36 protein-coding genes and 5 tRNA genes (2 of these 41 running past the window's edge) are annotated in these 57,671 nt (G+C 37.8%); 34 read left to right on the top strand and 7 right to left on the bottom strand.

Features of this window, described 5'->3' with window-relative positions; translation table 11 throughout:
• Positions 1–187: the end of an electron transfer flavoprotein subunit alpha/FixB family protein gene (locus IPI99_12940; GenBank protein ID MBK7341417.1), read on the top strand. It extends 767 nt beyond the left edge of the window; 187 of the gene's 954 nt are visible here — the last part of the coding sequence; the start codon falls outside the window, past its left edge; its stop codon occupies positions 185–187.
• A gap of 35 nt (positions 188–222) precedes the next feature.
• Entirely contained in the window at positions 223–822 is a 600-nt protein-coding gene (locus IPI99_12935) for a bifunctional nuclease family protein (protein ID MBK7341416.1), read from the top strand.
• A 12-nt stretch (positions 823–834) separates the two neighbouring features.
• Here the strand turns inward: IPI99_12935 and IPI99_12930 are convergent, their stop codons facing one another.
• Genes IPI99_12930 through surE form a run of 4 tightly spaced genes read right to left on the bottom strand, consistent with a single transcriptional unit; the run spans position 835 to position 3,682 of the window.
• Positions 835–1,482, bottom strand: a complete 648-nt coding sequence (locus tag IPI99_12930) for a hypothetical protein (GenBank protein MBK7341415.1) — start codon at positions 1,480–1,482, stop codon at positions 835–837.
• Positions 1,457–2,593, bottom strand: a complete 1,137-nt coding sequence (gene lpxB / locus IPI99_12925; protein ID MBK7341414.1) for a lipid-A-disaccharide synthase — start codon at positions 2,591–2,593, stop codon at positions 1,457–1,459. The genes IPI99_12930 and lpxB overlap by 26 nt, the downstream gene beginning before the upstream one ends.
• Positions 2,586–2,912: a hypothetical protein gene (locus IPI99_12920; protein ID MBK7341413.1), complete on the bottom strand. Its 327-nt coding sequence runs from the start codon at positions 2,910–2,912 to the stop codon at positions 2,586–2,588. Before IPI99_12920 ends, lpxB begins: the two co-directional genes overlap by 8 nt.
• Positions 2,912–3,682, bottom strand: a complete 771-nt coding sequence (gene surE / locus IPI99_12915) for a 5'/3'-nucleotidase SurE (GenBank protein ID MBK7341412.1) — start codon at positions 3,680–3,682, stop codon at positions 2,912–2,914. Before surE ends, IPI99_12920 begins: the two co-directional genes overlap by 1 nt.
• A gap of 71 nt (positions 3,683–3,753) precedes the next feature.
• Here surE and holA point away from each other — a divergent pair, with 71 nt between their 5' ends.
• The 28 genes from holA to IPI99_12775 all read left to right on the top strand — a co-directional run bounded on the left by holA (position 3,754) and on the right by IPI99_12775 (position 49,075).
• Complete coding sequence (holA, locus tag IPI99_12910; GenBank protein MBK7341411.1) at positions 3,754–4,770, top strand: DNA polymerase III subunit delta; 1,017 nt, start codon at positions 3,754–3,756, stop codon at positions 4,768–4,770.
• A 2-nt stretch (positions 4,771–4,772) separates the two neighbouring features.
• Positions 4,773–7,646 carry a hypothetical protein gene (locus IPI99_12905; GenBank protein ID MBK7341410.1) on the top strand — a complete coding sequence of 958 codons (2,874 nt, stop codon included), beginning with the start codon at positions 4,773–4,775 and terminating at the stop codon, positions 7,644–7,646.
• On the top strand, positions 7,619–10,312 hold the full coding sequence (locus IPI99_12900; GenBank protein ID MBK7341409.1) for a hypothetical protein: 2,694 nt from the start codon (positions 7,619–7,621) through the stop codon (positions 10,310–10,312). Before IPI99_12905 ends, IPI99_12900 begins: the two co-directional genes overlap by 28 nt.
• A 14-nt stretch (positions 10,313–10,326) precedes the next feature.
• Positions 10,327–12,663 (top strand): penicillin-binding protein 1C, encoded by a 2,337-nt coding sequence (gene pbpC / locus IPI99_12895; GenBank protein ID MBK7341408.1) that lies wholly within the window; start codon positions 10,327–10,329, stop codon positions 12,661–12,663.
• 225 nt (positions 12,664–12,888) lie between these two features.
• A complete protein-coding gene (locus tag IPI99_12890) occupies positions 12,889–13,962 on the top strand; it encodes a PorV/PorQ family protein (protein ID MBK7341407.1) in 1,074 nt (357 codons plus the stop codon).
• Between the two features lie 560 nt (positions 13,963–14,522).
• Positions 14,523–18,887, top strand: coding sequence for a T9SS type A sorting domain-containing protein (locus IPI99_12885; GenBank protein ID MBK7341406.1), 4,365 nt, complete (start codon positions 14,523–14,525; stop codon positions 18,885–18,887).
• A 175-nt stretch (positions 18,888–19,062) separates the two neighbouring features.
• The gene (locus IPI99_12880) at positions 19,063–23,565 is read left to right on the top strand and encodes a T9SS type A sorting domain-containing protein (GenBank protein ID MBK7341405.1); all 4,503 of its coding nucleotides are present in this window, start codon (positions 19,063–19,065) and stop codon (positions 23,563–23,565) included.
• Positions 23,566–23,700: 135 nt separating this feature from the next.
• Positions 23,701–28,044, top strand: a complete 4,344-nt coding sequence (locus tag IPI99_12875) for a T9SS type A sorting domain-containing protein (protein ID MBK7341404.1) — start codon at positions 23,701–23,703, stop codon at positions 28,042–28,044.
• Positions 28,045–28,438: 394 nt separating this feature from the next.
• Entirely contained in the window at positions 28,439–28,633 is a 195-nt protein-coding gene (locus IPI99_12870; protein MBK7341403.1) for a 30S ribosomal protein S21, read from the top strand.
• A gap of 65 nt (positions 28,634–28,698) precedes the next feature.
• A complete protein-coding gene (locus tag IPI99_12865; GenBank protein MBK7341402.1) occupies positions 28,699–29,580 on the top strand; it encodes a tyrosine-type recombinase/integrase in 882 nt (293 codons plus the stop codon).
• 26 nt (positions 29,581–29,606) lie between these two features.
• Positions 29,607–29,912: an HPF/RaiA family ribosome-associated protein gene (locus IPI99_12860; GenBank protein ID MBK7341401.1), complete on the top strand. Its 306-nt coding sequence runs from the start codon at positions 29,607–29,609 to the stop codon at positions 29,910–29,912.
• A gap of 98 nt (positions 29,913–30,010) precedes the next feature.
• Positions 30,011–30,083: transfer RNA gene (locus tag IPI99_12855), tRNA-Thr, on the top strand.
• Between the two features lie 75 nt (positions 30,084–30,158).
• Positions 30,159–30,244 (top strand) — tRNA-Tyr (locus IPI99_12850).
• Between the two features lie 207 nt (positions 30,245–30,451).
• Positions 30,452–30,524: transfer RNA gene (locus tag IPI99_12845), tRNA-Gly, on the top strand.
• A gap of 60 nt (positions 30,525–30,584) precedes the next feature.
• A tRNA-Thr gene (locus IPI99_12840) sits at positions 30,585–30,656 on the top strand.
• Positions 30,657–30,721: 65 nt separating this feature from the next.
• Complete coding sequence (gene tuf / locus IPI99_12835; protein ID MBK7341400.1) at positions 30,722–31,918, top strand: elongation factor Tu; 1,197 nt, start codon at positions 30,722–30,724, stop codon at positions 31,916–31,918.
• A 55-nt stretch (positions 31,919–31,973) separates the two neighbouring features.
• Positions 31,974–32,046 (top strand) — tRNA-Trp (locus IPI99_12830).
• Between the two features lie 20 nt (positions 32,047–32,066).
• Positions 32,067–32,255, top strand: coding sequence for a preprotein translocase subunit SecE (gene secE / locus IPI99_12825; GenBank protein MBK7341399.1), 189 nt, complete (start codon positions 32,067–32,069; stop codon positions 32,253–32,255).
• A 13-nt stretch (positions 32,256–32,268) separates the two neighbouring features.
• A complete protein-coding gene (gene nusG / locus IPI99_12820) occupies positions 32,269–32,817 on the top strand; it encodes a transcription termination/antitermination factor NusG (GenBank protein MBK7341398.1) in 549 nt (182 codons plus the stop codon).
• Positions 32,818–32,829: 12 nt separating this feature from the next.
• On the top strand, positions 32,830–33,273 hold the full coding sequence (rplK, locus tag IPI99_12815; GenBank protein ID MBK7341397.1) for a 50S ribosomal protein L11: 444 nt from the start codon (positions 32,830–32,832) through the stop codon (positions 33,271–33,273).
• A gap of 64 nt (positions 33,274–33,337) precedes the next feature.
• Entirely contained in the window at positions 33,338–34,030 is a 693-nt protein-coding gene (locus IPI99_12810) for a 50S ribosomal protein L1 (protein MBK7341396.1), read from the top strand.
• A 21-nt stretch (positions 34,031–34,051) separates the two neighbouring features.
• Complete coding sequence (locus IPI99_12805; GenBank protein ID MBK7341395.1) at positions 34,052–34,579, top strand: 50S ribosomal protein L10; 528 nt, start codon at positions 34,052–34,054, stop codon at positions 34,577–34,579.
• 86 nt (positions 34,580–34,665) lie between these two features.
• Positions 34,666–35,046 (top strand): 50S ribosomal protein L7/L12, encoded by a 381-nt coding sequence (rplL, locus tag IPI99_12800; GenBank protein ID MBK7341394.1) that lies wholly within the window; start codon positions 34,666–34,668, stop codon positions 35,044–35,046.
• A gap of 146 nt (positions 35,047–35,192) precedes the next feature.
• Positions 35,193–39,014 (top strand): DNA-directed RNA polymerase subunit beta, encoded by a 3,822-nt coding sequence (rpoB, locus tag IPI99_12795; protein ID MBK7341393.1) that lies wholly within the window; start codon positions 35,193–35,195, stop codon positions 39,012–39,014.
• 20 nt (positions 39,015–39,034) lie between these two features.
• The gene (gene rpoC / locus IPI99_12790; protein ID MBK7341392.1) at positions 39,035–43,282 is read left to right on the top strand and encodes a DNA-directed RNA polymerase subunit beta'; all 4,248 of its coding nucleotides are present in this window, start codon (positions 39,035–39,037) and stop codon (positions 43,280–43,282) included.
• 2,250 nt (positions 43,283–45,532) lie between these two features.
• Positions 45,533–45,970, top strand: coding sequence for an IS30 family transposase (locus IPI99_12785; protein ID MBK7341391.1), 438 nt, complete (start codon positions 45,533–45,535; stop codon positions 45,968–45,970).
• Positions 45,971–46,179: 209 nt separating this feature from the next.
• On the top strand, positions 46,180–46,500 hold the full coding sequence (locus tag IPI99_12780) for an IS30 family transposase (protein MBK7341390.1): 321 nt from the start codon (positions 46,180–46,182) through the stop codon (positions 46,498–46,500).
• Positions 46,501–47,086: 586 nt separating this feature from the next.
• Positions 47,087–49,075 carry a hypothetical protein gene (locus IPI99_12775; protein ID MBK7341389.1) on the top strand — a complete coding sequence of 663 codons (1,989 nt, stop codon included), beginning with the start codon at positions 47,087–47,089 and terminating at the stop codon, positions 49,073–49,075.
• A gap of 14 nt (positions 49,076–49,089) precedes the next feature.
• On the opposite strand, the gene IPI99_12770 is transcribed toward IPI99_12775, so the two are convergent.
• Positions 49,090–50,112 (bottom strand): aminotransferase class I/II-fold pyridoxal phosphate-dependent enzyme, encoded by a 1,023-nt coding sequence (locus tag IPI99_12770; protein ID MBK7341388.1) that lies wholly within the window; start codon positions 50,110–50,112, stop codon positions 49,090–49,092.
• Between the two features lie 121 nt (positions 50,113–50,233).
• Between IPI99_12770 and lepA the strand changes: the two genes are divergently transcribed.
• Positions 50,234–52,027 carry an elongation factor 4 gene (gene lepA, locus IPI99_12765; GenBank protein MBK7341387.1) on the top strand — a complete coding sequence of 598 codons (1,794 nt, stop codon included), beginning with the start codon at positions 50,234–50,236 and terminating at the stop codon, positions 52,025–52,027.
• 82 nt (positions 52,028–52,109) lie between these two features.
• Here lepA and IPI99_12760 read toward each other — a convergent pair whose 3' ends face one another.
• Complete coding sequence (locus IPI99_12760) at positions 52,110–54,206, bottom strand: hypothetical protein (GenBank protein ID MBK7341386.1); 2,097 nt, start codon at positions 54,204–54,206, stop codon at positions 52,110–52,112.
• Between the two features lie 137 nt (positions 54,207–54,343).
• Here IPI99_12760 and IPI99_12755 point away from each other — a divergent pair, with 137 nt between their 5' ends.
• The 3 genes from IPI99_12755 to bshB1 all read left to right on the top strand — a co-directional run bounded on the left by IPI99_12755 (position 54,344) and on the right by bshB1 (position 57,564).
• On the top strand, positions 54,344–55,618 hold the full coding sequence (locus IPI99_12755; GenBank protein MBK7341385.1) for an asparagine synthetase B: 1,275 nt from the start codon (positions 54,344–54,346) through the stop codon (positions 55,616–55,618).
• Between the two features lie 144 nt (positions 55,619–55,762).
• A complete protein-coding gene (locus tag IPI99_12750; protein MBK7341384.1) occupies positions 55,763–56,836 on the top strand; it encodes a ketoacyl-ACP synthase III in 1,074 nt (357 codons plus the stop codon).
• A complete protein-coding gene (bshB1, locus tag IPI99_12745) occupies positions 56,806–57,564 on the top strand; it encodes a bacillithiol biosynthesis deacetylase BshB1 (protein MBK7341383.1) in 759 nt (252 codons plus the stop codon). Before IPI99_12750 ends, bshB1 begins: the two co-directional genes overlap by 31 nt.
• 91 nt (positions 57,565–57,655) lie before the next feature.
• Here the strand turns inward: bshB1 and IPI99_12740 are convergent, their stop codons facing one another.
• A protein-coding gene (locus IPI99_12740; protein MBK7341382.1) for an amidohydrolase crosses the window boundary here: on the bottom strand, positions 57,656–57,671 show its end. The gene runs 1,673 nt beyond the window's last position; only the last 16 of its 1,689 coding nucleotides appear in the window; its start codon lies off the right edge, out of view; its stop codon occupies positions 57,656–57,658.

Genomic DNA, 57,671 nt, shown 5'->3' with positions numbered 1-57,671 from the left:
AATCGGTATCTCAGGTGCAATACAGCATCTGGCTGGAGTAAATAACTCTAGAAAAATCATAGTTATCAACAAGGACCCGGAAGCGCCATTTTTTAAAGCAGCAGACTATGGCGTAGTGGGGGATTTGTTTGAAGTTGTTCCAAAGTTGAACGAAGCGATATCAAAGTTTAAGGAAGAACACCATTAAATTGCTAAATATGACTTATCATTGCCCGTTATTATATGGCAGCAAAGGATAAAAATAGAGTAGAGTTAGAAATAATTGCACTTTCACATAGTGTAAGTCAAAACCAAAACTACGCCATCATACTTGGAGAAATGGAAGGTGTTAGGAGATTACCTATAGTGATTGGTGGATTCGAGGCGCAAGCAATCGCTGTAGTGCTAGAGAGGATGACCCCCAACAGACCTCTCACACATGATCTCTTTAAGAATACCATGGATGCCATGAATGTAGAGTTGGTTGAAGTGCTGATCAGTGATTTGATTGATGGTATCTTCTTTTCAAAGCTTATTTTCAATAAAGATGGTGAAAGAATTGAGGTTGATTCCAGAACATCTGATGCGCTTGCCATGGCTGTAAGATTTAACTGTCCAATTTATACGATGGAGTTTATTATGGACACCGCAGGAGTAGAACTTGAAGAAGAAGAATCTAATGAAAGTAGTTCTACAAAAAAAATCACCAGAAAATCTGAGAAAGATTTGTCATTTGATGCAATGCCATCTGACGAGTTGAATAAATTACTCACAAAAGTACTCGAAGCAGAGGATTATGAAAAAGCTGCAAAAATTCGAGATGAACTCAATCGGCGTAAATAAAAAAATGTTTTTTTAGGCCTCAATTGGATCAAATATACTCAGGCTCTCTTTGCTTTTCATTAAAAACAACTGAAAAATCATTTGTGCAAACTTTTTCAAAGTCATGATTTGTGCCGATGAATATAGATTGTTTTTTGAATAAATAATGAAATAGTAATTCATTCCTTCCATATGGATTTCAGGTTGAGAAGCTAAAAAATCTAACATTTTCTTATCAAAAAAAAATTCAATCACGGTTTTGTATTCTCCTCGCAACTCATATTTATCAGAAAATTGGGGGTGATCATCGAAATCGATGTCTTTGAAGCCCAACCAATGTAATATTTTATGGTGAAATTTTTCGGGTTTCATGATAAAATGTGGCAGGCTCAATTGCGTAGAACTGATAAAACAAACACTTTGTTTGTTATGGATAATGGTGTTTCCCGCAACTATTGTTTGACTATTGTCAAAAATGCAAATATTGGCAAGGGAGTCAGACTCTGATAGAATATTTGAAATTTTATGCCTGCCTTCTTTTAGAAGGCCAAATTGAGATAGTTGTTGCTCCAGGCCTAGAGTATCATCTTTGGAAAAGGCCATGTTCCAAGAAGCTGCTTTGTTTTTTAATTCTTCAGAACGATAATCCTGAATTTTAAAGAGATTTTTCCAATTTTCCATAGGTTTGATTGAGATCTGATGAGATCAGCTGAGCAGTAGTTTTGCTTGCGGGAATATCCCCTAACAAACTCAAGAGAAGGTCGTAATCTTTTATTAATTGTTGTGAATAATTGTTGTTTTTTAATTTTAAAACAGATTGAACGATTTGTGTTGGATTGCAATCATTCTGAATGAGTTCTGTTACAGCTTCTTTATCTAAAATCAGGTTGACGAGAGAAATATATTTTACTTTCACTAATTTTTTCGCTATCCAATAAGATATCTTATTCCCTTTGTAACAAACGACCTGTGGTACTTTAAATAGGGCAGTTTCCAATGTAGCAGTACCTGAAGTTACAATTGCACAATCAGCTTGCTTAAGAATATTATATGTAGAATCTAGTAAGATGTTAATGTGATCTGCTTCATTCACCAGCTCATGATATAAATCTTTGTGTCGTGACATTCCGGCGAGGACGATTTGATATTCTTGTAACTGTTTGCATGCTTGCAAAAAGAGGGGTAGCATTGTCTTGATTTCTTGTCTTCTGCTACCAGGTAAAAGAGCTAGTACCTTTTTTGATTTCGAATTAAAAAATTGGGCATTATTTTTTTCGTTATTGAACTTTTGGATATGATCTAACAGTGGGTGTCCAACAAAATGAGACTCGACATCATGTTTTTTGAAAAAATCTTTCTCAAAAGGCAGAATTACAAACAATTGATGAATATACTTTTTCATATGAAGGACCCGGGACTCCTTCCAAGCCCAAACCTGTGGTGAAATATAGTAATACACTCGAATATTTCTTTCAAATGCCCATTTTGCCATCCTTAAATTAAATCCAGGATAGTCAATGAGTAAAATGGCATGAGGCTTAAATTCTTCAATTTGCTTTTTTGTGATAGAAAATAATTTGATTATCTGGGGCAGGTGTTTGATCACCTCAACAAATCCCATAAAACTTGCTTTGTGGTAATTAATGCCCAATCTTACACCTTCAGATTCCATGAGCTCTCCGCCCCAACCATAAAATTCAAGGGATGGGTTTAATCTTTTTATTTCCCTCACAAGGTTAGAGCCATGAAGGTCCCCTGATGATTCGCCTGCGATAGTATATATTTTATACATTGATTCCTAGCAACTCAAATCCATAAAAGAACATCCAAATAACAATATATACAAAAGTTGGAAAAACAATTCCTCTCATCGCATTGGGCAAGTCACGGCGATTTAGTAATTGCATCGGAATGACATTTGCAATAATGGCGATCAATGCAATTGTGCGTTCTCGAAAAATTGAATTGGAATTGGCAGCTTGAAAAATTTCAAATAGATCCATTAAGTCGTAAAAATAAAGTGTCAATCCATATGCAAGGATTGGGACAATACACCCGATTAAAATGCCAATCCAAACTTGATCATATTGTGAGTATCGTGGTCCCCTCATTATATATTTTGGATAAAAATGTTTGGTAATATTGCCTTATGGACTGAAAGATCGTGTCCGGATGGAACCACACTGACATATCCATTGGCCAGGGCCCAAAGGTCAGTATCATGACTATCTTCATTTGCAACAAATTTTCCTGTTAGCCAATAGTATTTAACATTTCTTGGGTCAATACCTTCTTGAAACTCCTCCACCCAAACCCCTGAAGATTGTCTGCAGATTTTAATTCCTTTGATTTCGGAAGCTTCAAGTTTCGGAATATTCACATTCAGGAGATTACACTCTTTCAAATTTCCATCAAGAACGTATTTTGAAATGGATTTGATATATTTCTTCGCAGGTTCAAAATTTGCTTGAAACGAATAATCCAATAAGGAAAAACCTATCGAAGGGATATTTTCTATAGAAGCCTCCATAGCAGCAGATAAGGTTCCCGAATACAGGATGTTTACAGAAGCATTAGATCCATGATTGACACCAGAAACACATAGATCAATAGATTTATTTTTTACTAGTATATTTTTTGCCAGTTTTACACAATCTGCGGGTGTCCCTGAACATTCATATGATTCGATTCCAGGGAATACATCCACTTTGTTCAGTCTCAAAGGTTGCTGAATAGTTATTGCGTGCCCCATACCCGATTGAGGTGAGTCAGGGGCTACAACGAGCACGTCCCCAAATTCACTCACGGATTCCACCAGGGCCTTCAAGCCTGGCGCAAATATGCCGTCGTCATTGGTCACTAAGATGAGTTTTCGATTCATTATTAGGTGAATTTTAATTTGCAAAGATAAGTGAAATGCCTAAATTTACGGGATGCTAAGCTTGTTGAATAATGGATTATAAGTCAATCATCAGTTCGTGGCAAAAAAAATCATATGATCGTGTCTATTTTCTGACCGGAGATGAAGAGTTTTTTATTGATCAACTTGTAGATTATGCCGAAGCAAATATAATTCCGGAAGAACAACGTGATTTTTGTCAGGAAATATATTACGGTAGAGATGTTTCAGGACAAAAAATCGCAGAGATAGCTCGACTTTCTCCCCTTGGTGCCAACGAAAAACTTATGATAGTCAAGGAAAGTCAAGAAATTAAAGATAAGGATTGGGAAGGTATTGAAAAATATTTACTTGCACCTTCATCAAAAACTATCCTGATTTTTTCATACAAGCATAAAAAACCGGATGGGAGATTGAACTGGGTAAAAACTATGAAGACGAAATCCATTTTTTATCAATCTTTAAAGATAAAAGAAAACCAAGTCCCCTCATTTATAAAGGATCAAGCTAAAGAACTGGGAATGCATATTGATGATGGGGCTTGTCAATTGATGAATGAGTATGTAGGAAATAATTTGAATGTTATTTATAATGAATTGGAAAAGATTCAAATTAACTTACCACATGGTTCAAACATAAATGTGGATACCATTTTAAATTTTTCAGGCGTCAATCGAGAGTTCAATGTGTTTACATTGCAGGATGCACTGAACCATCGCAATACTGAGAAAGCAATGAAAATTGTCAAGAACATGGCAACTCACATAAAGAATAATCCAATTCAAATGGTCACAGCATCTTTGTATTCTTATTTTGCCAAATTGTGGATGCTTAGGACTAATGCCAATAAACCAGATCATGAGTTAATGTCGATCGCAAAAGTAGCATTTGCCACTTATTTAAATGATTACAAGTCTGCAAGTAGGAGATATACTCTGGAAGAACTATCCAGAAATTTGAATTTGTGCAGAGAATATGACCTCCGATCTAAAGGACTTGATAATGGGAGCACAGAAGCGGATCAATTGATGATTGAAATGATTTGTAAATTCCTCATACCAATACATTAGTTATGATTTATACTAGATTTTCAGTTAATTTTCATGCAGCAATAATTGCGAGCATTCTGATTTTAAGCTTTATATCTTGTCAAAAGAATGATCAAAAATATAAACAGCCTTCAAATTCTGAAGATCTTGCGGGATATGTCAACAGTTATACTACCGGATCAATTTCCAAGCAATCTTCTTTTTATATTCATTTTAATGAGGCAATAGCAGATTCAAGTCAAGTTGGACAACAGGTGCCGAACGAAATTATTCAGATAACTCCAAAATTGGAGGGAGAGTTTGTTTATGAAAGCCCATTTTCGATAAAGTTTACACCCATTCAGGATAAAGTCAAGTCGGGGGATAAGTATAGCATTTTATTGGATTTGGACAAACTCATAAAGCAGGTTCCGGATAGTATATCAAAAGTAAAGTTTGATTTGCAATTTGTTCCACAGTTGGTAATGATGAATAATGCTTATCTTCAAGTGGATCCGGATTATCCCTCGCAGATGATGATTGAAGGAGATCTTGTCGTGACAGAGTATATTGATGAAAAAGATTTACCATCCTTACTAAATATAAATTACGAAAAGCCTTATCAGAAAGATATCGAATACACCCAAATCAATCAAAAGAGGATCAATTTTAAAATACGGAAAATTGAAAAATCAGAGAATCCTCAAAAATTAACTATTGAAACCTTAAAAAAAATCGGTGAGAAACAATATTCTAATCCTTTTGACATCTCAGTGCCGGGTAAAGAGGAATTTGTTGTAGCTTCGTTTAGATTGGAGGAGGATTCCAGAAATAATGTTTTAGTTTATTTTAGCAATCCCATTGATCAAAGTCAAGATTTCAGGACTATTCAGAATGACCAGATCGTGTCATGCAACATGAGTTTTCAAGCATTTCCAACTTCATTAATGATACAGTTGGATGAAACCTGTAAGTCAACGGATGTGAATATAGTTTTAGGTACTCAAATTAAAGCCCTATCCGGAAAAAGCTTAAGCAAGCCATTTAACTTGAAAATTCAGGATCAAATTAATAAACCTGAAATCAGATTCGCCATAAAAGGTCATGGAAAAATAATGCCTGGGCAGTCTACTGTTATTTTACCCGTTGAAATGAAGGGATTAGATGCATTTGATATAGAAATATTTCAATTGTTTTCAAATAATATTTTGTACAATTTGCATATAAATGACAACTACGACTATTATTCACTTCGTTATTTTGGACGAGTTGTTTACCAGAAAAAAATTGATTTGATTAAGGAAGGAGCCTTGGTCAAAGATATTGGTTGGAATACGTATGCATTAGACCTTAATAAATTAGTTAAGACAGACCCTGGGTCAATGTATGAAGTAAGATTAACATTTAAACCAGAGTACACTAGATTAAAATGTAAATCTTCTATCCCTCAGGTCACTAATGATCAGGATTATGAACAAGATGGTGAGTCACAGTTTAAATCAAATTGGGTTCAGTGGGTTCCATATTTAGATGGGGATAATTTAAATTTAAACCAGAACGACCCTTGTAGCTATAGATATTATTATTCTGAACACTATGCTAGTCAGTTGATCCTGAGTTCTGAAATTGCATTAAGTTGCAAGAAGAGTAGTGTGAGTGGTGAATCACGTGCTATGGTCACAAATATTCTCTCTGGTAAGCCAGTAAAGGGAGCGAGTTTGATCTTTTATGACAAACAACTGCAGGAATTATTGGAAACAACTACAGATGAAAAAGGTGAAGCCGCACTTCAATCAAAATTTCCAGCGGCTTATGTATTTGCCAAATATAATTCAAATTATGCGTATCTGAATTTTAATGCTCAGAATGAATTGTCATTCAGCGAATTTGATGTAAGTGGTATCCAGACAAAAGAAGGTTTGAAGGCTTCTATTTTTGGCGAAAGAGGAGTATGGAGACCGGGAGATACAGTTTTTTTAAACGTAATTTTGTCACAAAGTGATAGAGAGATACCTGATAAATTTCCTCTTACACTAAAGCTTTTTAATCCAAAAGATCAGATTGTTTTCACTCAGGTACAGAGTAAAAATGAAATGGGTTTATATTGTTTTAAAGTTGTGACAAACACACAGTTTCTCACTGGAAATTATCGAGCGGTATTCGTCTCAGGGGCTTCTATTTTTGAGAAAGATGTGCGGATTGAAACGATTAAGCCAAATCGCTTGAAAACAAATTGGATCATTCCTAAAGAATTTGAAAATTCTTTAGGAAAAAATACCAAAGTTAGTGTTGAATCAAAATGGTTGCATGGTTCGCCTGCTGCATCCCTCGAAGCAAATATCCAAGCACAAATTAGGCTACTGTCTCCAGAGTTTAAAGAATATAAAGATTACAGTTGGTTGGATCCTGAGGTGTCGAAAGAAGTAAAAACTGTAGATTTATTTACAGGAAAGCTGAATAACCAGGGCTTAGCTCAAGTAGATTTGAGTCCTCTCACAACTGGACTTCATACCGGAATACTCAATACCTGGTTTGTGACCCGACTTTTTCCTGAAGGTGATATCAATACCGACTATTTTGAACAAAATTTTAATTGGTTTGACGAATATGTAGGTGTTAAAATACCTCCTTCTTCTTATGGTAAATTTCTTGCAAAAGATAGGTCTCATGAGATCTCTGCCATTGTAGTGGATAGAAATGGAAAACCGATTGCAGGACGTGAATTATCGATTCAGGTGTTTGAAGTAGACTGGAATTGGTGGTACCAACTTGGCTCAACAGACCAAAATCCTTATCAAAGTAAAAAACAAAGAAACTTGTACAAAGCTCGAAACTTGTTTCTGATGAAAAAGGTGAAGTCCATTTCCAATTTAAACCGAGCGGGTATGCAGTGTATTACGTGCAGGTCAATAATTTAAAAAATTTATATACCACTGGTGACTTTTTCTACACAGGCTGGTCTGATGACGGTAATGACACTAAGCGAAACTTTGTCAATCAAATTCACATTCGTACAGACAAAGAGAAATACCAATCTGGAGAAAAAGTATCGGTAAAATTACCTGCTGCCTATAAATCATTATATCATGTTTATACGATTAAGCAAGATCGGATTTTGAAGCATGAAATCATTGAAGGACGATCTGAAGAGACTGATTACAGTTTCACTACGGATGACTCTATGGTTCCGAATGTTTATCTCGATATTCAACTCATACAGGGATCTGAAAATAAAACAAATGATCTGCCACTTCGTATGTATTCAGTATTGCCTATCATCGTAGAATCAGCGCAGAAAAAATTGCATCCCGAAATTACAGCTCCGGAGATCGTAAAGCCAGATCAACAATTTGCAATCGAAATATCAGAGAAAGAAGGTAAGGAAATGGCTTATGTCGCCTATGTTGTTGATGAAGGATTATTAAACCTGACTAGATTTGCAACACCGGATCCATATTCAGAGTTGTTCGCAAAAGAAGCTTTAACAATGCAGACCTGGGACAATTTCGATGATATCATGAGCGTGAACAATACCGGAATTGCACAAATATTCTCCATTGGTGGTGATGCAGGAATGTCGGCAGATCAATTATCCAAAATTCAAAGATTTAAAGCATTGGTACAGACAACCGGAATTCAAAAACTTGACAAAGGACAAAAAAGGAACCATAATTTTACAATTAGTAATTACAATGGGGAGGTGCGTGTGATGGTCATGGCGTGCAATATTCGGGGAGCAGGATCTTCAGAACTTTCTATCAAAGTTCGTGACGATTTGATGGCTCAGATTGGATTTCCTAGGGTTTTAGGATTACAAGAAGAAGTAAGGGTGCCGGTAACTGTATTTTCATCAGACCCAACTGTAAAAGATGTGAATGTCCGATTGACTGCAGATGGACCGGTCAAAATTGTTGGATCAAATTCACAAAACTTGGTTTTTTCGGGGGGAGGTGAAAAGACGGCTTATTTTAAAATTTCGACTGCGACTTCCAGTGGACCGCTTCATTTAGTTGCTGATGTGAGTTCTTCGAAATGGAAAACAAAATCAAGTTTAGATATTAAAGTTGAAAATGCAAATCCAATATCCACCTTGACTCAAAGTTTCTGGATCGAGCCGGGTCAATCCATTTCAAAACAAATTTCCTCATTCGGCGAAGAAGGAAAATCACAAAAAGCTTATATCGAAGTTTCAGCTTTTCATGGAATACCTTTAAGTGCTTTTGCAGATCGTTTGATCAATTATCCTCATGGTTGTGTGGAGCAAACTTCAGCGGCAGGATTTTCTCAATTATTTTTATCTCAAATGATCCAATTAAGTGATCAAGATAAAAAGTCTACCGTAGAGAACGTAAATACAAGTATTCAGAACTTAATTTCATTTCAATTGCCTAATGGCTCATTTTCTTACTGGCCGGGATCAAACTATTCACATGAATGGTCAACTACATTTGTAGGGCATTTCTTATTAATATGTAAAAAGAATGGCTATCGAGTACCTGAATCCATGGTCAGTAATTGGTTAAAGTATGAAGCATCAATGAGCAAGTTGTTCAAGCCTGTGAAAAATCAATATCAAGCCTATTGTGATATTCAAGCTTACAGGCTATATGCTCTTGCGCTGGCTCAAAAAACAGATTGGGCTGCAATGAATCGCTTGAAAGAATTGACGGCAAAATCTAAAATGAGCAGTTATTTATTGGCAGCAGCTTATGCAGTAAGTGGAAAGAAGGAAATATCAGATCAGATTTTAAATCAGGCAATTTCGGCCAAGCTATCAACCAAGTACAATGAATTTTCTTATTCTTCTGATCTAAGGGACGAAGCAATTATTTGTTTGGCTTTGCAGGAATGTGACCGTAAAACAGAAGCTTTTAACGCATTGGAAAACGTTGGTAAAAAGATTAATGATTATGAGTATTATTCTACACAAGAAATGAGTTTTGTATTATTGGCATTATCCCATTTTGTGAAATCACAAGACAAATCATTTAATATAGCAGGGAATTGGAATGGTGAAAAATTTGAATTTAAAGGTATTGAATCTGCATATCGGAAAAATATTCATCAAGAACAATCAAATACTTTACAATTCGATAATAAGGGTACATTTCCAGTGATGGCAACAGTTGTTCAAACTGGAAAGTCATTGCAGAGTAGGAAGTCAGAATCAAATCTGATAGTAAAGTTGAGTGCGAGTTATATGACCTCTGATGGCAAACATGCTGACTTGTCAAAATTGCAGGTTGGTACTGATCTCGTGCTGAGTATATTTATTTCTACTGATGGTTCTCTTGGAAGCCTGGACCATATGGCCTTGACTATTCCTTTTGCCTCCGGATTTGAAATTAAGAATAGCCGGGTCAATTTTTCTGACGGAGTTTCGCCTGCAGACTACCAGGATATCAGAGACGATAGAGTGTTGACATATTTTGATCTGCCTGCTAATCGGGTGAAGCGAATTGATATTCCGGTGACTGCAGTGTATGAAGGTAGTTTTAATTCGCCGGATCTGGTTCTGGAGCACATGTATTTACCTTATATTCGTTCAATAAGTAACTTGGGGAAAATTAAAATTTCAAGATAATTTCCTGAATTTCGATGTGGTATAAAATAATTTGGCTATGCTACTTTGTATGGTTGTTTTCGATCATTTCAGCATTTCAACTTGAGGATAATATTGAGTATTCACCTATACTTCTGGATCAGGAAGAAAAAGTATTATCAGCCAGGACATCTCCACAGGGTAATTGGGCAATTCCAATATATGACAGTATACCACATGTATTTGAAAAATGTTTGACGTTTTACGAAGACAAGAGATTTTATCTACATTTAGGGATTGATTTTATTTCATTAATTCGTGCTGCCAAACAAAATTTAATGGCTGGAAAGGTAGTGTCAGGTGGTAGTACATTGACTATGCAAACTGTGCAGCTTTTTCGACATCAGGCTGGAAGAGATATGATAAATAAGGTCAAAGAATGTATTTATTCAATTGGATTCGAATTTTTGAATTCAAAAAAACAAATATTATATCTATATTCTCAAAGAGCGCCTTATGGAGGAAATGTAGTTGGATTGCAATCCGCATTTTGGAAGTATTATGGGCGGGAGTTAAAATCAATGAGCCTCTCTGAAGCTTGTTTACTTTCGGTCCTACCCAATCGCCCTTCTCTTTTCAATAGTAAAGTTCAGCAAGATAAGTTACTTTTAAAAAGGAATAAATTACTCGAAGCCCTGAGAAGAGACCAAGTTATTTCGCAGGATGAGTTTGAGTTGTCCTCCTTAGAATCAATTCCATTTCGTGTAAAAATTCAAGAAAGCAAAGCACCGCATCTTCTTTATAGCTTAATGCAGAAGTATCCTAGTCAACACGTATTCAAATCTTTTATTTCAGAGAATATTCAGCAACTAATTCTCAAAGAAACCCTGCGTTTTTCTAGAATTTGGAGACAAAATGATATTCAAAATGCAGCAGTGATGGTAGTTGAAAATTCAAGTAGAAATGTGTGTGGTTATTTAGGCAATATTATAGATACAATTCCTGTCAAAAACTATTGGGTGGATATGATTCCCGCTATCCGAAGTTCAGGGAGCATATTGAAACCATTATTGTATGCTGCAATGTGTCAGCGCGGTTTAATTACACCTAAAATGCTTTTGCCTGACATACCGATGAATATCGCCGGGTTTCAACCTGAAAATTTTTCCAGAGATTATAAGGGAGCAGTTCCTGCGGATGAAGTGATTCAACAATCACTGAATATTCCATCTGTACGAATGTTGCAAGAATTCGGGGTAGCCGCTTTTTTGCAATATTTGAAAGAATTGGGTTTTACTGGATTGCGAGATCGTGCAGACTATTATGGTCTTGCATTGATACTTGGTGGTGCAGAAATTAGCGCCTGGGATTTGGCAAAGGTTTACAGCCAATTGGTGTATGATTACCAATATTTCCTAGACAATAACAGTTATCCTAATACAAATGAACCCGACTTGAACATTATCAGATCAAAACATGAAGGTTCCAATCAGGATTTTCATTCTGAACATATTCTGAAGGCGGGAGCAATATTTAATATGTTAGAAGCAATGTCGGGAAATAGATCTACGATTGGGCATCAGTCTCATTTCCTCTATGGAAAGATTGCTTGGAAGACAGGGACCTCGTTTGGTTTTAAAGATGCCTGGTGCGTGGGTATAGGCGAAAAATATACAGTAGTATGTTGGGTAGGTAACAGCGATGGTAGGAGCAGACCTGGGTTAATTGGTCTGAATACTGCAGCTCCTTTGATGGAATCCATCATGGTAAGCTTAGGTGATCAGTATACGGCTAGAGTGCCGTACAATGATTTGAAACAAATCAGTTTATGCTCTAAAAGTGGGTTCCTGTCAGGAGAGTATTGCAATAAAACTGATAGCACGTGGATTCCATTGAAATCATCTGTTGAAACGATATGCCCATTTCATGAGCAGGTCTTAACCGATAAAGAAAACTTGCATAGAGTATATAGGCAATGCGAACCAAATCCAACCGAACAAGTTTTTTTCCACCTGCCACCGGCTATGGAGTATTTTTATAAACTCAATCACCCGGATTATATTGCTATTCCTCCGGTTCGTGCTGATTGTCTGGGTGATGTTATTTCCACCAAAAAGCAGGTAAAGTTCATATACCCTCCTGCTGGAGTAGATGTACTTCTGCCGGTTGATCTTGATGGTGTCCAAAATCCTATAGTACTCTTGGCGACTCATAGTAACCCGCGGGCAAGTTTGTATTGGTATATGGATGGCAAATATCTAGGTCAAACTTCAGGAGAACATCAAATGGCCTGTGTCCCTGATCCCGGCAACCATGTTTTTTGGATAACAGACGAATTTGGAAATGAGGATGGTATTCAGGTCCATGCAGTACTCCATAATCAAAGGAAGTGATACTGCTTTGAGAACTCGCATAAGATTTGAAACTTTGTTAAGAACATAATTTCCGGTTCAATGGTGCGTTATTTCTTTGAGAAACAATATATTAAAATAAAATATCATATATTTGTCGTTTGAAAATTGTCCCTATTCCGAAAGAACGACTGCGCTGAAATTAAAATAGGAGAAAAGCTTTCTGAGGAAAATTGTGGGATTATAAAAGTATAAGCTAATATGAAAATGATAAAACTTAAGCTTGCCTGTTGCATGATTTTGCTAGTAAATGAAATGCAAGCACAAGCACCTAAATTTAGCAATGATTTTCTAAACATTGGAGTAGGCGCAAGAGGCATGGCCCTGGGTACAGCTGTGACCGCCTCCACTGACAACGTGAATGCAGCTTATTGGAATCCTGCAAATTTGGTCGGAGTTGGGAGTAATTTTCAGGTTGGGGCTCAGCATGCAGAGTGGTTTTCTGGTATTGGGAAATATGATTATCTAGGCTTCGGCAAAAAATTTGGAGATGCTGATAAATCATTTGGAGCAATTTCCTTGATAAGGATGGGAATAGACAACATCCCCAATACCTTGCGTCTTAGAGGTTCTGATGGGAGCATTGATTATAGTAGAATTGAAGAATTTAGTGTAACGGATTATGCTCTGATTGGATCTTATGGTAGACATATCCCCAAAGCTAAATTAGATGTTGGTGTAAATGCCAAGGTCATATTTAGAAATTTTGGATCTTTTGCAAACGCATTCGGTTTTGGATTTGACTTAGGTGCAAGTTATCAAGTGAGTAGCAAATTTAAAGTGAGCGCTATGGCAAGAGACATTACCACAACTTTCAATGCATATAAATTTAGTTTTACAGAGGAAGAAAAGGCAGTGCTTTATCAAACTAATAATGAGGTACCTACCAGCAGTGTTGAGTATACCTTGCCAAAATTGATTCTTGCCGGAATGTATAAATTTCAATTTGGAGCTAACTATAACCTCGTTCCGGAATTGGATTTGGAAATTTCTAATAATGGCTCCGCGGCGAGTTTGATTGGTGGTGACAAGATAGCCATGGATCCAAGACTTGGCCTCGAGTGCGGCTTGTACAATAAAGTATATCTCAGGACAGGAGTAAATAATATTCAGAGGGTTCTAAAAGAAGATAATTCTGGTGACAGGGAACTATCAATGTATCCATCAGCAGGGGTTGGTATCAAGTTAAAGAAACTTTCATTGGATTATGCCATGACCAACATTGCAAACACAGGAGTAGGCTTGTATTCTCACTACTTTAGCCTTCTGCTGAATTTTTAAGTTATATTATCTATTTACACTATTTATTAATTGGTGAGTACCAATAGTTTGTTTGTATTTGCAAGCAGAATTCATAGTTTTGTCACAAACCGCCAGTTAATTTTTGGATTTGAATAACACTCGATTCTTAAGTCGAACATTTTGCTTTTTCCAATCGAACATCTAGTCGCACAATTCTTGTTAAAGAACTGCTTTTGCCTCAGGAATTTAAATTATTTGACTTCGCTAAATCATCAAGAGTAATCTTTTACATATTTTTTTTTTATGGATATGGGCTAAGATTAATTCGTAAGCTATCCAATATTAATCTCTAATACATTAGTGGATTATTTAATTTATTCATATCAGGTTTTTTAATAAAGAGTAACTGAATTAGCACTTTTTTTGGAACATTCCTTGCCAATTTTGAGCAGAATCATAGGATAATTATTGGCGGAAGCCAGGATTGTTCTATACCGTTTGCCCCCCGCAACAAATTACTCCCAAGGAGGATGGTCTGTGCATGCAGATCATCAGACTATTAATTGGCAAAAACGAATTTTAAAAAACTAAAAGTTTTTATGAAAAAACCAAATCTTACACATGTTCTTCGCCAGAAATGGCTGTGGATGTTGGTATTGTGCGCAGGGGCGTTTTTAGTACCTCGAGACACAAATGCCCAAAGATGTAATAATCTTGGCCTTTCTTCCATTCCTTCATTCATTTGTAGTGATGTAGGAGGAAGTGCATCCTTTGTTGACACCATTAGTCCTTTTAATGCAGCACATAGTTGGACTTCCACTAATATAGTTGGGAGTACGACCATTAATATAAATGCATTTACTGGACGGGTTACTTTAAGCTGGGCAGCACCTGGCGATTACGTTTTTTCTCTGAACAATACTACAGTTGTATGTAGTGATACATTCAGAGTCCATGTCTCTTCGCAGTTTGCACCACAGGCTGCGTGTAACGATACGGTAAATATTTCACTTAATGAATTTTGCCAAGCGATTGTTACTCCGGATTTGGTCTTAAAAGGTGCATATAATTATCAAGAATTTGAAATCATTATCAAAGACCAATCGACAGGTCTTGTCATCCCGACAAGCCCTATGGTACCGGCTTCATACAAGGGGAAATTCCTTGAGGTAACGGCAAGACACCGTTGCTCGAACAACTCTTGTTGGGGTATACTTCGCATAGAAGATAAGTTAGACCCAACTTTGTTGTGTAAGAATTATACCGTGAGTTGTAGTGCTAATACTTCACCGGCTGCTTTGGGATTCCCACTGGCACCAGGTGCGGGTACACCGGTGTCGTCAGGTACAAATACTTATACAATTACAAGTACATTGGTGGACAATTGTGGTGCAACTACCCTCACTTACAGTGACAGGACGGCTCACGTGAATTGCCCTCCACCAAGTACATATATAGATACCATCTTCAGGTCTTGGCTGGCCACAGATGGAGTGGGGAGGACAGCACGATGTGTAGATACAATTTATCTCCGCAGAGCTGTTCTAACCGACATCATTTGCCCACCTAACTGGGACGGACTTCCAGGTAATCATGCGGTTATTCCATGCGGGGCTTCTTATCCGTTGGACACAAAAGGGAATCCTCATCCATCTTATACAGGTTATCCTGGAGGAATATCGTGTCGCAATCTTGATTTCACTTATACAGATTTAAGAATACGTGCCTGCGAAGGAACTTACAAAGTTTTGAGAGAGTGGATCATCGCAGATTGGTGTACAGCGCGTGATACAAAATGTATTCAAATTATTAAAATAGTGGACGATAAGAGTCCTGTTTTGACTTGTGCAACGACTAAAAAAGTCAGCACATTGTCCAGTTCTTGTGAAGGTGAAGCAACTGTAGCATTTCCATCTATTCTTTCAGAATGCAATCCGAATTCCATTACTTGGCAAGTGAAAGTAGTCAGAGGATCGCCTACATGCGTTGCACCACCTACAAATACTACAACCAATGAATCCACAACTGGGATTACAATTATAAAAGCTACAGGTGGAGCAAGAGACAGCGTGAAAGTAACCAACCTACCTGTCGGTTGCTCATGGGTTAAATTTTATGCTACGGACGGCTGTGGCAACAGCTCAGTTTGTACTGCAGACGTAGAGGTTCAGGAGAAAACAAAACCGATTGCAGTTTGTGACTTTGAAACAAATGTCACCTTGACTGACTATGGCAGTGCAAAAGTCTTTGCAGAAACATTCGATGATGGGTCTCATGACAATTGTGAGATATCTCATTTTCAAGTGCGAAGAATGAATGCTGGAAATTGTTCGTCTCCGATCGTAAGCGATACATCATTTAGGGATTTTGTAGAATTCTGTTGTTCAGATGTATTGACCAATCCAAATATTGTAGTATTCAGAGTTTATGACAAGAGTGGAAATTACAATGAATGTATGGTGCAGGTTAATTTGGTTGACAAGCGCCCACCGGTTATTGTAGCTACTCTTCCAGACATCACTGTGAGTTGTGGTACGGATACAACAAACTTAAATCGTTTTGGTGTCTATAGAACATCAGAAGCGGCACGACAAAATATCGTTGTCAATGATCCGGGAAATCCTCTTTATGTACAACCAAGAATTTGGGGTAAGGATGGATTAGTTTCAGAAGATTGTCAACTGATCCCAGGTTATAGTGTAAGTTATTCTCTAAATTCATGTGGGGTAGGAACTATTTCACGAACATTTACATTCAGAGATGCTTCAAGCTCAGTAACACCAGTTACTCAGACAATTACATTTGTCAATTACTCTCCTTTCAATGGAAATCAAAGAATTACCTGGCCACGAGATACTATACTCTCAGGGTGCAAAGGATCTACATTGCCTGATTATACTGGAAAACCGTCATGGTCTGCGACAAATGGATGTGCAGATGTAGTCGCAACTTACGAAGATCAAACATTCAATGTAGTCGAAAAAGTCTGTTTAAAGATTTTAAGAAAATGGACTGTTATCGATTGGTGTAACTATAATAAGGTTTTAAATACCGGAATTTGGGACACAGTTCAAGTTATCAAGGTAACCAATACTGTTTTGCCGGATTTTGTCACCGGTTGTAGTTATCCGGTTGTAGACAATCCTGAAAACGATTGTGACTATTTTGTAAATCTTACTGCTTCTGCAACGGATGATTGTACACCTGCTGCAGATTTGAAGTGGAGCTATAAAATAGAGTTGTTTAAGAATCCTGCGAACCTTATCACAGGTAATGGCAACAATGCAAGTGGCGTATATCCGAATGGCGAGCATAGAATTACGTGGACAGTTGAGGATTTGTGTGGAAATAAAAAATCGTGTCCTGCAATATTTAGAATTCGCGATGCGAAGAAACCCACTCCAGTCTGTAGACCAGGCATCATCACTGTTATCATGCCTTCAAGTAGAGAAGTTAGCGTTTGGGCAAGAGATTTCAATGTGAATAGTTTTGATAATTGTACTCCAAATTATTCATTATTGTATTCCTTCTCGCCTAATAAAGCTGACTCCGGTCGTACATTCAAATGTTCAGATATTCCAAACGGCGTGTCACGAGATAGTGTGTTGACAATATATGTTTGGGATTTAGATAATAATTCTGACTATTGTACTACTCAGATTGTGCTTCAAGATGGTGCTGGGGATGCTTGCCCTGATAATTTTAATGGCGGAGGCGGAAGCAATAATCTTACTGCTAACTTAGGTGGTAGCGTATTTAATGAATCATCATCAATGATGGAAAATACTGACGTCAATATCAGCAATGAGACGCATACTATGACAAAGAATGCAAAGACTTCACATGGTCAATATACATTCTTGTCATTGCCGATGAAAGACAACTATTCTGTGAGTGCATACAAAAATGATGATCCTTTGAATGGAGTTTCTACACAAGATATTGTACTCATTCAAAAGCATATTTTGGGTATTGCAGAATTGAAATCAGCATATAAAGTTGTAGCAGCCGATGTAAATAATTCAGAAAGTATCACAGCTCGTGATATTTCCGAATTGAGAAAATTAATCCTGGGTGTGACAACGAATTTTGTAGGAAATACATCATGGAGATTTATTAATTCTCAGCAACAATTTGCGGATATTATGCATCCATGGCCTTTGCAAGAAAGTTTTGCATATAATAATCTGGATAAAGATCAAATGAATAACAATTTTGTAGCTGTTAAAATAGGTGATCTGTCAGGAAATGCAAGAACAAATTTGTTCAATGGTAGTCAGGCACGAAGAGAAAAATGGGGACTGAATATTCAAGATGAATTGGTAGAAGCAGGAAAGCTAATTAGTGTTCCATTTATGATAAATAGCGAAACTCGACTGAGTGGTTTGCAGATGGAACTGCAGTTTGATCCGGAAAAAGTAAAATTCCTTGAAATAGAAAATGGTACTATTTCCCTTCATGATTACAACTTGAATCTAAACAGATTATCAGAAGGTGTAATTCGAATATCTTTTGATCAGGTGGATGGTTTTGAAGCAGACCGTGCACTGTTCAAGATAAAATTGGAAGGATTGCAATCTGCGAATTTAAGTAGTTGTTTGGTCCTGAAAACTGGAAGTATTGCTGCTGAAGCATATGATATGAATAGTGAAGCGGCTGATTTGAGATTGGATTTTGTGCGTGGAGATCAATTGGTTAAACCTGGCTTTTTCCTATTCCAGAATCAACCAAATCCATTTTCAAAATCTACTACAATATCATTCCAGTTGCCGGAAGATGGAAATGCACAATTGACAATTATGGATGTCAATGGTAGAAAATTGCGTACGATTTCTAAATATTTCACGCAAGGATATCATACCGTAGAATTAAATAAAGAAGAATTGGCTTATTCAGGGATTCTATATTATCAGCTCGAAGTGAACAATTTCAGAGCAGTCCGAAAGATGATCCTTATTGATTAAAATCCAAGATAGTGTAGGACAGATCTGAGCTGGTTAATAGTTCAGATCTGTCTAAAATGAAAAACTACTTCTCTACCCCCAATTAAAAGAAGCACACTCCCCACTTCTTGATCTTGATCACTCAAAAGGACCGTTTGAGGATCTCAGAAATTGTCAATTCAAAATTGTAAAAAAAATGAAACAATATTTTACAAAAATAAACTTAACCAAGATGAATCTTTTTTCTTTCATCAAAGAGAATGCAAAGATCTGTTTAAAAACCGATAGAAGAGCTTTGTCATTCTATCTCTTCGCTGTGTTGATGTTGTTTAGTTTGAGCAAGACCTATGCTCAATGCTATACTGTAACTAAAACATTGCTTGGAGTAACTCCCGCATCAAGTGGAGTTCAGGGCAATATTGATGCAACGTATCGCATCATGATTGTCCAAAATCCGTCCTGCATTATAACTGGTAATATAGTAGTAACCGACGCGATTGGTTCTTCTACCAACCTTGGGACGAAATTTGTAAAGTTGGTAGGATTACCCATAGTGGTGTACAGCTCACCAACCGTTACAGTTCCCACTTTAAATGGTGCATACGATGGGACAATTGCAAATCCTGATATCACCATCAATGATGGAATAATGTTGGGAGGAGATACATTGACTTATCAACTAATTGCAGAGATTAACCCGCGCGCTGCAGGAGCAGGAACACTTGGAAATACTGCAACAGTGTTGAACGAGATCCCGCCAGGGCCACCTCCTCCGGTTGAAGCAGTTTCCAATGTTGCTTTACTTCCTGACTGCTGGACGAATTGTCAGTTGGCGTGTAATAATGATGTACAGCTTTCTGTCAATAGTATGTGTCAGGCAGACGTACTTTCTACTATGGTTCTTGAGGGAGAATCCACTGAATGTGCAGCTCTTGGCTTTTATGATGTAAGCATTTATGATGGCAACAAGAGAGTGAGTTTGCCTTTAAATAAAAATTACATCGGAAAGAAATTAACCGTTAGTGTAAGAAATATTGTTTGCAATAATACTTGCTGGGGAACTCTCAGATTAGAAGATAAAAATCCACCTTCACTGACTTGTCATCCGAGGGATACATTTTCATGTGCTGCAAATTTAGATCCTCGCATTATCGGTATGCCGGTAAATTTTGCAAATGTGAATTTTACCACATCACCATGGACTGTCAGAGGCGTTGATTCTTGCGGAATCGTTTACATAACTTATCGCGATAGCGTAGTCAATCACGGATGTAGTAACACAGTACTTAGTGCTACTGTCTACAGACTGTGGTGTGTACAAGATTCTGTTGGATATCAATATTGTTGTAGAGATACAATTGATTTGGAACGAGGTACTATTGCAGATATCATCTTTCCTCCTCATTACGATGGCTTACCAGGAAATGCACCCGCATTAGAATGTAATGGAAGCTGGGATCATCTTGCTGATAATCCTGCTGATCCTAAATATTATTTACCTGATACAACAGTAGCTGGTACAGGAAAGCCTGAAGGAACATATTGTGGTAATATTCAGTATGATTTTCAAGATGATACCATACAAGTTTGCAAAGGTTCATACAAGCTGTTGAGAAAGTGGACTGTGATAGATTGGTGTGCTGCCCGACACTTTACGCATATTCAACAAATCAAAGTAGTGGATACACATCCTCCCGTTATGATTTGTCCTACTACTGTTAGAGATATCGATACGAATCCATGGACTTGCAGTGCTTCAATTATTGCTCCTGTACCTGAGGATTATGCCGGCCAGAATGATGGTACTCGTCCTTATGTGATCAATGAAGGGTGTTCAGGATGGACTTATACAGTTCAGCATTTTATACCAGCAAATCCTGATAGTTGCAATGCGATTGGAGCTATTCTAGGTCAAGGTGTGGTGACAAAACTCGCAGATGGCACTTATCAGTTAAGTAATTTAACTGCCGGATGTCAGTGGTTGGTGTACACTATTACAGACGGTTGCGGAAATTCAACGCGATGTGCATTTGATATTTTTGTAAGAGATCTAACTCCACCAGTCGCAGTTTGTCAACAAAAAACCGTTGTTTCAATTGGTTCGAACGGCAGATCAATTGTGCCGGCTGCATCTTTTAACGATCATAGTCATGATAATTGTAGTCAGGTTTATTTGCGTGTAAAACGCGCGAATGCAAATGCATGTTCCAATACAAATTTTGGTGACAATGTTGAATTCTGTTGCTCTGATGTAGGCAGAACCGTAAGTGTAGTTTTGGAAGTAAGAGATGGTCTTTCTACTACAACAGCAAATAAAAGTGAGTGCATGGTAGATGTTCAAGTTCAAGACAAACTTGAGCCGACAATTTCTTGTCCTTCTAGTGTTACTGTAAACTGTACAAGAGATTTATCCAATCTGGCAGTATTTGGTACAGCAACTTTCACTGACAACTGTTCAGCAACATTATCTTCAATTGTTGACAATCAATTGAATTCATGCAATATAGGAAATATTTATAGACATTTTACTGCAACAGATGGTGGTTTATTGAAAGCAACTTGTACACAAACAATTACGGTTGTGGACGATACTCCTCTGGAAGAAAGCAATATTATATTCCCAAGAGATACTATTCTTTATGGATGTAGTTCAGATATTAGCTCAGACATACTTGGAAAACCTCGATATATAAATATTGATGGTTGTAATCAACCGGTAGCAGGTTTCGAAGATTTGGAATTTAACATCGTTGACGGTGTATGCGCAAAAATATTGAGAAGATGGACCGTTATTGATTGGTGTTTGTATCATACTAATCCAACAAAAGCGACATTCTATCATACACAAGTAATAAAAATTATTGATCGTGAAGCTCCAATTTTCACTCAGCAGTGCAATCGCAATGATACTTTTTGCATTCTCTCTGGTTGCTCGATGACCGTATCTCAACAAGTTACAGCTGTAGATTCTTGTTCAAAAACTGACTTGATTTGGTCCTATGTCATCAAAAATTCTGCAGGCACAGCATTGTATACAGGAAGTTCTCAGAACTTCACAAGAACTATGACCTCAGGTAGCTATTCTGTTACATGGACTGTTGAAGACAGATGCGGAAACAGAAGTACTTGTACGAATAATTTTGTGGTTCGTGACTGCAAGCAACCAACACCATATTGCAATCCGGGAATAGTGACTGTAATAATGGCTCCTGGTGGAACTACTGTATGGGCAAAGGATTTTAATTTGGGTAGCTTCGACAATTGTACTCCAAACAATTTATTGAAGTTTTCTTTCTCGAGGAATGTAAGAGATAGTTTCAAGACTTTTGTTTGTGCAGATATTGAAAACGGAATTTCGGATACATTACCTGTTACTATTTATGTGTTTGATTCTGAAGGTAACTACGATTTTTGTGTAACGAAAATTTATCTCCAGGATAATGATGGCGTGTGTCCGGATATTACAAATTTGACCAACATTGGTGGCGCTATCATGATCAATACAAACAAACCGGCTCCTAATGTTCCCGTCAGTATATCCGATGTAAATCAAAATGTATTGGATCAGGCAATGACAAATGACCAGGGCCATTATGCATTCCCTACTATGAATACTACAAAGGAATATTTGTTGAAACCAACTTTCAATAAAGATTTCCTGAACGGAGTTTCAACAAAGGATATCGTAAAAATTCAGAAACACATTCTTGGTATTGAAGAATTCTCAGATCCCGCAGATATGATCGCAGCAGATCCAAATAACTCAAAGAGTGTTACTGCGCGTGATATTTCTGAATTGAGGAAATTAATACTTGGAGTTACATTAAAGTTTGAAGGAAGACCATCTTGGGAATTTGTTGATGCAGCCTATCCTTGGGATATTCATCAACCATATGAATACAATGATTTTATTCATGTATACGGAAATCCTGGAAACTATAATTTCCGCGCAATAAAAATTGGTGACGTCACCGGAGAAGCAGTGACAGGTTTCCATTCAAACACCGGCATCCGCAGTAACACTACAATGAAGTTTGAATTGGAAACGCAGCAAACTGCATTGAATAAAATATTGCAAGTTCCGGTTTATGCAGGATCAGCAGGAAAGGTTGAAGGATTTCAAACAACATTAATATGGAATACTGAAAAGTTTGATCTACTACAAATCACTCCTGGAGCATTCCAGATAAATGATGGCAATTATCATATTGTAAGTGACAAACATGGATTGGTAAATATTAGTTGGAATTCAGAAAACAATCAACAGGTACAATCAGGTGAAATACTTTTCTACTTGCAACTCGTACCTAAAGTTTCTGGCATATTTGTTCCGTCTGATATCAATACTTACGAATATGGATTGACACCCGAATGGTATGTTGGAGAAGATGTATCAACTGTAGTTATTGCTGAAAGAGGTAAGCATTTATCAAGTGCTTCTGCTTATGAACTTTATCAGAATATTCCAAATCCATTCTCTGGAAAATCAGTAATCAGTTTTACACTACCGAATGATCAGTGGGTCAAACTCAGTATATACGATGTTTCCGGAAAATCGATTGTCGAATACCAGATTAATGGTAAAAAAGGTCTGAATAGTAAAGAAATAGAGATTCAATCAGGAATCAATGGTATTCTCTATTATCAACTCGATACAAACGAATTTATTGCTACACGTAAAATGGTAGTTATAAGATAAAAACGGTTCTTGGGTAATTAGGCTATGCCGGAGACTTTGTCTCCGGATAGTAGCCTTTGACTCAACCAATTTTAAATCTATAAACCGATGAAAAAAAGAAATATGAGAAAGTTAATTTTTCCAAAACTTCCTTCTATGCAAATTTTAATTTACAATCGCGTTGCCTCTTTATCAGCTGGCATCCTCAGAGCTCAAAATTCCGCTAAGTGCTTCTTAGTTGCGATGCTCTTGATCGCTACAACATTTGTGAGCAATGCTCAAACATATGTTAGTGGTGACACTAGTGTATGTCCCGGTACAACTGATACATATACGTTTTCCGGCGGTCCATGGACATTTTCAGTTCTTGGAGGAGGTACCGTCACAGCTACGTCAACAAACTCAGTAACTGTAGCATGGGGCTCCACTGCGGGTTCATTTCAAATAAAACTCGACAATGGTGCTGGCCTTATAAGCTATCAGAGAGTATTTGTTGAAGGCAATATATCATTGGCCTGTGACCGTCTGATCAATGTGTCTTTAGATGGAAATTGTCAGGCAGTAATTACTCCGGATAATATGTTGGAGGGACAACCATATCCTGAGTCCTCATATAGTGTAGATGTTTTCGATCAAAACGGAAATATTCTCGCTGGAGATCAAGTAACGAAAGTTCATCTTGGTAAAACATTAAAGGTTTCAGTGACTCATCTTTGTTCAGGAATTAATTGCTGGGGTTATATTTATATTGAAGATAAATATATTCCATCTTTAATCTGTAACACACTACACGATACAATTAATTGTGGAGATGCATATACTCCTGAAGCACTTAGTATTAATCCACGATTTCATGGCAGACCATATCCGGTTGCAACGGGTGCAGTAGTTTCACCTGATGCAATTTTAGGTACTGGACACTATAATGTTACAGGACATGATTTATGTAGTCCAATTAAATTGAACTACTACGATATCTATTTGAAATACAACTGTAATACTCCGGTATATGCGTCATTGTACAGATATTGGTCAGCAGAAGACAGTGTTGGAAATAAAACTTATTGCAACGACACGTTATATTTTAGAAGGGGAACATTGGATTCTGTTGTTTGCCCGCCAAATTATGATGGTTTTACAAAACCATATTTGAGTATCGAACTTAAAGAACCTAGTGTTGGGCCTTTTCCTCGTGGGTGGAATGCACTAGACAATGGTTATCCTTCACCTTATGATTATTTTAATGCATCCGGAGTTTTACTTTGGAAAGGTACTGGTGCTCCGTCAAATATTAGCTGTGATCATATGGCAGTGACGTTTAGAGACGTTTATATTCCGGTTTGCGGAGCTTCTTTTAAGATTATTAGAAACTGGACAGTTTTTGATTGGTGTACTGGTGTTATAAAAAGTTGCAACCAACTGATTAAGGTTGTAGACAATGAAGCTCCGGTGATAATATGCCCGACAACAGTGCAAAGCGTACCGACTGATTTGGTATCCTGTACTGGTTCCATTCTGGCACCTGTCCCTAGAAGATTAGGTTCTTATAATGATGGTTTGAGACCATATATCATTACTGAAAGCTCTTCATGGACTTATACGATTGAGCATTTTATTCCAGATGATCCAGCCAACTGTACTGGAAATGGTACTTTCAAAGGACAAGGCGTAATTACAAAAGTTAACGATTCAACTTACCGAGTAAGTAACCTCACTCTAGGCTGTCAATGGTTAGTTTATACTTTCACAGATGATTGTGGAAATTCAAGCAAATGTACATTTGACGTAAACGTTGTGGATAACACGCCACCGGTTGCAGTGTGCGATGAGCATACTGTAGTTACATTGAATGAAAGTGGAGTCGGTCAGTTATTTGCTAAAAATGTGGACAATGGAAGTTATGACAATTGTTCATTGGATTCAATGTTGATTAGAAGAATGAATGCAGATAGTTGTGGTGTTCCTTCTGATACAAATTTCAAAACTGCAATTACATTCTGCTGTAAAGATGTAGGCATTGTACAGACGGTGGTATTCCGAGTCAAAGACAAAGGCGGAAGATATAATGATTGTATGGTGAGAGTTACCGTACAAGATAAAATACCACCGGTGATTACCCGTCCATCAAATAAAACTGTGGCTTGTGGTACCGATTTAAGCAATTTGACGATTTTAGGCAGAGCCACTGTAACAGGAGGATGTCCAAATCTTACTCCTAGCTATCGTGACGATACCATTTCTTGGAAATGTGCACAAGGAGTTGTCAATCGCTATTGGTATGTGAATACATCCTCAGGAGGACAAGTTAGTTGTGTACAGATAATTACTGTTCAAGACTTATCGCCATTTAATTGTTCAAAAGTGGATACATCATTAATTGGAGAAAAAACCATTAATGGATGTGATGCGTCAGCAGCTCTGACTTCAGTGACCGGAGTTCCAACCTGGCCAACGGGTGCTTGTAACAATGTTATTGCTGGTTATAAAGATGAAGTATTCAATAATGTTGGAGGATATTGTGCGAAAATTATCCGTCACTGGAAGGTAATTGACTGGTGTACTTATGATGTCAATAGTGGAACTGAAGACGGAATATGTAATTTCGACCAAGTGATTTACGTAAGAAATACTGTAGCGCCTATCATTAGTGATTCGAGCAAAATAACTAAGGAGGTTTGTGCTTCAGATGTAAATTGTGCAGGGAATATTATATTGATAGGTAGTGCAACTTCAGTTTGTACGGACGAGGCAGATTTGATTTGGTCTTATTCTATTGATTTAGATAACAATAATACAATTGATTTAAGAGGATCAGGCAAAAATGCTAGTGGTAATTACAGAACGGGAGAGCATAAAGTAATATGGGAAGTTAGAGATAGATGTGGGAATGTTGATACTGAAAGTCAAATCTTCAGAATAAATGACTGCAAAGATCCAAGTCCATTCTGTAAAGTTGGATTGATCATTACAGTTATGCCTTCGAATGGTATGATAGATGTAAAAGCAAGAGATTTTATTGAAAGCAGTACCAATGATAATTGTACTCCTTTTGCAAGTTTGAAATACTCATTCTCAACAAACAAAAATGATACTGTTCGTACTTATACATGCGATAGTATTCCAAATGGAAAATCCGCTACTTTCAGTTTGACTGTTTATGTTTGGGATAATTCAAATAGAAATTCATTCTGTCGTACGACTTTGACGATTCAGGATAATGTGGGCAACAGATGTCAAGACAGGTTTACCAATGGTGGTTCTGTACTTGGACTCGTAATGGCAACTAGTAATAATCCATTGAAAAATGCTCAACTGAATATCAGCAATTCTAGTACAGGCACTAGTGAATTGATGAGCGATGGATCTGGATCATACAACTTTAATGACCTTATTGAAGGAGAAAATTATGACATAGTTCCTGGAAAGAATGACGATTTGATCAATGGTGTATCTACTGCTGATATCGTATATATACAAAAGCATATTTTAGGAGTAAAATTATTCAATTCTCCTTACCAATATATTGCTGCAGATGCTAACAATAGTAAGACAATTACAGCTTCAGATATTTCTGAATTGAGAAAAGCAATATTAGGGATAACTTCAGAATTCAAAAACAATCAGAAATCTTGGAGATTTGTACCGATGTCTCACCATTTTGAAGATCCGACTAATCCTTGGACTCCAACTGTATGGCCAGAGATGATTTCTATACTCAATTTGAAAGGTCCGAATATGAATAATGATTTCATGGCAGTTAAAATTGGAGACTTAAATCAGAATGCAGCAACCAACCTGGTGACTAAAACACAGTCTAGATCAGCTGAAAAGGTAAAATTTGAAATTGAAAAATCTAATGCTCCAGTGGGTGATGTCATCAAAGTCCCTGTGTATGCAAGTTGGAATGGACAATTGACAGGATTTCAAATGAGTTTGACTTATGACAGAGCGAACTTTGAATTGTTCAACATTGAAGCTGGGACTATAGATATCCAAAGTGCAAACCTTGGATGGAATGCTTCTGGACAATCAGTCGTGAGAATGAGCTGGAATGCATCAGGATCCATTGCAGCAACTGACGAACCCGTCTTTTATTTGGTAGGAAAAGTAATGTCATCACAGATGACTCTTCCTGTGAAGCTGATGTTTGAAAATGGTTTCGATGCAGAAGCTTACAATGAGAATGTTGAGATCTTGGATATCGACTGGAGGAGTAAAGAGCTCAATGTTGCTCATCAGGAATATGAGCTGTTCCAAAACCAACCAAATCCATTTAAGCACACAACTGCGATAGCATTCAAGGTGCCTTCAAATGAGTCAGTGATCATCAGTATATACTCAGTTGATGGAAAGCAAATTTGGAGAAAAGAAGTTTTGGCGAGTAAAGGATACAATGAGTTGACCATCCCGGCCAACGAATTGACCGGTAGTGGTATGTTGTACTACAAAATGGAAGGAAAAGACTATGTTGCTACTCGAAAAATGATATTCGAAAAGTAATTATTGTAATCTATCGGTTTATAACAAAATGCCTCAGAAATGGGGCATTTTGTTTTTATGGATGCCTCAGACTTATAAATGGACTACCAGTAGATTTCGAATTAAATGTAATCTGGATTTTGCTTTGGGAGCCAAGTGAGAACCAAATGGAATTCAAAATCAATGATTTTGATGTGACCGAAAGGTTCTGAATAATCAAGATCATATCGATCAACTTTGCAATTTAGGTTTAGCATTCCACTGCTTAAGTTATTTGAAGATTAGAATAATGAAATATTGCAACTTGGTAGAGAGATGTATTCAGAACGCTTTACTCATTTGTAGAAAAAAATGCTTGAGTTGATATAGAAAACTCAGGATATTCGTATATCTTTGCGTTCCAAATTTAAAAATTATGCTCATTATAGACGTTAAAGACGCAGAATCCATTGACAGGGCTTTAAAGAAGTACAAAAAGAAATTTGAACAAGCCAAAACACTCAAAGAACTGCGAAGACGCAAGCATTTTACAAAGCCTTCAGTAGAGCGTAGGACAGAAATCCTCAAAGCGATAAGCAAGCAGGATTATGTGACCAAGAACGCATTATAATTTTTTATAATATTTTGTAGTAACATTTATAGGGTTTTGCATACCTTTGATGGATGCAAAACTCGGTGGCACAATTTATTCAGTTTCTCCGCATTGAGAGGAGATATTCGGATCACACCACTTTAGCATACCAATCAGACTTACTTCAATTTTTACATTTCGCTCAAGTCCACTCTTGGGGCGAAAATCTTGACGTTTTTAGCCACAAATGCATCCGGGCCTGGTTAGTGCTGCTCGCTGCAAATGGAGCTCAAGCTGCATCGCTGCGGCGTAAGATTTCATCGCTCCAGTCATTTGTAAAGTGGGCGATTAACAAAGGAATTTACACCCAACCAAATCCATTCCTGAAAATCACTATACCAAAATCCGGAAAAAGATTACCTGCCATTTTTAATGAGTCAGAATTGAAAAAAATGCTCGACCTCGGTTCGTCCGATGAGTTTGATGACACCCGCAATAATTTAATCATGAATCTCTTGTACCAATGCGGTCTTAGGCGTTCTGAACTCATCGCTTTAAAGGAGGAAAATATTGATTTTTTCCGAATGACTATTAAAGTAAAAGGAAAAGGAAACAAGGAGAGAATCATTCCCATTCTAGATGAACTAATCTTAAAAATAAGACGTTATTTAGAAGTTAGGAACAAACTCGACGTTTTGAGGGAAGATCGGCTGATAATATTAAAAAACGGAAAGGCAATGTATCCAGAAGCAGTCTACAGGCTGGTTAAGACATTGGCAGGCACATACAGCACGATACACCGGACCAGCCCACATATACTGAGACACAGTTTTGCAAGTCATTTATTGGATAATGGGGCAGAGCTCAATGTTGTGAAGTCCCTCTTGGGGCACGCCAGTCTCGCATCCACTCAAGTATATACTCACTCAAGCATTGAGAAGCTCAAGGAAATATATATGAAAGCACACCCCAAAGCAAGTTTTTAATTCGTTCACAATAAAATCAATTAAGTATGATGACAGTTAGTATTCAGTCCGTTCATTTTGATGCTGATCAAAAGTTGTTAAACTACATTGAATCCAAAGTTCAAAGTCTTTCACGTCTTCTCAAAGGACATAAGATTCATGCACGGATTGTCTTGCGATTAGAAAAAGTATCCCGAATACAAGATAAGATAGTTGAGATCATCGTTGACCTTCCGAAGAAAACCTGCATTGCCAAAAGTGTTAACAAGTCATTTGAAAAAGCACTCGCCGAAGCAATGGGTTCCCTAAGGATGCAGGCCCGCAAGCACATGGATAAGTTGCAAAATGAATAAAATTCTCAAAAGAATCTTTTTTCAATAATTGAATTTATTATATCTTTGCACTTCAAATTTTGAAGGGGTATAAAAGTGTATCCCTTTTTTAAGGAGAAGCCAGTGTAGCTCAGTTGGTAGAGCCGCTGATTTGTAATCAGCTGGTCGGGGGTTCGAGTCCGTCCACTGGCTCATCTTTTTTGAATGGCAATGCGGTTATTTCTTAAAACAGGAAAATCCACAATCGGCCAAAGATGTTGAAAGTATGGGGGTGCGCCGGAGTTGGAGAGCCGGGCCAGACTGTAAATCTGGTGTCTATGACTGAATGGGTTCGAGTCCAATCACCCCCACCATCATTTTGTCAGTGGAGTCTAGAGCATATTTGCCTCAGAATCATCACTGATCCCTTTGCCGGGTACAGAGAGATGTAAGTCTAAAGAGTGAATAATTGATTTCGCCAATATATTGTATGTATTGACGATTTCTTATAATAATGTTTTCAGACAAAGGTTTGAAACAATAAAAATTTTGAAATTCAGCTTTTACTATATAAAGCATCTGCGGGAGTAGCTCAGTTGGTAGAGCGACAGCCTTCCAAGCTGTAGGTCGCGGGTTCGAGCCTCGTCTCCCGCTCTGTTTTTTCAAAAGATGCAAGCTAAAACTGAAATGAAAAATAAGCGACCTGCTTAACAAGCCATTGTAGCTCAGGGGTAGAGCACTTCCATGGTAAGGAAGGGGTCAAGGGTTCAATTCCCTTCTGTGGCTCTTTAGACATTAAATATTTTGAATTTATACTTTAAAAAAGATTACAAGCATTAAAATACTTATCAATGGCAAAGGAAACTTTCAATCGTTCGAAACCCCATGTCAACGTCGGTACAATCGGACACGTCGATCATGGTAAAACTACTTTGACCTCTGCAATTACTTCTGTTCTTGCTGAACAGGGTCTGGCTCAGAAAAAAGACTATGACTCCATCGACAATGCTCCGGAAGAAAAAGAAAGAGGTATCACAATCAATACTGCACACGTAGAATACGAAACAGCAAATCGCCACTATGCTCACGTGGATTGTCCGGGTCACGCCGACTATGTGAAAAACATGGTTACAGGTGCTGCTCAGATGGACGGTGCAATCCTGGTTGTTGCTGCAACTGACGGCCCTATGCCTCAAACTCGCGAGCACATTCTCTTGGCTCGTCAGGTGGGTGTTCCAAAAATTGTCGTGTTCATGAACAAGGTAGACCTTGTAGAAGATCCGGAAATGTTGGAACTCGTTGAGATGGAAGTAAGAGAATTGTTGGATAAGTATCAGTTCGACGGAAACAACGCATCTATTATCAAAGGTTCCGCTCTTAAGGCTCTTGAAGGAGATCCTGTTGGAAAACAAGCGATCTATGATTTGATGGCTGCTGTCGATAAAGATATCCCTGAGCCGGTGAGATTGATAGACCAACCATTCTTGATGCCTGTGGAAGACGTTTTTTCCATCACTGGTCGCGGTACAGTTGCAACTGGTAGAATCGAAAGAGGTGTAGTAAAAGTAGGTGAAACTGTGGAAATCGTCGGTATGATGAAACCGGAAGACAAGCCTATGACTTCAACCATTACTGGAGTAGAGATGTTCCGTAAGTTGTTGGATAGGGGAGAAGCCGGCGACAACGCAGGTTTGTTACTTAGAGGTATCGAAAAAGATGACATCAAAAGAGGTATGGTAATTTGCGCTGCTGGCTCCGTTAAGCCACATATGCAATTTAAGTGTGAGGTTTACGTTCTTTCAAAAGAAGAAGGTGGACGACATACCCCATTCTTCAAAGGTTACAGACCGCAGTTTTACTTCCGTACAACTGACGTAACAGGAGAGTGTAAACTACCTGATGGAGTAGAAATGGTTATGCCTGGAGATAATATATCTTTGGAAGTAACATTGATTAGCCCGATTGCGATGGAGAAGGGATTGCGTTTTGCGATCCGTGAAGGTGGTAGAACAGTTGGTGCTGGTCAGGTGACAGAAATTATTAAGTAATTAAAATATTCCGGGAGATAAGGATGGGTCCTACAAGGGCCCTTCCTTATGTCATACGGGCATAGCTCAACTGGCAGAGCGACGGTCTCCAAAACCGTAGGCTGAGGGTTCAAGTCCTTCTGCCCGTGCAAATTGTTCAGAACAAATTATGGAAAAACTCAAATTATATCTGAAGGAAAGCTACCACGAGCTGGTCGATAAAGTGACCTGGCCGACATGGCAAAATCTATTTGACAGCGCCAGAGTAGTAATTATAGCCAGTTTGTTGATCGCTTTGGTGATTTTCGTCATGGATTTGGTGACTAACACGGTTCTGAATTTTATTTATAGCTTGTAAGCGAATCCAGACCATGTCAGAAGAAAAAAGGTGGTACTCATTGCGGGTCATAAGCGGGAAAGAAAAAAAGATCAGAGAACGATTGGAACAAGAAGTCCAGCGTTCAGGCTGGGCTGAGATTATCACTCAGGTGATAGTTCCTTCTGAGAAAGTTTACAAGATTCGCAATAGCAAAAAAGTAATCATGGAGAGAAACCTTCTTCCAGGTTATTTATTAGTAGAAGCTATACCATCTAAGTTCAGTGGTGAAATTGTCCAGCATATCAATAATATGCCGGACATCATTCATTTTTTAGGAAAGAATGTGCCACTTCCGATGTCTCAGGCCGAAGCAAATCGCATGCTTGGAAAAGTAGACGAATCTCTGGATGCAGGTGAAACCATGATCGAGCCATTTATTGCTGGCGAAACGGTTCGTATCATTGATGGCCCTTTCAACGATTTTGTCGGAGACATCAAAGAAGTTAATGAAGAGAAGAAAAAATTGAAAGTAATTGTAAAAATATTTGGTCGAGGCACTGAGGTTGAACTCAATTTCATGCAGGTAGAGAAGACCAACTAAAATTTAAATCTTATGGCAAAAGAAATCGAAGGATACGTAAAGCTCCAGGTTAAAGGAGGTCAGGCCAATCCGGCTCCACCTGTAGGACCTGCATTGGGTTCCAAAGGTATTAATATCATGGAGTTTTGTAAGCGATTTAATGCAAAAACCCAGGATACACCGGGAAAATTATTACCGGTACTAATCACTTTATATAAAGATAAGTCATTTGACTTTGTTGTAAAATCTCCTCCTGCTTCTATCCAGCTTCTTGAAGCTACTAAAGTTCCAAAAGGATCAGCAGAATCCAATAGGAAGAAAGTGGGGACTGTAACTTGGGCTCAAATCGAAGAAATAGCAAAAAACAAAATGCCGGATCTGAACGCTTTTACCATCGAGTCAGCGATGAAAATGGTTGCAGGTACAGCAAGAAGTATGGGCCTTACTGTAACAGGTGATGCCCCATGGCAGCAATAGAATTTAAATTCATCAATTAATAAAGGGAGTTCTGCGAAGAGTAGAATGTTAAAACCTTCAAATTATGGCAAAAACAAGTAAAAAAAGGCAGCAAGTCGATCCCAAAGTGGATGCTGCCAAATTGTACAACCTCGAGGAGGCATGCAGCCTGGTAAAAGAGGTTAATGTTGCAAAATTCAACGCTTCTGTTGATTTGCACGTAAGGCTGGGTGTGGACCCAAGAAAACCTGATCAGGCAATTCGAGGTACTGTTACTTTACCAAATGGAACAGGTAAGACAAAGCGTGTTTTGGTCTTATGTACTCCAGAGAAAGAGGCTGATGCAAAAGCAGCTGGAGCTGAGTTTGTAGGTTTGGATGATTATATCCAGAAAATTGAAGGTGGATGGACAGATGTTGATGTAATAATAGCAATGCCTACAGTAATGGCAAAGCTTGGGAAGATTGGTCGGATTCTTGGACCAAGAGGATTAATGCCAAACCCCAAAACGGGTACCGTTACTATGGATATTGCAGGAGCTGTCAATGAGGTGAAAGGTGGTAAAATTGCTTTTCGTGTGGACAAATTCGGTATCATTCATTCTTCAATCGGCCGCGTAGGATTTACAGCGGACAAGATTAGAGAGAATGCAAATGAATTCTTGTCCAATATACTCAAACTCAAACCTTCCTCTGCAAAAGGAACTTATATTAAATCTATTTCCATGGCTTCTACGATGAGCCCTGGTATCAACATTGACCCTAGGGTAGTTCGTTAATTCTTAAATTGAGAAAAAGTCATGACAAGAGATCAAAAAACACAAGCAATAGAAGATTTAAAAGTAAAATTTGAGAATAACTCATTCTTCTATGTGACAGATGCATCTACACTTACAGTAGCCCAAGTCAATCAGTTCAGAAGAATCTGTTTCGAAAAAGGAATCGAAATGCAGGTTGTGAAGAATACTTTGGCCAAAAAAGCACTGGAGAGCTTTGATGAAGAGAGAGGATTTGCTCCTCTTTACCAAGCTCTTGAAGGACCTACAGCATTGTTGTTTACCAGCAACGCTTCTCTTCCGGCAAAGGTGTTGGAAGACTTTAGAAAGACAAATGAAAAGCCTACGCTCAAAGCAGCATACATTGATACTGCGGTTTTCACCGGCGATGATCAAATTAAAGTTCTAGCCAAATTAAAATCTAAGGAAGATTTGGTGGGAGATGTTATCATGTTGCTCCAGTCACCGATCAAACGAGTTTTGGGTGCATTGCAGTCCGGAGGTCATACCGTTGCAGGTATTGTCAAAGCTCTTGAGGAAAGACAACAATGATCGTAGTCATAAAGATGGCTTCCAAGCTTTACGCTTTTTAATATTTAATAAATTAATTTTTTTCACCAACACAAAAATCAATTACAATGGTTGATGTAAACGCTTTAGCTGAGCAACTAGTCGGCTTAACAATTAAAGAAGTGAATGAACTCGCTGCTGTGCTAAAAGACAAATATGGTATTGAACCTGCTGCTGCTGCTGTGGCTATAGCTGCTGCTCCTGCTGGAGGTGGCGGAGAAGCTGCTGCTGCAGAAAAAACAGAATTCGATGTAGTATTGAAATCCGGAGGCGCAAACAAACTTAATGTGATCAAGGAAGTAAAAAATATCCTCAATCTCGGTTTGAAAGAAGCTAAGGATTTAGTGGATGGAGCTCCTGCTGTATTGAAACAAGGAGTCTCCAAAGAGGAAGCTAACTCTTTAAAAGATGCATTGACAGCTGCTGGTGCAGAAATCGAAGTAAAATAATTCTTTGCTTCAGCAATAAGTATGCCTTTTCAAAAAAAGGGAATACACATGTGTTTGGCTTAGATCATATGTATTTATGGTCTAAGCCTTTCATAGTTTTATCATTATAGAAATAATTTCGGCCTTGTACCGTTAAATATAGTTTCATGTCAGTAAAAGCAATAAGCCAACAAACCAAGCTGAGACATAGCTTTAGTAAAGCTGCACTCAAAGCTGGTTATCCGGATTTTCTTGAAATTCAGCTCCAATCTTTTGAGGAGTTTTTTCAATTAGAGACCACTCCTGACAAAAGGATAAACGAAGGTCTTTTTAAGGTTTTCAAAGAAAACTTTCCTATTTCTGATGCCAGAAATATCTTTATTCTGGAGTTTCTCGACTACTTCGTGGATCCTCCCAGATATGATATCGATGAGTGCGTTCAGAGAGGGTTAACTTATTCTGTACCATTAAAGGCTCGACTGAGACTTTCATGTAATGACGAGGAGCACGTCGATTTCAAAACCATCGAACAGGATGTGTTTCTGGGGAATATACCTTACATGACCCCAAAAGGTACATTTGTCATCAATGGAGCGGAAAGAGTTGTCGTATCCCAGCTGCATCGTTCTCCGGGAGTATTCTTTTCCCAGACATACCATCCAAATGGTACTAAAATCTTTTCTGCCAGAGTGATCCCTTTCAAAGGAGCCTGGATGGAGTTTGCGACCGATATCAATATGGTGATGTATGCATATATCGACAGGAAGAAGAAATTTCCTGTCACTACATTACTCAGGTCAATTGGTTATGACTCAGATAAAGATATCTTGAAACTCTTCAATTTGTCTGAGGAAATCAAATCAACAGCCAAAGAGCTCAAAAAAGCAATCGGCAGGAAATTGGCCGCCAGAGTTTTGAGAAGGTGGACCGAAGACTTCGTAGACGAAGATACAGGTGAATTGGTTACCTTGGAGAGAAATGAAATCATCCTGGAAAGAGATGTAATCCTTGATGAAGAAAACATTCAGCTTATCCAGAATGCAAATGTGGATACAGTGATCCTCCAGAAAGAAGATATTGAGGAAGATTACTCTATCATTTACAATACTTTACAAAAAGACCCATCTTCAAGCGAGATTGAAGCCGTGATCCATATCTACCGCCAATTGCGTGGTAGCGATCCACCGGATGAAGAAACCGCTCGTGGTATTATCGACAAATTGTTCTTTTCAGATAAGAGATATAATCTCGGAGAAGTAGGGCGCTATAAAATCAATAAAAAGCTCAATCTCAATACCTCTTTTGAGACATTGGTTCTCACTAAGGAAGATATCACTTCCATCGTCAAGTATTTGGTTTCATTGATCAATCAGAAAGCGGAATTAGATGATATTGACCATTTGAGTAATAGAAGGGTCAGGACTGTTGGTGAGCAACTTTTTGCACAGTTTGGTGTAGGTCTTGCTCGTATGGCGAGAACCATCAGAGAGAGGATGAATGTCAGAGACAATGAGGTATTTACGCCTGTTGATTTGATCAATGCTAGAACATTATCCTCTGTCATAAACTCATTTTTTGGAACAAGCCAGCTTTCCCAATTTCTCGATCAGACGAATCCATTGTCCGAAATTACGCACAAACGAAGAATATCAGCGCTAGGACCAGGTGGACTTTCGAGAGAAAGAGCAGGATTCGAGGTGAGGGACGTGCACTATTCACATTATGGTCGATTGTGTACAATCGAAACGCCGGAAGGTCCTAACATCGGACTTATTTCCACTTTGTGTGTTCACGCTAAAGTGAACAGTATGGGCTTTTTGGAGACGCCATATTGGAAAGTAGAAGATGGAAATGTGAATGTCAAAAATGGTATTCAGTTTCTATCCGCTGAAGAAGAAGACTATAAGAAAATCGCTCAGGCCAATGTTCCTGTTGACATAAAAGGAACATTCCAGACAAATAAAGTAAAAGGTCGTGAGCATGGTGAATTTCCTGTACTTGGAAATGAAGAATTGGACTTCATGGATGTTGCGCCAAACCAAATTGTTGGTGTCTCCGCTTCACTCATTCCTTTCCTCGAAAATGACGATGCCAACCGTGCCCTCATGGGATCGAACATGCAACGTCAGGCCGTGCCTTTGATCAAACCTCAAGCTCCTGTTGTTGGGACCGGCCTTGAAGGCAAAGTCGCACTTGACTCAAGGATGCTCATCAATGCAGAAGGCGATGGAGTAGTAGAATTCGTAGATTCAAGAAAGATAGTCATTCAATATGACCGAAGCGAAGAAGATCAGTTGGTTTCATTTGAGGATAGTATTAAAGAATATCCTTTGACGAAATTTGCACGAACGAATCAGGCAACTTGCATCAACTTAAAACCCATCGTAAAGAAAGGAGATCGTGTAACTTCATCTACGATCCTTTGTGAAGGATATGCTACCGAAAATGGAGAATTGGCATTAGGTACAAACCTCCAAGTAGCTTTCATGCCATGGAAGGGTTACAATTTTGAAGATGCAATTGTACTCTCAGAACGTGTTATTCAAGATGATATTTTTACTTCCATTCACATTGAAAGCTTTGAATTGGAAGTTCGCGATACTAAATTAGGTGAAGAAGAGTTGACCAATGACATTCCTAATGTCAGTGAAGAGGCAACCAAAGACCTCGACGAAAATGGTATCATCAGGATCGGTGCAAACGTAGAGGAAGGTGATATCCTGATTGGAAAAATCACACCTAAAGGGGAAACGGATCCAACTCCGGAAGAAAAACTCCTCAGGGCGATTTTTGGAGATAAGGCAGGTGATGTAAAGGATGCATCTCTTAAAGTTCCGCCTTCGATTGAAGGCGTCGTCATTGACAAGCAGCTTTATGCCAGAGCCAAGAAGGATAAATACCAGAAAGTGCAAGAGAAAGATCTCCTCACAAAACTTGAAGACAAACACAATGTAGCTATTAACGAGTTGAAAACTGTGTTGATAGACAAGTTGATGAAGATCGTCAAGGATCAGGTATCACAGGGAGTTAAGAGTATATATGGTGAGGAAATGGTAGCAAAAGGTACAAAATATACCAATGCGATCCTCAAAAAGCTTGACTTCATCAAAGTGGACTATCTGAACTGGACAAAAGATACTGACAAAAATGTCCTGGTGTCGAGATTACTTCACAATTTTAATATCAAAGTAAATGAAGAAATTGGAAGATACAAAAGAGAAAAGTTCAATATCAGTATAGGTGACGAATTGCCAACTGGTGTTTTGAAACTTGCTAAAGTTTATATTGCTAAGAAAAGGAAACTGAAAGTTGGTGATAAGTTAGCTGGAAGACACGGAAATAAAGGAATCGTATCCAGAATTGTTCGTGCAGAAGACATGCCATTCCTGGAAGACGGGACTCCAGTTGATATTGTTTTGAACCCATTGGGTGTACCTTCAAGGATGAACCTAGGTCAGATATTCGAGACCGTTCTTGGATGGGCAGGCAAAAAACTAAACATGAATTTCGCCACACCAATTTTTGATGGAGCTACAATGGCTGATATAGATGAATACATCCAAAGAGCAGGGTTGCCGGCATTTGGTCAAACTTACCTATATGATGGGGAGACAGGCGATAGATTCCACCAGCAAGCGACGGTAGGTGTAATTTATATGTTGAAGTTATCTCATATGGTGGATGACAAAATGCATGCGAGATCCATTGGACCTTACTCTTTGATTACTCAGCAACCTCTTGGAGGTAAAGCTCAGTTTGGAGGTCAGAGGTTTGGAGAGATGGAGGTTTGGGCTTTGGAGGCTTTTGGAGCTTCGAATATCCTACGCGAGTTGTTGACCATCAAATCTGACGATATTATCGGTAGAGCAAAAGCTTATGAAGCAATTGTGAAGGGAGATAATCTTCCTGAACCAAGCATTCCAGAATCTTTCAACGTATTGATCCACGAATTACGTGGTTTGGTACTTGACGTAAAATTTGAATCTTAATCAAACTTAAAAAACAGGACATGTCATATAAAAATAAAGTCTTCAAACAAGATCAGTCTTTCGACAAGATTGCCATTAGCCTGAGTTCTCCGGATGAGATTTTGGAGAGATCATATGGTGAGATACTTAAGCCTGAGACAATCAACTACCGTTCATACAAACCGGAAAGAGACGGACTATTCTGCGAAAGAATTTTTGGTCCGGTAAAAGACTACGAGTGTTTCTGTGGTAAGTATAAAAGGATTCGATATAAAGGCATTGTCTGCGACCGTTGTGGTGTTGAAGTAACTGAAAAGAAGGTTCGTCGTGAGAGAATGGGGCACATCAAATTGGTAGTGCCTGTAGTTCATATTTGGTTTTTTAAATCTCTTCCTAATAAAATAGGATACTTGTTGGGTCTTTCATCCAAAAAATTGGAGACCATCATTTATTACGAGAGGTTTGTAGTCATTCAACCTGGAATGGCCGGAGGGAATGGTGTCAATAACATGGATTTGTTGACTGAGGAAGAGTATTTTGAAATATTGGAATCTCTCCCTAAGGAAAACCAAATGCTAGACGATGCAGATCCAAACAAATTTGTAGCAAAAATGGGTGCAGAAGCAATTTTTGATCTGTTCCAAAAATTGCAACTCGATGATCTTTCTTTCGAACTGCGCCACCAAGCATCCACAGAATCTTCCCAGCAAAGGAAATCTGAAGCTCTTAAAAGACTTCGTGTGGTAGAAGCATTCAGGGAAGGACTAAATAGCCGAAACAATAAACCGGAGTGGATGATCATCCAATATTTGCCGGTCATTCCACCTGAACTTAGACCTCTGGTGCCATTGGATGGTGGACGATTCGCTAGCTCAGATTTGAACGATTTATATCGCCGCGTTATCATACGCAACAATCGATTGAAAAGGCTATTGGAAATAAAAGCTCCTGAAGTGATCCTTAGAAATGAAAAAAGGATGTTGCAGGAAGCAGTGGATTCTTTATTTGACAACTCAAGAAAGTCCAATGCTGTGAAAGCTGAAGGAGGTCGAGCACTGAAATCATTGAGTGATATTCTCAAGGGAAAACAAGGACGTTTTCGTCAGAATCTACTCGGTAAAAGGGTGGACTACAGCGGTCGTTCTGTTATCGTGGTAGGTCCCACCTTGAAACTGCATGAATGCGGTATTCCAAAAGGAATGGCTGCAGAATTGTTCAAGCCATTTATCATCAGAAAACTCATCGAAAGAGGAGTCGTTAAAACTGTAAAATCTGCAAAAAAATTAGTGGACAGGAAGGATCCGGTAATCTGGGACATCCTGGAAAATATTCTAAAAGGGCATCCAGTTTTGCTCAACCGAGCTCCTACACTCCACAGACTTTCTATTCAAGCTTTCCAACCTCAACTCGTTGAAGGAAAAGCTATCCAACTTCACCCTTTGGTGTGTGGTGCGTTCAATGCGGATTTTGACGGAGACCAAATGGCTGTTCATGTGCCTCTGGCTCATGCATCAATCCTGGAAGCGCAGCTATTGATGCTGGCTCCCCATAATATGCTCAACCCACAGGATGGATCTCCTGTAACCTTGCCTTCTCAGGACATGGTATTAGGTTTGTATTATTTAACAAAAGAGAAAATACAAGAGAAAGACTCCAAAGTGAGAGCTTATTATTCACCGGAAGAGGTGACCATAGCTTTCAATGAAAGGAGGGTGGAATTGCACGATGCCGTAAAGGTGATGGTAAATGCTGAGAATGAGTTGGGCGATCTGGTTCCAAAATTAGTGAAAACAACAGTAGGTCGTGTGATATTCAACAGAGCTGTACCTGAATCTGTACCTTTTGTAAATGAATTAATGACCAAAAAGAATCTGAAGCAAATAATCGGAGATATTTTGGCCAGGACCAATTTTGCAGTGACTGCAAAGTTTCTGGATGAAATCAAAGAGAAAGGATTCTATTGGGCATTCAAAGCAGGATTATCTTTCAATCTGGGAGATTTGATACATCCTTCGGTAAAGAATAAAACTTTGGAGGACGCACAAAGAGAAGTTGACGAAATCTGGGATAGTTATAATATGGGTCTCATTACGAATAATGAGCGTTACAATCAGATTATCGACAGATGGACGTATGCTGACAACAGAATTACAGACAACCTAATGAAAGAACTTGCTTCTCATAAAGGTGGCTTCAACTCAGTATACATGATGCTTCATTCCGGGGCGCGTGGTTCTAAACAACAAATCAAGCAGCTCTGTGGTCTAAGAGGTCTGATGGCAAAGCCAAGGAAATCTGGAGACACGGGTTCTGCGATTATTGAAAATCCGATTTTATCAAACTTCCAGGAAGGCTTAAGTGTCTTGGAATATTTTATTTCTACTCACGGTGCTCGTAAAGGTCTTGCTGATACGGCATTGAAAACTGCTGATGCGGGTTATCTTACCAGAAGGTTGGTTGACGTGGCTCAGGATGTGGTAATAATTGAACAGGATTGCAATACTTTAAGAGGAATTGAGACCACAGCATTGATAGACAATGACAAAGTCATAGAGAACCTGTCTAGTAGGATACAGGGTAGGTTTACATTGCACAATGTAATTCATCCTGAATCGGATGAAATATTGCTTTCTGCAGGCGATTATATAGATGAAAAATCAGCTATCAACATTGAAAAACTTGGTATCGAATCTGTTACGATTCGTTCAGTTTTGACTTGTGAAGCTCGAAAAGGAGTTTGTACTAAGTGTTACGGTAAAAACCTCGCTTCTGGTAGAATCGCAGAAAAAGGAGATGCAGTCGGAATTATAGCAGCACAAAGTATCGGTGAACCTGGAACACAGCTGACCTTACGTACATTCCACGTGGGTGGTGTTGCGGCCGTTTCTAAAGCTGAATCAGAACTGAGTGCAAAGTTCGATGGTACTGTGGAGTTTGATGGAATTCGTTTTTCCGAATTCATCGATGGTGGCTCAAAATCAAGAATCGTTCTCTCCAGGTCAGGCGAGATTAAAATCCTTGACAGCACAACCAAGAAACTTTTATCAAGTGCTCACGTGCCATACTCTTCACTACTCTTGGTTTCAGAAGGTCAGGAAGTTTCAAAGGGAGAGATGTTGTGTAGCTGGGATCCATTCAATGCATTGATCATCTCCGAATTTTCTGGAATAGTAAAATTTGATTCCATTGAAGAAGGTGTGACTTATCGTCAAGAAAGAGACGATCAGACCGGATTCACTGAAAAGGTAATTATCGAGTCAAAAAATAAAAAGAAAGTACCGGCTATTTCTATTGTAAGCCCTTCGGGAGATGAGTTAAAAAACTATGCCCTTCCCGTAGGAGCTTATCTATCAGTAGAAGATAATGATTCGATTTCTGCTGGTCAGAAAATCGGTAAAATTCCGAGAAATATCAGTAAAGTATCTGATATCACGGGTGGTTTGCCACGAGTAACTGAATTGTTTGAAGCTAGAAATCCTTCAAATCCGGCAGTAGTATCTGAAATTGATGGAATCGTATTCTTTGGTAAAATCAAGCGCGGTAACCGTGAAATCTTTGTGGAAGATGAGCGAACACAACAGAGAAGAAAATATCTGATAGGCTTGTCCAAACACATATTGGTTCAGGAAGGAGATTTTGTACGAGCTGGTACGCCATTATCCGATGGAACTACAGCACCTAGAGATATACTTAATATCAAAGGAATATTCGCTGTACAATCCTATTTGGTAAATGGAGTCCAAGAGGTGTACCGTTCACAAGGTATCAATATCAATGACAAACACATTGAAGTGATCGTTAGACAAATGATGCGTTGGGTACAAATAGAAGATCCGGGAGATACTACATTATTAGAAGGAGAGCCCGTAGATCGTTGGGATTTTGTGAATGCAAATGACGATATTTTTGACAAAAAAGTGATTTCTGAAGCGGGAGAATCTGCTAAATTGAAACGCGGGCAATTGGTAACCATGCGCCAAATCCAGGAAGAAAATTCTTACCTAAAGCGTAACGATAAAAAATTGGTAGAATATCGGGATGCTATTCCTGCAACTTCCAGTTCGTTATTGCTTGGTATTACAAGGGCTTCATTGGGTACAAGTAGTTGGATTTCAGCAGCTTCGTTCCAGGAAACTACCAAAGTCTTGAGTTCAGCCGCTATTGCAGCAAAAGTTGATGATCTTTCAGGTTTGAAAGAAAACGTAATTATTGGTAAGAAAATCCCTGCAGGTACTGGCTCAAAGCGATACAATGATTTGTTGGTTAAATCCAAAATGCAGCTGGGGTAAGCGCCCTTCTGCTCATGTTTAGAATTATATTATCAAGGATTAATATTGAAGCCATTTCCATACAGGAAATGGCTTTCTTTTTTAGAAAATAAAGATAAAGATTTGATTAAGTTTCACTTATGCCCAGAATTCTATGTTAGCCCGCACTATTTTAGTTCTGAAATCAAAACATCAATTTTTTTCTAGGAAAATTCAAAGCTTCAGGTATCCTCATTGGGTTTGGGCAAAAGAAATTAAAAACCTGATTTACAAATATCCTGAATTAAAAAATAGAGAGAAAATTATCGATTTGCCTTGTGGGGAAGCTTATATTCCTATCGCACTGAGAAATATGGGGATAAACAACCACTTTTGTCTAGTTGACAATAACCCTAAATTGATAGAAAGTCTAAAATCATCATTTGCTTTATTTCCTGATTTTGAGTCAATAAACTGTACATATGAAAATTATCGATTTGAACATTCAGATTCAATTTGGTTATTTGTCAATTCGATCCTACTCATAGATGATCCCACTAAGATTTTTTTGAATAATTCAGTTTTGCCCAAATTTATAATTTTAATTGTTTCCGACATTGATTCGAAAAACTATAAAGAATATAAATTAAAAAACAATCAACCTCAATTGGAATGGACAAATATTCAGCTTAATGAACTGTTTGATAAACAAGGATACCGGATTATTGAATCAAAAAAAACAACTGCATTTGATTTTTATTTTTGGTTTAAAATTCCTATTTTGAAATACATTTTAAATTTTTTCTTTATCTTTCTCGAGCCGATATGGAGCAGGTATTCTGCTGGGAATTACTATATTATTCTTTTTCAATATGGTAATGAATGATATTTTGGTCGGGTAAATGAATGAGATTGAAAAAAAAGAGTTTTGAAACTTTGATTGATAACTTCTATATCAAACATTGTAATGGACATTGCTATGTTTTATGGAGTTGGCAAAGGATTCCGCTAAAGTTCCAGAATGTGCCTTATTAGGTTTCTCAAACTTGGGACTCCCCTTGCTTAGAACGCAATTTATATTTCCATCTTTTTTTAAAAGTGCGTTAAAATAATAAGCTTATTAATGAATGGGCTACATGCCAAAGCAATACAACTTACATGTTTATATTTGTGCAAAGTATAGCCCAAAAATTCTCCTAACGCAGTCAAATGAACTTAATTTAAAGATCACCTTAAACGCTTGTATGTATTAAGGTTAGAAAACTATCTGATCATACTGCTTTAAAAATCAGACACCACTGTTTAAATAATTGCCTCTGTTCTTCAAGTTAAAATCAAGCTCGGTTGCAATTTAATATTTAAAATGGGATTCGATCCTGTATGAATTCCGGGACTTAGTTTCCTGGAGCTTTTGACGTTTGGTGAAAAATATATAAGAGATAAGATATTTTGAACCAAAAGCGGTAAATTACAACTCTGAATATGGGCAGTTACTATAAAGCAGATCAAGTATCTTGGGTTGTATTAACGCTTGTTAAGAGGACCTTCTTCAGGTAGAAATTATTGTTGTTCTAATATTAGTATTAAAATTCTAATTTTTGTCTGTGAAGCAGCCTCGAGAAAGCATCGTTATAATTGATCATTTGAATTCAAAGAACCACACATCAATCCTGGAAAATTAAATTCATTTTTGTATCCCTTAGGAATGCAAAGGATTCTCAATTTATTGTTTTGGCTGGCTGTACATAAAACCTGTTTCAGAAGTTGTTTAAACCTGGTGTATCGATTTAGATTTCAATCAATCAGTTTGCAATTTAAATAAAATTATCTTGTTAGGTTTAGATTTCTTTTTTCGGCTTCATTATTGGCTTTCCTCTTGCTTATAAAAAAATGTATATATGCATATGGTACTGCTACTAATAAAACTAACGCTAGCCACCTGTTGGTTTCACTTTGAAAAAATTTATCAATAGACGCATTGATGATATTCAAAAAGAATATGGAAACAAATACATCTGTAAGAATTGAACAAAAGAGATGAAAATTATTTCTTTTTCTCGCATAATATTCCTTGTAAACTATATATGTTGAGTAATATTGAACAATTAGCGAAATTGAAAATAATAAAAATAAATTGACAAAATAAATATATGTGAACATAGTTAAGGTTTTCTAGATTATTAAAATGACTAGATTCCATAAATAAGTGCGACAGTTAATAAAACATTCTTTTGGAGAAAGACCTATTATAAAAATAGGTACTTTCCCCTCAAGATTTTTAACTGTACACAAATGTATAAACAAATCACCTACCCTCAAAGGGTATTAATTGAACAATTTAAAAGGCAAGGAATGAGCATTATTCAGATTGCTGTGGAATTAGGATATCATAGAAGCACTATATATCGGGAACTCGATAGAAACTCTTCACCTGGTTCATACAAGTTATATGGAAGCGCAAGAGCTCAGGATCGGAGTGAACAGAGAGCACAAGGAAAGGGAAGGAAGAATAAAATTACAAGCGATCTTAAAAGCAAAGTGGATCAATTACTTAAAATCAAGTGGAGCCCAGAGCAAATCGAAGGTCGAGCGAATATTGATAAGTATGAAAGGGTTAGTAAAGAGTGCATATATCAATATGTATATGAAGATAAAAGGAAAGGAGGTGATCTATGGAGTAATTTAAGACATTCCCACAGAAGTAGGCGAAGACGCAAAAAATACCTATAAACAAAGGGGAATTATCAAAAACAGAGTATGTATTGAAGATAGACCAAAGATTGTTGAATCTCAAAAAGGTATGGAGATTGGGAAGGAGATACTATAGTAGGAAAGAATCATAAGTCCCAAATTGCCAGTATGGTGGAAAGAAAATCCTTGTTTGTCAAGATCATTAAGCTGGAGTCCAAAGAAGCTAAATTCACAGCCAAAACAATCAGTTGCAAATTGAAAAATATAAAAACTTATGCCATACAATTACATTAGACAATGGAAAAGAAAATGCAGATCATCAAACATTGGCAAAAGCATTGAATACTAAGATATACTTTGCTCATCCATATTCCGCTTATGAAAGAGGTTGCAATGAAAATATCAATGGTTTAATACGACAATACTTGCCAAAAAAATCAGACTTTTCCATGCTCAAGCAAACTGACTTGGATCGAATTGAATCCCAAATAAATAATCGACCAAGAAAAAAATTAGGCTACAAAACACCAAATGAAGTATTTTTGAACCTTGTCGCACTTAAATGTTGAATTCAGCATGTTTTTAATATCGTCATTCGATAGTTTTTGATTCGAAGTAAAAGTATTTTCCCGTTCATTTTGTTTCTTATAATATGAACCATTTCTAATGGGTTTTGTCCTGCTCATATCGGAGTCACTTTACTTTGATTTAAGCCAAATTAGGCCACAATGTCTTGTGCGTTTTTTAAAGTGTGGTTCTTTTCCTTGTCGTTTAAATAGACAACTATCTGTTTTATGGCTGTCGGTTTCATTTTATTCCATCATGTCACTTTTATTTGGGTATTTAGGTGATAGGCAAATTTAACATTTATTGTGACATATGTCTAAGATAATTTGTTTTTTATGGTTTTGGTGCTATTGTTTCACTCCGGACAGAGAGGGCGTTGAGGCCGGATCATACCCTTTACTTCTATGGGGGAATTGTTAGGGATAGTCAAAGATAAATGGCTTAACGACGAAATTTCTAAAATTCTAGCTTGGTTTTCTTAGATCATGGTAGATAAGATATGAGTACTATTAATTAGTTTGTATTTTGATTTTATTTATATATATTTTCTATATTTGTAACTTGGTACTTCAAGCACCAGTTTTGTGTATGAAAAATCTTGCTTTTTTGCTTCTGGGAGTATTGTATTGCTTTAGTACAAAGGCATCATGCCCTGATTTTCAATTTGTTTGCCCTGGTGATATCACTATTCGATGTGATCAGGATTATAGTGATTTGGATCAGTTTGGAAAAGCTTACACCATTTGTCATGGGGAGCAAAAGTGGATCCATGTGTGCAAAGTAATTTATGATGTGAATAGCTGTGGAGAGGGGACGATAAAGCGATATTGGCAAGCTGAAGATACGAGTTGGCAGTTGGTAACTTGTTATCAGACGATTACGGTTACAAGCTTGGGAGCATTTTCCTATGCTGACATTACGTGGCCTTTGAATATTGAGATTGAAAGCTGTGACCCGGCGAAAGAGCTAACCAATCTTAGAAAACCTTATGACCGGCCTTACTGGCGGCAAGTGGCTTGTAGCCAACCCATGTATAATTACAAAGATGAGAAATTTGTCATCAGCCCTACCTGCATAAAGATAGTTAGAGAGTGGAAGATATTGGATTGGTGTACATATGACCCGGGTAAATTTCCTGGAAGAGGAATTTTTACCAATAAGCAAGTTATCAAACTCATCACTGTAGATCCCAATACTCGCTTGATTTGTCCAAAAGACACTATCATATATGCTGACAAAGACTGCAAAGGTGCTTTTGTGAAAATGGATAGTTCCTATACAATTAATTCTTGTGGCGTTCTTGTACCTATTTACAATACTTCAAAGTACGCTGATAAACCGGGCTCAAATGCTTCTGGATTTTATCCCATAGGGAGTTATAAGTTTTATTACGTTGCGGAAGTTGGTTGTGATCATGAAATAAAATGCGAAATCACAGTAAATGTCAGGCCTGCTATTCCTCCCACACCATATTGCCTTGACGGCGTAGTGATTGCTTTGATGCCTATAGATAACAACCTCGATGGTCAAGCGGATGAAGGGATGGTGGAAGTTTGGGCTTCGGATTTGGATAAGGGGTCATATCATTCTTGTGGAAACATACCTTTGACATTTTCCTTTTCTAAGGATATAAATGACAGGTCACGAGTTTTTACGTGTGATGATTTGGGGGTTAATGAAGTCGAAATTTGGGTAACCGATACTGCAGGGAACCAAAACTTATGTCATACTCATATCGATATTCAAAATAATACACAAATACCAAATTGTGAACCAGACAGTTTGATTGCTCATCAAATGGATTGGTTCCTTTTGACCAACAAATCATTTGAAGGATCTTTGGTGTTAAGAGAAGAAGGCGGATCGCAAACTACATATGCCGAAACGTCACAATTAAAAAGTAAATTTAATCATGTAAAGTCTCGGACGACATATGTACTCAGTACTGATGATTTACACAAATTGGATGAAAGTTCAATTGATCACAATGATTACATGGTATTGAGAAATATTTTGCTAGGAAAGAAATTATTCTCCGGCCTCGAAGAAAAATTGAAATCAGATATCAATTCAGATGGAATAATAGATCGTAAAGATTTGCAGCTTTTGAGTACATTTTTGAATTCTGCAAAAAATAATCAGATAAATCTGCCCATAAAAATATTGCCCCTCACATATCTTGATCCATCTGGCACGGCTTGGAATTTGTCGGACATACACACTTCGTTTCGGATAGACAATTTGGAAAGGTACAATAACGCTGAGTTTGTACTATTGCAAACTGGTGATTTGTCCTCAAATTCTGCTGTTCAAGCTGAGAAATTTGAGGAAAGTGATGGAACTGAACTAATGGAAAATCTGGTCAGGAATAATTTGAATTTAAAGGATTTTGGCAGTTTAAATTTTACAGCTAATCATATTTTGGATTGTGAAATCTATAATTTGCAGGGGCAGTGTATTTTTCATTCAGGGAATCAAATAAATACATTGGGTATTACAGGTAGTCAGCTGATTATCTACAGAATCCATTTGGACTCAGGTGAGACGAAATCAGGTAAATATTTTTACACAAGATAGAATTTAGCCTATCATTAAATAGATTCAAGTAAAAAACACACTTCTTCGACCATTTTTTCTTGAATATCGAGATGTGTGACGAACCTCACCAAATTTTTTCCAAATGCTGAAGCATGAATATCGTGCTGATGTAGTATTTCAATGAATTCGTTCGGAGAAATATGATCCTTGAGTGCAAAGATGACGATGTTAGATTGGACAGGGATGATTTCTTTTACGAAACTACATTTCTTGAGAGCAATTTCTATACGTTTTGCATGGACATGATCAATGGCTAGTCTTTCGATATGATGATCCAGAGCATAGATTCCAGCTGCTGCAATTATTCCTGCCTGTCTCATTCCACCACCCATCACCTTCCTGATTCGCCTTGCTCTTTGTATCATTTCATTGGTACCTACCAAAACGGAACCCACTGGAGCCCCTAGACCTTTTGATAAACAAATTGAAATGCTGTCAAAATATTCGCCATAGTCTTGACTATTAGTATGGCTTTCTAGTAAAGCATTAAAAACTCGCGCTCCATCACAATGGAAAACAAGGTCATTTTTTTTACAAAAGTCAGATAATTCTCGTAGTTCATTTTCAGTGTAAAATTGGCCACCGGCTCTATTGCAAGTATTTTCTATCACAACCAGGCGCGTCCTCGGCAACCAATCCATGGGAGCTTTTATTTGACCTTCAACCAATGACACATTGAGTTTTCCATTTATCCCAGGAATGGGGTTCACTGCAATACCACTATGGAAGGCATATCCGCCGACCTCGTATTGAAATACATGCGAATGTGTCTCGCATATCATTTCATCCATAGGAACGGTGTGGGCCTTGATGGCGATTTGATTCGTCATAGTACCTGAAGGGCAGAAAAGTCCAGCTTCTTTGGAAAACATGGCAGCCATTTTACTTTCTAAAGCAGCAACAGTCGGGTCCTCTTTGAATACATCATCACCTAAATCGGCCGAAAGCATTGCATTTAGCATTGCCGGAGTAGGCTTTGTCACTGTGTCACTAATGAGGTTTATCCGATATTTCATTGTATAACTTATTATTGGAGTTTTTGTTAGTAAATAAAGCAAATATATAAATAAAAGATATTCAAAAACTTAGCATCAGAGCTCCAATAGATGTTTATTTTTGCGGTTTAGAAATCGGACCATGGATTTGATTAGAAATTTTTGTGTCATAGCACACATTGATCACGGCAAAAGTACTTTGTCGGATAGATTACTGGAATATACTAAGACTATTGCTGAGCGTGATATGCAGGCACAAGCTCTGGATGATATGGATATTGAAAGGGAAAGGGGAATTACTATAAAAGCCCATGCAATTCAGTTGAACTACGAACATACTGACCGAAAAAAGTATACCTTCAATCTCATTGATACTCCTGGCCATGTGGACTTTTCTTATGAAGTCAGCCGCTCTATTGCTGCTTGTGAAGGAGCACTACTTTTGGTAGATGCAACGCAGGGAATACAAGCTCAGACGATTTCAAATTTATACTTAGCCATAGAGCACGACCTTGAAATCATACCTGTGCTTAATAAAATTGACATGGAGAGCGCAATGATTGATGAAGTCTCTGAGCAAATTATTGATCTGATAGGTTGTAATAAAGAAGATATCATTCTCGCAAGTGGAAAAACGGGAATTGGTGTACCAGAATTGATGGCAGCTATTGTCAATAGAATTCCATCACCTAAAGGTGACCCGGCAGCACCACTTCAAGCTCTTATTTTTGACTCGGTATTTAATTCTTTCCGAGGCATTATTGTCTATTACAGGATATTGAATGGTTTGTTGAAAAAAGGAGATAAAGTCAAGTTTTTCAATACAGGCAAGGAGTATGAAGCTGAAGAAGTCGGTATTTTGAAAATGAATTTGCTTCCTAAGTCTCAAATTGAATGCGGTGATGTAGGGTATATTATTACAGGTATTAAAGAGGCAAAAGAAGTTAAAGTGGGGGATACACTTACCCTTTCTGCAAATCCTTGTCGCGAAGAAATTAAAGGATTTGAAGACGTCAAGCCCATGGTATTCGCCGGAATTTATCCAATTGAAAATGAGTATTTCGAAGACTTGAGAGACAGTCTCGAAAAACTGCAACTCAATGATAGCTCCCTTGTATATGAGCCAGAAACTTCCATTGCACTGGGTTTTGGATTCAGGTGTGGATTTCTTGGGATGTTGCACCTGGAGATTATACAGGAGCGCTTGTCGAGGGAATTCAATCAAGAAGTGATTACTACTGTACCCAACGTATCTTACAAAGCTAGGACAACGAGCGGTGAAGATCTGGTGATCCATACGCCTAATGATCTTCCTGAACCCAACCACATTGAGTTTGTCGAAGAACCATATATCAAAGCTCAAATTATTACAAAACCAGAATACATCGGCACCATTATCAAACTTTGTATGGATAAAAGGGGTGTTCTGATGAAACAGGATTATCTGACTACGGAGCGTGTTGAACTCCAATTTGAGATGCCACTTGCAGAGATTGTTTTTGATTTTTACGATCGACTGAAATCTTCGACAAGAGGTTACGCTTCATTTGATTACCATCCAATAGATTATAGGAAATCTGATATTATCAAGATGGATATGAAACTGAATGGTGATAATGTGGATGCATTAACTGCCCTGGTTCATAGAACTAAGGCTGAATCAGTAGGAAGACGTATGTGCGAAAAGTTGAAAGAATTGCTTCCTAAGCATCAGTTTGTCATTGCAATTCAAGCGGCGATTGGTGGAAAAATTATTGCGAGAGAAACTATTTCTGCAATGCGAAAGGATGTAACGGCCAAATGCTATGGTGGAGATATTTCCCGTAAAAGAAAATTATTGGAAAAACAAAAAGAAGGTAAGAAGAAAATGCGACAAATTGGTTCGGTTGAAGTCCCGCAGAAAGCCTTTCTCGACGTACTCAAATTAAATGATTAGTTTTATTTGCGAAATTTATTTCTAACCCAGATTAATCGTGTTTAACTTAATTTAAAATACTACCGAAATTTTAATTGCTATATTAATAACTACCCCAAAATCGTCTCAAAAACCATTCTAACGCGAGGAGTAAAAATATCAGAAAAAAGAGGATTTTTTCATCGAGCAGACTTTTGATATGTAATGTTTGATACACGATAGGTTTGCTGTTGTCCTCTTGAAGCAAATTGTTTGTAAGTTCTTGCCAATTATTTTTGAGGATGGAAATACCGCCCGTTTTTTCAGATATGGACCTTAAGAGATTATGATCTGCCATCACATTTTCGGTTTCAATATCTAATTTACTGACACTGAATTTGCCATCCTGGGTCCATGATTTTCCGTTCCACGATGTCTCAGCTTTGTAAGAGTAATCACCTGCAGCCAGATTGCCCAATTGTAATTCGTAAATATTGTCTTTTTTCCCAAAAGTGTAAGGATATTTTTCTCCTGTATTTTTAAAAAGTTGAAAATTGACATCTGGCTCATTGATACGTTCATAATTATCATTATACAGTTCAGCATTCAGTACTATATTTTCAGTTTCATCATACAATCGCTTATTCTGACTAACTTTAAACTTGCGTTTATCATCTTTTGTCGATGTGAACTGTACCGTTTTAGAAATAATTTCATAGAAAAGTTCAAAATTATTCTCTTGTAAATAGTTGTTAAATTTCCATTTCCATAATCCTTCTCCGCAAATCACTGCTGATTTAGATCCGGTTTGATCTTGCATGATCCATAATGGATAATTTGTTTCTATTTTTCCAATTTTCTGAAATAAAAATACCTGAGCGTTTGGATTTAGTTTATAATTGCCAAAAGGGGCTGAAAGTGGTGGCAATCTATCAAAGGTCTGAGAAAGTTGATCTGAAATTGTGAAGGCAGAAAAACCTTTTTTGAATACTGCTTGAGCATCATTCATGGATTTGTTGCTGCCGGTAATTTGGACAATATCCTGAATGTTGTTGAATGAATTCAAATCCGTTTGAGCTCCTATAATATAAAGTAAAGGGACACCTGCATTTTTCAGTTTCTGTATTTGTGATAAATCATCCGATGCAGAAGAAGGACACTGGTGTAAGATCGCCAATGCATATTTTTCTATTCCTTGGATCGAAGATCCGGTATAGTTGACATCAACTTCATAATTTTTATTGCTCAGTAGAGCCTCACGCATTGCTGCTATGTCAGGATGAGCGGATTGCGCATAGATCAGGATTTTTTTTCTAGCGTCCAAAAATTCTACAAAGAACTCTCTACTGTTATTTCTCGTATTCCGTTCTCCTGAGATTGACGAACACTGGATTAGAAATTTCTGAAGTCCCGGTTTGTCAGCCTGAATGACAAATTCCTCTGTTTGGAATGAATAATCACTTTCAATATTCCTGATGCTTTCTTTCAATGTTTTCCATTTGCCATTATCCCACTGACTGAGTCTGACATTGTACTTATTGCCTTTAGAAAATGATGACTGTATATCGCATTCCACTGCAAATTGATCACCTGTGTAAATTATTTCATTATGAAAAATCCGCTGTACTCTCAAATCTTTCTCTTGAGTACTGTCACCTAGCAATACAGTATGTACTTTTACACCGCTAAGCAAGGAATGATAAAGAGGATTTTTGCCAGCATTATAAATTCCATCTGAACACAAGACAACAGCTTTTAAATTTTGAAGGTCTGACTGATCTTGAATATTGTCAAAAATTTGAGTGATATTTGTTTTTTTGTGATTACAGTAGGGAGAAAATTCAGTGACAATATGATCGCCAAATCCCAGCCACTTGACATCATATTTTTGTTTCCATTTATCGGACTCCTTTTCTTGATCTTTATAGTAGTCGGACATCCACTGAGAATCCCGCACACATAACGAAGCAGTCATATCCTGTGCTATGACAACTAAGGGTTTCTTGATATCTTGTTCATATTTTTTGAATAGGGGATGGAGCAGCAAAAAGAAAATCAAAAAACTGGCTAAAAAACGTAGAGATGCTAAAATCAATTTATGCCAGAAAGGCCGTTCAGAAAATTGCCTTGATTTGTAATACACGAGAAGGGAAACGAATAAAGCCGCTCCTATACAAAGGAAAAGAAACCAAGTCGGGTACTGAAAACTAAATTGATCCATTTTGCGTTAGAAAGGACATGCAAATATCGTCATTTTCGAAGAATGCTTCTACGCCAAAGTGGCAAAGCTTCCATTCAGACAATTTGTTGCGCCAATTGTTTATCATCTTGTCAAAATACAGACCGCTTCGCATCCAACTGCTAAAATATAGCGCAGTTGGACTGATATTTTTGTACAGCATAACTTTATCCGCTTCGTATATGCTTTTACCCATGGATCTTAAGCAAAAGGATCATTTGAAAGCTTATGGTATTTGTTATTGGGTAATTTCTAATCAAGTTGAGGCATACTGGTTACTGAATTACCGAGGGGGAAGTTTTGCTTTTCCAAACACACGTACATTTGAAAAGGAATGTATCACCAGAGGAGTGAGTTATGAAATCATCTCCGACGCTGAGTTTGATCGAATTCGACTTGAGATTTCTGACCCTGAAATCAATCAGGAGGTAATGAAATTGGAAAAAGTACCGAAAATCGCTGTTTATACACCGGAATTCAACGAGAGGGGGGAGCGGATTCAACCATGGGATGATGCTGTAACTCTTGCCCTTACCTATGCAGAAATCCCATTCGATAAAATATATGACAAGGAGATTGTCACTGGGATGCTTGCGAAGTATGATTGGTTGCATCTACATCATGAAGATTTTACAGGTCAATATGGGCGATTTTATGCAAACTATCACAATCAGGAGTGGTACCAAGAGAATCAAAAAAGGCAAGAGCGTCTTGCTGCTGAACTAGGATTTGAAAAAGTATCTCAACTGAAATTGGCGGTTGCTAAAAGTATAAAATTATATGTAGGAGGAGGAGGCTTCATGTTTGCTATGTGTTCTGCTACGGATTCCTATGATATCGCTCTTTCAGCAGAAGGATTGGATATTTGTGCACAATACTTTGATGGTGACGCAGCTGATTTGAGCGCAGGTTCAAAGCTTGACTTTTTGAAAACATTCGCTTTCAGGGATTTTACTTTAGTGGATAATCCATTGGAATACGAATTTTCTTCAATAGATAATACCAGATTCAGGAGGATAAGTCCAGATAACGATTACTTTAATTTATTTGACTTTTCAGCCAAATGGGACCCCGTTCCTACTATGTTGACCCAGAATCACACCCGAACAGTGAAAGGATTTATGGGACAAACCACTGCATTTAGAAAAGAATTCGTGAAGCCGGATGTGCTTATTTTAGGTGACACAAAGGCAGCTGATGAAGTAAGGTATATACATGGTACATTTGGTTACGGTACCTGGACATTTTATGCTGGACATGATCCTGAAGATTATCAGCATCAGGTAGGTGATCCGCCTACGGATCTGAGCCTACATCCGAATTCTCCGGGGTATAGACTCATTTTGAATAATGTCTTGTTTCCGGCTGCTAAAAAGAAAGAAAAGAAAACCTGATCAAGGATTATTATTGTAATCAGTTGTTACTTATAAAGTGTACCATAGGGTTTGTGGAGCCAACAATAATGATCTACATTTGTCATTTCTGCATGGCATTTACTGATTATCTGATTAATATGTGTATTTAGCTTTGGGAAATAGATGAATTCTACAATTATGAATACAAAAACCAAAGTGGCCGGATTGGGATATTATGTTCCTGAAAGAATTGTAAAGAACAGTGATCTCGAAGCTATCATGGATACAACTGATGCTTGGATAATAGAGCGTACAGGAATTCAGGAAAGAAGGTATGGCAACCCACATCTGGAGACCACAACAACCATGGCAGCAAGAGCTGCTGAAATTGCCATTCAAAGAGCTGGTCTTGAGAAAGAGGAGATAGATTTTATCATTTTCGCAACTTTAAGTCCTGATTATTTTTTTCCCGGATGTGGCGTTTTGCTGCAGCGCGAGCTTAAAATGACAGGCGTTGAATGTGGTGCATTGGACATTAGAAATCAGTGTTCTGGTTTTATATACGGGTTGTCCATTGCAGACCAGTTCATCAAAACCGGACAATACAAGAATATATTGTTGGTAGGGGCAGAAATGCATTCTATGGGTTTGGATTTTACCACGAGAGGGCGTAATGTTACCGTGATTTTTGGTGATGGTGCAGGAGCGGTTGTGTTGCAACCGACAAGAGAAGAAGGTGGCATCCTTACTACTCATTTACATGCCGATGGTACTCATGCTGAAGAATTAGCTTTTATTAATCCGGGTTGTCATGGCGGTTATCACTTGGGTAAAGAAAGGTTTGGTTATCCTGAACAAGAATACGGCGGGATTTTTCTGACCGAAAAAATGTGGGAAGATCAGGACATTTTTCCCAATATGAATGGTCAATTGGTTTTTAAAACTGCAATAACCAAGTTTCCTGAGGTCATTGAGGAGGCATTGAACAAAACATCCTTTACTAAATCAGATATTGATCTTCTGGTGCCGCATCAAGCCAACCTTCGAATCAGTCAGTTCGTTCAAAAGAAACTTGGCTTGAAAGATGAACAGGTGTGGAACAATATTCAGAGATATGGTAACACAACGGCAGCATCCATACCGATTGCACTTGCTGAGGCTTGGGAAGCCGGAAAAGTTCATAAAGGAAATTTAGTTTGTTTGGCTGCCTTTGGCAGTGGTTTCACATGGGGATCGGCATTGATAAAATGGTTATGAAAGAAGTAAAACCAGTAGATATTTTAGCAATAGGTGTTCATCCGGATGATGTGGAGTTGGCATGTTGTGGCACATTAGCTTTGCAGATTGATCAAGGAAATACTGTTGGACTACTGGATCTTACCCGGGGTGAAAAAGGAACCAGAGGGAATGCAGAAATTCGCACTCAGGAAGCATTTCAATCGGCTAAACTGATGAGTGCAGCTTTCAGGTATCAGTTGGATTTAGATGATTGTTTTTTTGAATATAATAGTGAAAACATAGTTTCTATTGTGAAGATCATTCGAGCCTCCAAACCCAAAATTGTTTTTGCAAATGCTTTGTCAGATAGACATCCGGACCATGGCAGAGCAGCTAAATTGATTAGAGACGCCTGTTTTTATTCAGGTCTAATCAAAATTGAAACTGAATGGAATCAAGAGCTTCAAGAAGCATGGCGTCCGCAGGCTGTATACCATTATATTCAAGATCATCAAGAAAAGCCTGATTTTGTCATGGATATCTCAAAGTATATTGACAAAAAAATAAAACTTATTTCTTGCTTCAAATCCCAATTTTATAATCCTGAATCTACAGAACCAAATTCTCCAATTTCTTCAAAAGAATTTATGGAATTTGTCCGCTCAGCTTCGCGTGTAATGGGTAGATGGATCCATGTGGACTATGGAGAAGGATTCCATCTTGCCAGACCGGCAGGATTGAAGAATATTTTTCATTTAGATCTTTAATTTTGTAATTACTAGTTGATTCCAATAGGAAAATTTTCTGCTTCATTCGGAGCGGCTGATAACTTATTCGTTATATGATTTGAGTTTTGGATTATCTAATTTTAATT

This window comes from Saprospiraceae bacterium, assembly GCA_016710235.1.
In the GTDB taxonomy this organism is placed as follows: domain Bacteria; phylum Bacteroidota; class Bacteroidia; order Chitinophagales; family Saprospiraceae; genus Vicinibacter.
This window is presented reverse-complemented; position numbering and strand designations above follow the sequence as displayed.

What these genes read in the sequence shown, in the direction of transcription:
- lepA (MBK7341387.1), top strand. Translation starts at nt 50,234, where the DNA reads ATGGATTTGATTAGAAATTTTTGTGTCATAGCACACATTGATCACGGC.
- IPI99_12875 (MBK7341404.1), top strand. Translation starts at nt 23,701, where the DNA reads ATGCAAATTTTAATTTACAATCGCGTTGCCTCTTTATCAGCTGGCATC.
- IPI99_12920 (MBK7341413.1), bottom strand. Translation starts at nt 2,912, where the DNA reads ATGAGGGGACCACGATACTCACAATATGATCAAGTTTGGATTGGCATT.
- IPI99_12890 (MBK7341407.1), top strand. Translation starts at nt 12,889, where the DNA reads ATGATAAAACTTAAGCTTGCCTGTTGCATGATTTTGCTAGTAAATGAA.
- IPI99_12870 (MBK7341403.1), top strand. Translation starts at nt 28,439, where the DNA reads ATGCTCATTATAGACGTTAAAGACGCAGAATCCATTGACAGGGCTTTA.
- IPI99_12885 (MBK7341406.1), top strand. Translation starts at nt 14,523, where the DNA reads ATGAAAAAACCAAATCTTACACATGTTCTTCGCCAGAAATGGCTGTGG.
- IPI99_12760 (MBK7341386.1), bottom strand. Translation starts at nt 54,206, where the DNA reads ATGGATCAATTTAGTTTTCAGTACCCGACTTGGTTTCTTTTCCTTTGT.
- IPI99_12930 (MBK7341415.1), bottom strand. Translation starts at nt 1,482, where the DNA reads ATGGAAAATTGGAAAAATCTCTTTAAAATTCAGGATTATCGTTCTGAA.
- rplL (MBK7341394.1), top strand. Translation starts at nt 34,666, where the DNA reads ATGGTTGATGTAAACGCTTTAGCTGAGCAACTAGTCGGCTTAACAATT.
- IPI99_12775 (MBK7341389.1), top strand. Translation starts at nt 47,087, where the DNA reads ATGAAAAATCTTGCTTTTTTGCTTCTGGGAGTATTGTATTGCTTTAGT.
- holA (MBK7341411.1), top strand. Translation starts at nt 3,754, where the DNA reads ATGGATTATAAGTCAATCATCAGTTCGTGGCAAAAAAAATCATATGAT.
- IPI99_12750 (MBK7341384.1), top strand. Translation starts at nt 55,763, where the DNA reads ATGAATTCTACAATTATGAATACAAAAACCAAAGTGGCCGGATTGGGA.
- lpxB (MBK7341414.1), bottom strand. Translation starts at nt 2,593, where the DNA reads ATGTATAAAATATATACTATCGCAGGCGAATCATCAGGGGACCTTCAT.
- IPI99_12935 (MBK7341416.1), top strand. Translation starts at nt 223, where the DNA reads ATGGCAGCAAAGGATAAAAATAGAGTAGAGTTAGAAATAATTGCACTT.
- tuf (MBK7341400.1), top strand. Translation starts at nt 30,722, where the DNA reads ATGGCAAAGGAAACTTTCAATCGTTCGAAACCCCATGTCAACGTCGGT.
- nusG (MBK7341398.1), top strand. Translation starts at nt 32,269, where the DNA reads ATGTCAGAAGAAAAAAGGTGGTACTCATTGCGGGTCATAAGCGGGAAA.
- rplK (MBK7341397.1), top strand. Translation starts at nt 32,830, where the DNA reads ATGGCAAAAGAAATCGAAGGATACGTAAAGCTCCAGGTTAAAGGAGGT.
- rpoB (MBK7341393.1), top strand. Translation starts at nt 35,193, where the DNA reads ATGTCAGTAAAAGCAATAAGCCAACAAACCAAGCTGAGACATAGCTTT.
- IPI99_12810 (MBK7341396.1), top strand. Translation starts at nt 33,338, where the DNA reads ATGGCAAAAACAAGTAAAAAAAGGCAGCAAGTCGATCCCAAAGTGGAT.
- IPI99_12785 (MBK7341391.1), top strand. Translation starts at nt 45,533, where the DNA reads ATGTATAAACAAATCACCTACCCTCAAAGGGTATTAATTGAACAATTT.
- IPI99_12860 (MBK7341401.1), top strand. Translation starts at nt 29,607, where the DNA reads ATGATGACAGTTAGTATTCAGTCCGTTCATTTTGATGCTGATCAAAAG.
- bshB1 (MBK7341383.1), top strand. Translation starts at nt 56,806, where the DNA reads ATGGGGATCGGCATTGATAAAATGGTTATGAAAGAAGTAAAACCAGTA.
- IPI99_12770 (MBK7341388.1), bottom strand. Translation starts at nt 50,112, where the DNA reads ATGAAATATCGGATAAACCTCATTAGTGACACAGTGACAAAGCCTACT.
- surE (MBK7341412.1), bottom strand. Translation starts at nt 3,682, where the DNA reads ATGAATCGAAAACTCATCTTAGTGACCAATGACGACGGCATATTTGCG.
- IPI99_12880 (MBK7341405.1), top strand. Translation starts at nt 19,063, where the DNA reads ATGAAACAATATTTTACAAAAATAAACTTAACCAAGATGAATCTTTTT.
- pbpC (MBK7341408.1), top strand. Translation starts at nt 10,327, where the DNA reads ATGTGGTATAAAATAATTTGGCTATGCTACTTTGTATGGTTGTTTTCG.
- rpoC (MBK7341392.1), top strand. Translation starts at nt 39,035, where the DNA reads ATGTCATATAAAAATAAAGTCTTCAAACAAGATCAGTCTTTCGACAAG.
- IPI99_12805 (MBK7341395.1), top strand. Translation starts at nt 34,052, where the DNA reads ATGACAAGAGATCAAAAAACACAAGCAATAGAAGATTTAAAAGTAAAA.
- secE (MBK7341399.1), top strand. Translation starts at nt 32,067, where the DNA reads ATGGAAAAACTCAAATTATATCTGAAGGAAAGCTACCACGAGCTGGTC.
- IPI99_12905 (MBK7341410.1), top strand. Translation starts at nt 4,773, where the DNA reads ATGATTTATACTAGATTTTCAGTTAATTTTCATGCAGCAATAATTGCG.